The 57671-nt window shown below is 43.8% G+C and carries 57 protein-coding genes and 2 pseudogenes; 12 read left to right on the top strand and 47 right to left on the bottom strand.

Annotation, left to right across the window (positions count from 1 at the left end; all coding sequences use genetic code 11):
- Positions 1-132: 132 nt before the first annotated feature.
- Positions 133-597 (top strand): MarR family winged helix-turn-helix transcriptional regulator, encoded by a 465-nt coding sequence (locus tag FTT75_RS03395; protein WP_074383241.1) that lies wholly within the window; start codon positions 133-135, stop codon positions 595-597.
- Positions 598-673: 76 nt separating this feature from the next.
- On the opposite strand, the gene FTT75_RS03390 is transcribed toward FTT75_RS03395, so the two are convergent.
- The 5 genes from FTT75_RS03390 to FTT75_RS03370 all read right to left on the bottom strand — a co-directional run bounded on the left by FTT75_RS03390 (position 674) and on the right by FTT75_RS03370 (position 7770).
- On the bottom strand, positions 674-1336 hold the full coding sequence (locus FTT75_RS03390; RefSeq protein ID WP_100357939.1) for an SOS response-associated peptidase family protein: 663 nt from the start codon (positions 1334-1336) through the stop codon (positions 674-676).
- 83 nt (positions 1337-1419) lie between these two features.
- Entirely contained in the window at positions 1420-2868 is a 1449-nt protein-coding gene (locus tag FTT75_RS03385) for an aldehyde dehydrogenase family protein (protein WP_180185911.1), read from the bottom strand.
- 127 nt (positions 2869-2995) lie between these two features.
- Positions 2996-5161 (bottom strand): malate synthase G, encoded by a 2166-nt coding sequence (locus FTT75_RS03380; RefSeq protein ID WP_180185910.1) that lies wholly within the window; start codon positions 5159-5161, stop codon positions 2996-2998.
- A 371-nt stretch (positions 5162-5532) separates the two neighbouring features.
- Entirely contained in the window at positions 5533-6678 is a 1146-nt protein-coding gene (gene zapE, locus FTT75_RS03375) for a cell division protein ZapE (protein ID WP_005097301.1), read from the bottom strand.
- Positions 6679-6762: 84 nt separating this feature from the next.
- Complete coding sequence (locus FTT75_RS03370; RefSeq protein ID WP_005097302.1) at positions 6763-7770, bottom strand: AraC family transcriptional regulator; 1008 nt, start codon at positions 7768-7770, stop codon at positions 6763-6765.
- A 141-nt stretch (positions 7771-7911) separates the two neighbouring features.
- Here FTT75_RS03370 and FTT75_RS03365 point away from each other — a divergent pair, with 141 nt between their 5' ends.
- The gene (locus FTT75_RS03365) at positions 7912-9411 is read left to right on the top strand and encodes a flavin-containing monooxygenase (RefSeq protein ID WP_373686573.1); all 1500 of its coding nucleotides are present in this window, start codon (positions 7912-7914) and stop codon (positions 9409-9411) included.
- Between the two features lie 68 nt (positions 9412-9479).
- Positions 9480-10388: a lysine exporter LysO family protein gene (locus tag FTT75_RS03360; RefSeq protein WP_180185908.1), complete on the top strand. Its 909-nt coding sequence runs from the start codon at positions 9480-9482 to the stop codon at positions 10386-10388.
- A 114-nt stretch (positions 10389-10502) separates the two neighbouring features.
- On the opposite strand, the gene FTT75_RS03355 is transcribed toward FTT75_RS03360, so the two are convergent.
- From FTT75_RS03355 to FTT75_RS03215, 29 genes are all read right to left on the bottom strand, one after another.
- Complete coding sequence (locus tag FTT75_RS03355; RefSeq protein ID WP_100329616.1) at positions 10503-10730, bottom strand: hypothetical protein; 228 nt, start codon at positions 10728-10730, stop codon at positions 10503-10505.
- Between the two features lie 113 nt (positions 10731-10843).
- A complete protein-coding gene (gene pyrF / locus FTT75_RS03350; protein WP_005097309.1) occupies positions 10844-11524 on the bottom strand; it encodes an orotidine-5'-phosphate decarboxylase in 681 nt (226 codons plus the stop codon).
- 36 nt (positions 11525-11560) lie between these two features.
- Positions 11561-11920: a lipopolysaccharide assembly protein LapA domain-containing protein gene (locus tag FTT75_RS03345; RefSeq protein ID WP_074383247.1), complete on the bottom strand. Its 360-nt coding sequence runs from the start codon at positions 11918-11920 to the stop codon at positions 11561-11563.
- A 23-nt stretch (positions 11921-11943) separates the two neighbouring features.
- Complete coding sequence (locus tag FTT75_RS03340; RefSeq protein WP_005097312.1) at positions 11944-12249, bottom strand: integration host factor subunit beta; 306 nt, start codon at positions 12247-12249, stop codon at positions 11944-11946.
- A 163-nt stretch (positions 12250-12412) separates the two neighbouring features.
- The gene (gene rpsA, locus FTT75_RS03335) at positions 12413-14092 is read right to left on the bottom strand and encodes a 30S ribosomal protein S1 (RefSeq protein WP_005097313.1); all 1680 of its coding nucleotides are present in this window, start codon (positions 14090-14092) and stop codon (positions 12413-12415) included.
- Between the two features lie 110 nt (positions 14093-14202).
- Entirely contained in the window at positions 14203-14886 is a 684-nt protein-coding gene (gene cmk, locus FTT75_RS03330; protein ID WP_005097314.1) for a (d)CMP kinase, read from the bottom strand.
- A 17-nt stretch (positions 14887-14903) separates the two neighbouring features.
- On the bottom strand, positions 14904-15335 hold the full coding sequence (locus FTT75_RS03325; protein ID WP_180185907.1) for an SRPBCC family protein: 432 nt from the start codon (positions 15333-15335) through the stop codon (positions 14904-14906).
- A gap of 60 nt (positions 15336-15395) precedes the next feature.
- Positions 15396-15911, bottom strand: coding sequence for a tRNA adenosine(34) deaminase TadA (gene tadA / locus FTT75_RS03320; protein WP_180185906.1), 516 nt, complete (start codon positions 15909-15911; stop codon positions 15396-15398).
- A 6-nt stretch (positions 15912-15917) separates the two neighbouring features.
- Positions 15918-17039 carry an enoyl-CoA hydratase/isomerase family protein gene (locus tag FTT75_RS03315; protein ID WP_180185905.1) on the bottom strand — a complete coding sequence of 374 codons (1122 nt, stop codon included), beginning with the start codon at positions 17037-17039 and terminating at the stop codon, positions 15918-15920.
- A complete protein-coding gene (gene ung / locus FTT75_RS03310) occupies positions 17036-17749 on the bottom strand; it encodes a uracil-DNA glycosylase (protein WP_005097319.1) in 714 nt (237 codons plus the stop codon). The genes FTT75_RS03315 and ung overlap by 4 nt, the downstream gene beginning before the upstream one ends.
- A 46-nt stretch (positions 17750-17795) precedes the next feature.
- Positions 17796-18392: a 6-carboxytetrahydropterin synthase gene (locus tag FTT75_RS03305; RefSeq protein ID WP_005097321.1), complete on the bottom strand. Its 597-nt coding sequence runs from the start codon at positions 18390-18392 to the stop codon at positions 17796-17798.
- Between the two features lie 153 nt (positions 18393-18545).
- Positions 18546-19514, bottom strand: a complete 969-nt coding sequence (gene gspK, locus FTT75_RS03300) for a type II secretion system minor pseudopilin GspK (protein ID WP_180185904.1) — start codon at positions 19512-19514, stop codon at positions 18546-18548.
- A 12-nt stretch (positions 19515-19526) separates the two neighbouring features.
- Entirely contained in the window at positions 19527-20162 is a 636-nt protein-coding gene (gene gspJ / locus FTT75_RS03295; RefSeq protein ID WP_159138333.1) for a type II secretion system minor pseudopilin GspJ, read from the bottom strand.
- A complete protein-coding gene (gene gspI, locus FTT75_RS03290) occupies positions 20159-20560 on the bottom strand; it encodes a type II secretion system minor pseudopilin GspI (RefSeq protein WP_370981693.1) in 402 nt (133 codons plus the stop codon). Before gspI ends, gspJ begins: the two co-directional genes overlap by 4 nt.
- Positions 20561-20666: 106 nt before the next feature.
- Positions 20667-21218 (bottom strand): type II secretion system protein, encoded by a 552-nt coding sequence (locus FTT75_RS03285; RefSeq protein ID WP_074383251.1) that lies wholly within the window; start codon positions 21216-21218, stop codon positions 20667-20669.
- 14 nt (positions 21219-21232) lie between these two features.
- Entirely contained in the window at positions 21233-21847 is a 615-nt protein-coding gene (locus FTT75_RS03280; protein WP_004645466.1) for a TetR/AcrR family transcriptional regulator, read from the bottom strand.
- A 40-nt stretch (positions 21848-21887) separates the two neighbouring features.
- Positions 21888-22661, bottom strand: coding sequence for a TatD family hydrolase (locus FTT75_RS03275; RefSeq protein ID WP_100535277.1), 774 nt, complete (start codon positions 22659-22661; stop codon positions 21888-21890).
- Positions 22662-22688: 27 nt separating this feature from the next.
- Complete coding sequence (locus FTT75_RS03270) at positions 22689-23030, bottom strand: PilZ domain-containing protein (protein ID WP_005170399.1); 342 nt, start codon at positions 23028-23030, stop codon at positions 22689-22691.
- Positions 23031-23045: 15 nt separating this feature from the next.
- Positions 23046-24026, bottom strand: coding sequence for a DNA polymerase III subunit delta' C-terminal domain-containing protein (locus tag FTT75_RS03265; protein WP_005170396.1), 981 nt, complete (start codon positions 24024-24026; stop codon positions 23046-23048).
- A gap of 14 nt (positions 24027-24040) precedes the next feature.
- Entirely contained in the window at positions 24041-24802 is a 762-nt protein-coding gene (gene kdsB / locus FTT75_RS03260) for a 3-deoxy-manno-octulosonate cytidylyltransferase (RefSeq protein ID WP_180076189.1), read from the bottom strand.
- Between the two features lie 12 nt (positions 24803-24814).
- Positions 24815-25819 (bottom strand): tetraacyldisaccharide 4'-kinase, encoded by a 1005-nt coding sequence (lpxK, locus tag FTT75_RS03255; protein WP_180185903.1) that lies wholly within the window; start codon positions 25817-25819, stop codon positions 24815-24817.
- Positions 25820-25822: 3 nt separating this feature from the next.
- Complete coding sequence (msbA, locus tag FTT75_RS03250) at positions 25823-27550, bottom strand: lipid A export permease/ATP-binding protein MsbA (protein WP_005097331.1); 1728 nt, start codon at positions 27548-27550, stop codon at positions 25823-25825.
- Entirely contained in the window at positions 27550-27972 is a 423-nt protein-coding gene (locus FTT75_RS03245) for a biopolymer transporter ExbD (protein WP_004278885.1), read from the bottom strand. The genes msbA and FTT75_RS03245 overlap by 1 nt, the downstream gene beginning before the upstream one ends.
- 10 nt (positions 27973-27982) lie before the next feature.
- Positions 27983-28621 carry a MotA/TolQ/ExbB proton channel family protein gene (locus FTT75_RS03240; RefSeq protein WP_100329624.1) on the bottom strand — a complete coding sequence of 213 codons (639 nt, stop codon included), beginning with the start codon at positions 28619-28621 and terminating at the stop codon, positions 27983-27985.
- Positions 28622-28654: 33 nt separating this feature from the next.
- Positions 28655-29542 (bottom strand): ParB/RepB/Spo0J family partition protein, encoded by an 888-nt coding sequence (locus tag FTT75_RS03235; protein WP_005097335.1) that lies wholly within the window; start codon positions 29540-29542, stop codon positions 28655-28657.
- Positions 29539-30321: a ParA family protein gene (locus tag FTT75_RS03230; RefSeq protein WP_159516023.1), complete on the bottom strand. Its 783-nt coding sequence runs from the start codon at positions 30319-30321 to the stop codon at positions 29539-29541. The genes FTT75_RS03235 and FTT75_RS03230 overlap by 4 nt, the downstream gene beginning before the upstream one ends.
- Positions 30322-30346: 25 nt before the next feature.
- A complete protein-coding gene (gene rsmG, locus FTT75_RS03225) occupies positions 30347-30979 on the bottom strand; it encodes a 16S rRNA (guanine(527)-N(7))-methyltransferase RsmG (RefSeq protein WP_005170375.1) in 633 nt (210 codons plus the stop codon).
- Positions 30980-31064: 85 nt separating this feature from the next.
- The gene (murU, locus tag FTT75_RS03220; RefSeq protein WP_159516024.1) at positions 31065-31754 is read right to left on the bottom strand and encodes an N-acetylmuramate alpha-1-phosphate uridylyltransferase MurU; all 690 of its coding nucleotides are present in this window, start codon (positions 31752-31754) and stop codon (positions 31065-31067) included.
- Positions 31755-32768, bottom strand: coding sequence for an aminoglycoside phosphotransferase family protein (locus FTT75_RS03215; protein WP_180185902.1), 1014 nt, complete (start codon positions 32766-32768; stop codon positions 31755-31757).
- Positions 32769-32889: 121 nt separating this feature from the next.
- Between FTT75_RS03215 and FTT75_RS03210 the strand changes: the two genes are divergently transcribed.
- A complete protein-coding gene (locus FTT75_RS03210; protein WP_180185931.1) occupies positions 32890-35343 on the top strand; it encodes an LPS-assembly protein LptD in 2454 nt (817 codons plus the stop codon).
- Complete coding sequence (locus FTT75_RS03205) at positions 35343-36650, top strand: peptidylprolyl isomerase (RefSeq protein ID WP_005170365.1); 1308 nt, start codon at positions 35343-35345, stop codon at positions 36648-36650. Before FTT75_RS03210 ends, FTT75_RS03205 begins: the two co-directional genes overlap by 1 nt.
- Before the next feature lie 119 nt (positions 36651-36769).
- Here FTT75_RS03205 and hfq read toward each other — a convergent pair whose 3' ends face one another.
- From hfq to tsaE, 4 genes are all read right to left on the bottom strand, one after another.
- Positions 36770-37303 (bottom strand): RNA chaperone Hfq, encoded by a 534-nt coding sequence (hfq, locus tag FTT75_RS03200; RefSeq protein WP_180185901.1) that lies wholly within the window; start codon positions 37301-37303, stop codon positions 36770-36772.
- A 94-nt stretch (positions 37304-37397) separates the two neighbouring features.
- Positions 37398-38342: a tRNA (adenosine(37)-N6)-dimethylallyltransferase MiaA gene (miaA, locus tag FTT75_RS03195; protein ID WP_005097348.1), complete on the bottom strand. Its 945-nt coding sequence runs from the start codon at positions 38340-38342 to the stop codon at positions 37398-37400.
- A 6-nt stretch (positions 38343-38348) separates the two neighbouring features.
- Positions 38349-40325 carry a DNA mismatch repair endonuclease MutL gene (gene mutL / locus FTT75_RS03190; protein WP_005170358.1) on the bottom strand — a complete coding sequence of 659 codons (1977 nt, stop codon included), beginning with the start codon at positions 40323-40325 and terminating at the stop codon, positions 38349-38351.
- Positions 40315-40794, bottom strand: a complete 480-nt coding sequence (tsaE, locus tag FTT75_RS03185) for a tRNA (adenosine(37)-N6)-threonylcarbamoyltransferase complex ATPase subunit type 1 TsaE (RefSeq protein WP_005097351.1) — start codon at positions 40792-40794, stop codon at positions 40315-40317. Before tsaE ends, mutL begins: the two co-directional genes overlap by 11 nt.
- 125 nt (positions 40795-40919) lie before the next feature.
- Between tsaE and FTT75_RS03180 the strand changes: the two genes are divergently transcribed.
- The 3 genes from FTT75_RS03180 to FTT75_RS03170 all read left to right on the top strand — a co-directional run bounded on the left by FTT75_RS03180 (position 40920) and on the right by FTT75_RS03170 (position 42831).
- A complete protein-coding gene (locus tag FTT75_RS03180) occupies positions 40920-41828 on the top strand; it encodes a pseudouridine synthase (protein ID WP_005097353.1) in 909 nt (302 codons plus the stop codon).
- 114 nt (positions 41829-41942) lie between these two features.
- Positions 41943-42290 carry a type II toxin-antitoxin system RelB/DinJ family antitoxin gene (locus tag FTT75_RS03175; protein WP_005097354.1) on the top strand — a complete coding sequence of 116 codons (348 nt, stop codon included), beginning with the start codon at positions 41943-41945 and terminating at the stop codon, positions 42288-42290.
- Between the two features lie 97 nt (positions 42291-42387).
- Positions 42388-42831 carry an N-acetyltransferase gene (locus FTT75_RS03170; protein ID WP_005097355.1) on the top strand — a complete coding sequence of 148 codons (444 nt, stop codon included), beginning with the start codon at positions 42388-42390 and terminating at the stop codon, positions 42829-42831.
- A gap of 39 nt (positions 42832-42870) precedes the next feature.
- Here FTT75_RS03170 and FTT75_RS03165 read toward each other — a convergent pair whose 3' ends face one another.
- The gene (locus FTT75_RS03165; protein ID WP_180185900.1) at positions 42871-43581 is read right to left on the bottom strand and encodes a pseudouridine synthase; all 711 of its coding nucleotides are present in this window, start codon (positions 43579-43581) and stop codon (positions 42871-42873) included.
- 139 nt (positions 43582-43720) lie between these two features.
- Between FTT75_RS03165 and FTT75_RS03160 the strand changes: the two genes are divergently transcribed.
- Positions 43721-44173 (top strand): DUF441 domain-containing protein, encoded by a 453-nt coding sequence (locus tag FTT75_RS03160; protein WP_005097358.1) that lies wholly within the window; start codon positions 43721-43723, stop codon positions 44171-44173.
- 272 nt (positions 44174-44445) lie between these two features.
- On the opposite strand, the gene FTT75_RS03155 is transcribed toward FTT75_RS03160, so the two are convergent.
- The 6 genes from FTT75_RS03155 to hrpA all read right to left on the bottom strand — a co-directional run bounded on the left by FTT75_RS03155 (position 44446) and on the right by hrpA (position 54642).
- The gene (locus FTT75_RS03155) at positions 44446-44772 is read right to left on the bottom strand and encodes a gamma-glutamylcyclotransferase family protein (protein ID WP_180040984.1); all 327 of its coding nucleotides are present in this window, start codon (positions 44770-44772) and stop codon (positions 44446-44448) included.
- A 30-nt stretch (positions 44773-44802) separates the two neighbouring features.
- Positions 44803-46518, bottom strand: a complete 1716-nt coding sequence (locus FTT75_RS03150; RefSeq protein ID WP_005097360.1) for an AAA family ATPase — start codon at positions 46516-46518, stop codon at positions 44803-44805.
- Positions 46519-46607: 89 nt separating this feature from the next.
- A complete protein-coding gene (locus FTT75_RS03145) occupies positions 46608-48614 on the bottom strand; it encodes a hypothetical protein (protein WP_180185899.1) in 2007 nt (668 codons plus the stop codon).
- Positions 48615-48775: 161 nt separating this feature from the next.
- The gene (locus FTT75_RS03140) at positions 48776-49552 is read right to left on the bottom strand and encodes a 1-acyl-sn-glycerol-3-phosphate acyltransferase (protein ID WP_100355380.1); all 777 of its coding nucleotides are present in this window, start codon (positions 49550-49552) and stop codon (positions 48776-48778) included.
- 26 nt (positions 49553-49578) lie between these two features.
- Complete coding sequence (locus FTT75_RS03135) at positions 49579-50688, bottom strand: beta-ketoacyl-ACP synthase III (RefSeq protein ID WP_005170328.1); 1110 nt, start codon at positions 50686-50688, stop codon at positions 49579-49581.
- 30 nt (positions 50689-50718) lie between these two features.
- Positions 50719-54642 carry an ATP-dependent RNA helicase HrpA gene (gene hrpA, locus FTT75_RS03130; protein ID WP_167381280.1) on the bottom strand — a complete coding sequence of 1308 codons (3924 nt, stop codon included), beginning with the start codon at positions 54640-54642 and terminating at the stop codon, positions 50719-50721.
- A 489-nt stretch (positions 54643-55131) separates the two neighbouring features.
- Between hrpA and ahpC the strand changes: the two genes are divergently transcribed.
- Both ahpC and FTT75_RS03120 read left to right on the top strand, forming a co-directional pair.
- Positions 55132-55695: an alkyl hydroperoxide reductase subunit C gene (gene ahpC, locus FTT75_RS03125; protein WP_005097370.1), complete on the top strand. Its 564-nt coding sequence runs from the start codon at positions 55132-55134 to the stop codon at positions 55693-55695.
- Positions 55696-56003: 308 nt separating this feature from the next.
- Positions 56004-56210 (top strand): KTSC domain-containing protein, encoded by a 207-nt coding sequence (locus FTT75_RS03120; RefSeq protein WP_005097371.1) that lies wholly within the window; start codon positions 56004-56006, stop codon positions 56208-56210.
- Between the two features lie 2 nt (positions 56211-56212).
- Here FTT75_RS03120 and FTT75_RS03115 read toward each other — a convergent pair.
- Together FTT75_RS03115 and FTT75_RS03110 are read right to left on the bottom strand one after the other, a co-directional pair.
- Positions 56213-56812 (bottom strand): annotated as a pseudogene (locus tag FTT75_RS03115) (O-methyltransferase).
- A gap of 24 nt (positions 56813-56836) precedes the next feature.
- The gene (locus tag FTT75_RS03110; protein WP_005097373.1) at positions 56837-57055 is read right to left on the bottom strand and encodes a DUF1653 domain-containing protein; all 219 of its coding nucleotides are present in this window, start codon (positions 57053-57055) and stop codon (positions 56837-56839) included.
- A gap of 234 nt (positions 57056-57289) precedes the next feature.
- Between FTT75_RS03110 and FTT75_RS03105 the strand changes: the two are divergent.
- Positions 57290-57671: pseudogene (locus FTT75_RS03105) on the top strand (alkyl hydroperoxide reductase subunit F); the annotation flags it as partial.

Below are 57671 nucleotides of genomic sequence, written 5' to 3'. Positions count from 1 at the left end.
TCGACTTCTGGGGCTATTAAGAAAAACTAAAAAGTGCAATCTCTTTAACATTTTTAAAATAAAGGTTGAAACATGCATAAACTTTTTCATAAAATGGACGGGCCCTAGAAAAATAAATACAAGGAACATTTCATGACTAAGAAATATGCAAAATTTTTACCGTGTACGGAAGAATTTAATTTAGAAAACTTTCCCTATTATTGGGTTACTCAGGTTCATGCTCAATATGTACTTAATGTCGATCACGCACTTAAAAAATATGGTGTCGACAATTCGCGCCGCCGTATCCTTCTTGCCTTAAAATCCAAACCGCGTGCGAGTGTATCCGACTTATCAGAGATGGTCGTATCTAAAATGTCGACCACCACTAAAATTGTTTATCGCTTAAAAGATGAAGGTCTGGTTGAGACTTATTCATGTGAAGATGATGCACGAATTACCCGGGTATTTTTGACCGAAAAAGGCATGCAAATGACACATAAGATCAATGATCTGACCAATATAGTACTAGAGCAGTCATTTGAAGGCTTGACGCCTTTGCAAATTGAAAAAACCATGGAAAGTTTACGTCATATTTTTAAAAACCTGGCTCGTTAAAAGTCCTACTTTTTATTTTTAAATAGACGCTGGCGAATTGGCATACTTTCAATAATAAATAATTCACCGGAGCTTTCTAAGAATCAAAAAAGTTCAGTTGTGGGCTGGCTTTTTTGATTTTTTCTTTGGGGACATGTGAACATTCAAACTCTTCTTCCGGAAAGCCGTGTACAAAACTCCGAATATCCGGATGACTCAGTGTCAGCCATTCTTGTAGTCGCTCATGCGGAATTACGATCACCGAACGTTTGATATTTCCAGGCTCATGAAATTCTTTCATCATCGGATGGTCAATGGCATCCATGGTGATCATGCTGGCAGATCGTACAATTTCCCCTTGTACTCGTGTAATCTCATATACTGCCGCAATAAAAGTCGCCTGACCATCTTGACGTCTTATACCCCAACGCTGTGGTTTATTGTCAAAATATTTGGACTCATAAAACTCGGCAACAGGAATGACCCCAAAATGACATTTGGCAGTGGCTTCAGTAAAGGTTGGCTTTTGCAATAAAGTTTCATTTCTGGCGTTATAGGTCTTGGTAGCTATACTTTTATCTTCTGCCCATTTTGGAATCAGGCCAAAATTTACCGACCGCCATTCCAGTCCTTGAGCTGAATGAAATAACAGCGGTGTAGCATAATTGGGATAGACCTCTTCCGGATATTCAAAGGGAATTTCGGGCAACCCCAGATTATGCAATTGTTCTAAGCTTAAAGGTTTAAAGTTGGCACACATGGCGGATTAATGTAAATCATTCGACCACTCGATTATAACCTGATGTCTGAGCCAAACCTGTAATATTGATATAGATTTGAGTATCATGAATTCGGTATGGTCAACCAGTGTGTCCGGGTAAACTCCTCAAAAATCCAGCGACCATTAAAACGTCCGAGTCCTGAGTTTTTCTCGCCGCCAAAGGGTGCATTCGACTGATCTGCAACACTGATCCCGTTAATATGGGTCATGCCAATATCCAGTTGTGCCGCAAAAGTGCTGCCGCGTTCGATATTTGATGTACAGACTGCACTGGACAAACCGAACTCTGTTGCATTGGCCAGATTTAAAGCATGGGCCTCATCACGTGCTTTTAAGATCGGTAAAATCGGACCGAAGCTTTCTTGTTGTGCTAAATCAGAATCGGCTGTGACGTTAATGAAAATATGCGGATAGACCAGATTTCCTTCAATTCCGCCCTCATATACCAGCTGTGCGCCCTGCTCGCTGCCTGTCTGAATGATCTGTTGATGCTTTTTGACCTGACTCCGATTAATGATCGGCCCGATGATGGTATCTTCCAGATTCGGATCGCCCACTGGAATCATTTTGACTCGATCCAGAAGCTTATCCACATAAGCATCATGAATAGATGCATCGATAACGACCCGATTGGTACTCATGCAAATTTGTCCCTGATGCATAAAACGCCCCATCAAGGTCAGTTCAACCGCCAGATCAAGGTCGGCATCATCCAGAATCACCAAGGGTGCATTGCCGCCCAGTTCCAGTGCCAAACGTTTGATTCTGGAACTGGCCAGAGCTTTACTGCCGACACTTTTCCCCACTTCGGTGGAGCCGGTAAATGAAATCATTTTTGGCACTGAATGCTCGACAAAATAATCCCCGATTTCACTGCCAGCACCGGCAACAATATTCAATGCACCTGGAGACAAACCGGCTTCTTCAAATAATTTCCCGATTAATGTACCGCCAGTCACCGGCGTATCACTGGCTGGTTTCAAGACAACCGTATTGCCACAGGCAATCGCTGTCGCCACTGAACGCAAGGACAGATGAAATGGAAAGTTCCATGGACTGATGACTGCAATCACGCCTAAAGGTTTACGCAAGACCAAACTTTTCCGTACTGGATCTTTGCTTTCGAGCTGTTCAGTTTTCAGCTGATCTGGAAATGCCAGACTTTCCTGAATAATCCCCAAGGCAGCATCCATCTCAAGGCCGGCTTTAATGCGCGTACTGCCTGATTCAATAATCAGCCAGTCAATGATTTCTGCACGGCGCTGCTGAATAATATTAATTAAATTTTGCAATACTGTTTTACGGACTTCAATGGAATTCAAAACACCCTGTTGAAAAGCCTGTTCTGCTGCCGTATACGCACTGTCTACATCGACAGAGCTGGCAGCTGCAAGACTCATAATTTCTGTTTGGGTAAAAGGATTGATATTTTTTATGATTTTGGTTGAAGTTCCATGTTGCCACTGACCATGAATAAACTGCTGGTCTAAGTCCTGATATACCGTCATCATTTTATTGTTCCTCGCAAGCTTTGCTCCACTTTAAGAGTTCAGCTGAAAAATTTCTAGTCAGAAAGACAGCCGCTTACCATTAGACAATAAAAAAGCCTCCGAAGAGACTTTTTTAAGTTAGACGGGATTAGTCACCTGTATAACCTTTTAACTTTAAACGTGCTGCATGTAAAAGTGGCTCGGTATAACCTGATGGCTGTTCACCACCTTTAAAGATCAGGTCAGACGCTGCCTGGAATGCAATATTGTTGGCAAAGTCTGCAGACATTGGCGTATACAACGGATCATTGGCATTTTGCTGATCTACAATTTTCGCCATACGCTGCATCACTTCTTCTACTTGCTCACGGCTTACCACACCATGACGCAACCAGTTCGCCACGTGTTGTGAAGAAATACGTAGAGTCGCACGGTCTTCCATTAAACCGACATCGTTGATGTCGAGTACTTTAGAACAACCTACACCTAAGTCTACCCAGCGAACCACATAACCCAAGATCCCCTGACAGTTATTTTCAAGTTCTTTGGTTTTCTCTTCTTCAGACCAGTTGGTGTCTGTTGCTAATGGTGGCGTTAACAAGTCATCTAGTGACAAGGCTTCAGTTGCCAATAACTCTTGCTGACGATCCGCAACATTAATCTGATGATAATGAATCGCGTGAATCACAGCACCTGTTGGTGATGGCACCCATGCACAGCTCGCACCTGCTTCCGGATGTTCAGTTTTGGTTTTATACATATCGAGCAACATGTCTGGTTTTGGCCACATGCCTTTACCGATTTGCGCTTTGCCACGTAAACCTGCTTGCAGACCGATCATCACGTTACGGTTTTCATAAGCCGGGAACCAGATCTGGCCTTTGACTTCGCCTTTACGTACGAATGGGCCTGCTTCCATAAAGGTATGGATTTCGTCACCGGTACGGTCCATGAAGCCTGTATTGATGAAAATAGTACGGTCTTTGGCTTGTGCAATACAGTTCTTCAGGTTTACAGAAGTACGGCGCTCTTCATCCATAATCCCGATTTTTAAAGTTTTTGCAGGCAAACCCAGTACCTGTTCCGCGCGTTCAAACAATTCAACGGCAAATGCCACTTCTTCAGGACCATGCATTTTTGGTTTAACGATATACATTGAACCTTGACGCGAGTTCTTGATGGTATTTTCACCTTTGATGTCGGCAAAAGACAACAATGGTGTAATCAAGGCATCCATGATACCCTCAAAAATCTCTGCACCATCGACTAAAATGGCAGGGTTTGTCATCAAATGACCGACATTACGCAGCAACATCAATGAACGACCATGAACCTTGGTTTCACCACCTTCCACATTTTTGAAAGTACGGTCTGCATTCAGTGTACGGGTAACTGTTTTACCATTCTTCTGAATGGACTCTTCTAAAGTGCCTTTCATCAGACCTAACCAGTTACGGTAGCCTTCCACTTTTTCTTCAGCATCAACCGCTGCAATCGAGTCTTCCAAATCCTGAATGGTGGTAACCGCAGCTTCAAGAACTACGTCTTTTACGCCAGCGGCATCAGTCTGGCCAATCGGGTTCGTTGCATCAATTTGCACAATAACGTGCAGACCGTTATTTTTAAATACGATTTCAGTCGGTGCTGACGCTTCGCCATTGAAGCCAACAAATTTAGCGCTATCCGCAACAGTCGTTGTAGAACCATCTTTTAATGTTACAACCAGTGCGTTGCCATCAACTGCATATTGAGTTGCGTCTGCGTGCGAACCTTGTGCCAATGGGAAAGTTTCGTCAAGGAAGTTTTTCGCAAATGCGACAACTTTCTCACCACGTTTCGGGTTATAGCCTTTACCTTTTTCCGCGCCATCTTCTTCAGAGATCACGTCGAAACCATAAAGTGCATCGTAGAGAGAACCCCAACGTGCGTTGGCTGCGTTGAGGCAGTAACGTGCATTACGTACCGGTACCACCAGCTGTGGGCCGGCCAATACGGCAATTTCTTCGTCTACATTTTCAGTGCTGATTTGAAAATCTTCTACTTCTGGTAACAAGTAGCCAATTTCAGTCAAGAAAGCTTTGTAAGCTTGTAATTCAAATGTGTTATTGCGGTGCCATTCATCGATTTTCGCTTGAATGGCATCACGCTTAGCCAAAAGTGCTTTATTTTTAGGGCTAAGATCAACAACGACTTGTTCAAAGTTTTTCCAGTAAGTTTCACTATCCAAACCAGAACCTGGTAGTGCTTCATTTTCGATAAAATCGTAAAGTTCTTTAGCAATCGCTAACTTGCCTTTTTGAATACGTGCAGTCATTGTCTTTCCTGATATTGCTACTTTTTATACAAGAGATTCTAGTATACCGATTAAAATCTAGCTGAATAGTATTATCAAATTGCTAAATACTGAGCATTTTTCATAATATGAGTACCCTCATAAACATATCAGACGTCGCTCAGCCGCATTGAGATATCATTCTGCTAAATACCCTAATGACAGTGTATAAAGTTTTCGAAATGTAGAAATTAGACTTAAGTTCAGATTTTCGAGTAAAAATTATGCATTCTAGTTATACACGATCATATTTAGATCAAGATTAAGCCATGTTTGGCCCTAGTTGTCGATCAATTACCTGCTTATTTTTATAAAAAAGCGCCAGTCAATGACCAGCGCTTTTATTCTGCTTCCTACTCACTCGAGATAGTTTTCTGAATCTGACGATGTTCAGAATTCAGATATTCATCCGACTGCATTTCCAGTAAACGTGAACGCGTCCGTTCAATTTCAAAGACCAGTTTTTCACCTTGGTAAATATCAATAATATTGTCTTCCGAGGTCAATAACAGTTTGACACCACGGTCATAGAACTCATCGACCAGATAAATAAAACGGCGCGTCCCATCATTGAGGAAATCGGTCAGGTGCGGCACATTACTGACTAAAACCGTATTATAAATATTGGCAATTTCAATAAAGTCAGCCGGGCTACGTGGTTTTAGACACAGCTCAGAAAACTCGCACCACAATACATCTTCGGTATGTGACACAGTTTCCACAATACGGTTATTGATGATAATCGGCTCTTCAGAGCAGGTTTGCGTCTGAGTCAAAGCGCTGAAACGTTGCGCAATCCAGTTTTTATGATCATGGGTTAATGGGAATTTGAATAACTGCGCCTGTTTTAATACGCGTAAACGGTAATCGACGCCGGCATCGACGTTTAACACCACACAGTTTTTCTTGACCAGTTCAATCGTCGGCAGGAAACGGTCACGATGAATCCCGTTTTTATACAAACCATCTGGGGCAATGTTCGAAGTTGCAACCAAAGTAATCCCGCGTTCAAATAGTTTCTGGAACAGATCACTCAGAATCATGGCATCGGTGACATTGGATACAAAGAACTCATCGAAACAGATAATCACCGCGTCTTTATAAATCTGATCCGCGACCAGATCCAGCGGATTACGCTGCCCAGAGAGCTTATTTAATTCACGATGCACATGCTGCATAAAGTGGTGAAAATGCATCCGGGTTTTACGGCGAAATGGAATCGAATCATAAAACTGATCCATTAACCAGGTTTTGCCACGACCCACACCACCCCACATATACACGCCATTGGGAGAAGTCTGACGGCGAAAACGGCGAAAGGCTTTTTTCGAGGCCTTAAAACGCTGAATCAATTCCAGCCAGACACGATTCAGTTCATGTACTGCCATTGCCTGTGCATCATCAGGCATAAACTGTCCCGAAGATATTGCTTGTGCATAACGTTCTGCAGGAGAAATCGGACTAAAGGCGGTGCTGTGCTGTGAATTAAAATCGGACATAGAGTTTCGTACTATTTGGGATCAATTTAATTATAGCGGAGTTTAATCAACACACTATAACACTTTGGCATAAACAGGCTTAGGCTATTTTACATATTGCCGAGGGCTTTGCCCAAACCAGCGTTTAAAGGCATGGTTAAAAGCAGCCGGCTCGGAATAGCCCAACAACTCTGCAATCATTTCAATTGAATACTGTTTATATTCAATCAATCGCAAAGCCTTATCTTTAATAATATCTTCGCGAATCTGTTTATAACTGGTATCACACTGCTGTAACTGATGCCGCAAGGTTCGCTCCGGAATATTTAGCGCCTGCGCAGTTTCGGCCATGCTCGGCATCAAACCACTTTGTATTTCCAGATAATCCTGAACGCGCTGCACCACTGTCGGTGTCTGCTCATCCTGTTGCAAACGTTGCAGTTCAGCAAAACACTTGGCTTCATACAGCGCAAAGGTCACCGTATCCGCAGACGGAATTTTAATATCCAGAACTGCTTCATCAAACCAGAATGCCGCACTTGGTGCATCGAACTGAACCTGTGTCCCATAATAATCATGATAGACCTTTAAGGTATTCGGCTCTTGCGGATGGGCAAATGGTAACTCGATCCGTAAATCAGGTTTGGACAGGCCCATCATTTTGTAAATATCACGGATAAACTTGAAAGTTCCCGAAATCTCCGCCTGTGCCAGCAACACACCCAAACCATCTTCCAGATTTTTCGGTCGATAACACAGCGCGCTATGATGCTCGCTTTGTTGCAAACCCAATTGTCCTGTCAAATGCGTCAACTGTTGAAAGCGGATCACCTGATGCAGCGCATCACGTACCGTCGGACTGGTAACCAGTAACATCAACAACGGACCATAACCTGCCAATGCATAATGCTGGCCAATCAATAATCCCTGCTCAGCTTCGATTTCCTGCCCTACCACCTTAAGTACATCATGTTCCAAACTCGGATGAATAATCGAGCCAGGATCAAAGGCATCGACACGCAGTCCAATGTTTTGCAGCTTCTGATCGACGTCTATGCCCGCCTTTCGCATCCCTTGAATCAAATACATTAGACTGAGAACAGAACGTTTCATAACCATACAAATACAATGTGATAGTCTTAGTTGTACTATAAAAATAAGTGTACTGCTATTGCCGTTTAGATCAATTTTAGGTCTAATCTTTTATCAGTGAATGATGATAATAATCTCTTATTAAAATAAGCAAGGAATGCAATGATGCTGGAAAATACAAGCGCCACCCGCTCGCCACCCTTTACCAAAGTCGCCATTATTGGCGCCGGTTTTGGCGGTATTGCCATGGCAATACGTTTACAGCAGCAAGGCATCCATGATTTTATTCTGCTGGAAAAAGGCAATGAATTTGGTGGAACCTGGCGAGACAACCAGTACCCTGGCGCAGCCTGTGATGTGCAGTCACATTTATATTCCCTATCATTTGCGCCGAAAAGCAACTGGTCAAAACGCTATGCCGAAGCACCCGAGATATTTTCCTATATTCAGGATCTGGTAAACGATTATAAGCTGCGTGCTTTCTGCCGCTTAAATACCGAGGTACTGGCTGCGCATTACCAGGCAGAGCGCTGTCTGTGGCAATTGCAGTTACAAGATCAAAGTATCCTGGAGGCCCAATTTGTCATATTTGCTTCAGGGCCTTTGCACATTCCCCAGATTCCACCTATCCCCGGTATTGAGAAGTTTCAAGGGAAAGTCTTTCATTCTGCACAATGGGATCATACTTATGATTTAAATGGAAAAAATGTCGCATCGATTGGCACAGGTGGCAGCGCCATTCAATATGTTCCGGAAATTGCCCCACAATGCAAACAACTCTATGTCATGCAACGTACTGCAGCCTGGATCATTCCTCGCGATGAACGTGTCTATCACCATCTCGAAAAGACACTATTTGAAAAATATGACTGGTTCCGAAAACTGCACCGTGCCCGCTTATATTGGTCAAATGAATCGCGGGTCATCCCCATCGTTAAACCCGGCATCATGAAATACACCCAGAAACTGGCAGAACTGTTCATCAAATACCAGATTAAAGATCCTGAGTTAGCTCAAAAACTCACTCCGGATTACATCATGGGTTGTAAACGTATTCTGGTTTCCAATAGCTATTTCCCGACTTTTAACCGCAGGAATGTAGAACTGGTGACTGAAAAGATTCAGGAACTCACTGAAAATAGCATCATTACCCAAGATGGTCAGGAGCGGCCAATTGACTGTCTGATTTATGGCACCGGGTTCATTACCGATCCACGCATCTATATGAAGAATTTTCAATGTACTGGGCTGGATAATCTACAGCTCAATGAGGTCTGGAAACAGGGGGCTGAAAGTTATTATGGAATTTGCATGAAAGGTTTCCCAAACCTGTTTCAATTACTGGGCCCAAATACCCTATTGGCACACAACTCTGTGATTTTTATGATTGAGGCACAAGTTGACTATATCTTGCAGCTCATGCAGCGGGTCGATCAATCACATAGCGATGCCATTATGGTCAAAGAGCAGGCGCAAGATACATTTAATCAGCAGGTGCAACATATGTTTGAACAGACCGTATGGCAATCTGGCTGTGTCAGCTGGTATCAGCAGGAAGGTGGCAAGAATTTTGCCCTATGGCCGACTTATACCTGGAAATACTGGCTGAAAACCAAGAAACCCAATACCGCAGATTATCGATTATTCAATAAAGTTAGCTAAAAGCTTTTCACCATCTAGCATCAAGCGATGGCATAATTTAAAGATAATTTTTTCAATCTATTAAACTTATGCAATCGCTTTGGCTCATCTTTCAGCTTCTTCTCTGTTTGGCACTCGGTTTTGCTTTGGCGAAACGGATTCCAGTATCGATGATTAAAATCTGTTTCAAGCTCTTACCTTATTTTAGCTATGTGTTACTGATTGCGATTTCCTTTGAATTCTCACAGCTTGTGGATGAATTACAGCATCCCCTACAGATTCTGAGTACATCCATCAGCATTGCCTTTCTGACATCACTCGGTGCTTTTGCTATTTGCTATTTGCTGTTCAAGTGGGCTGGTTTTCTTCCCAGTTCAGGCAGAGTATCCCTTGATCTGGTAATTAAATCCTTAGTGAATATGAGTTATGCTTTTTTGGCACTCGCAGGCGGATACTTTTTACATGCTGGCTTGAGTCTGTTTGATCTGTCCTTACACATTAGCACCTGGCATTTGTTACTGGTATTTATGTTTTTCATTGGTTTAGATCTGGCTTATTCGCCACTGGATCGTTCTTGGTTAAATATCAAAATTCTTCTGGTTCCGATCGGTTGTATCTTCGGTTCATTATTCGCAGTTATGCTGTATTCATTCTGGAACATACAGATTGGCCTGAAAGATTTGATCATGCTGTCACAAGGCTATGGATTTTACTCAATGTCAGGCGTTGTCGTGACCGAGCTTCGAAATGCAGAACTCGGCAGCATTGCACTAATGAATGACCTGTTTAGAGAAATTTTTGCCATCTTACTGATGTATTGTATGGGCTGGAGATATCCAAGATCGGCCATTTCCGCAGCAGGTGCAACTGCAATGGATGTGACTTTACCGATGGTTAAGCAGGCATGCGGTCACGATTTTATTCCGCATGCTATGGTCAGTGGATTTATTTTGTCACTGTTAGCACCAGTCATGGTGAGTGTACTGGCAGCGATTTAATTGCTTTATTGCTTTCTCAATCTCCCTAAATCTCTCTTTTCTAAAGAGGAACTCTCCTTCCTGACTAAGTTCTAAAGCAGGATTTTAAAACGAAGCACAAGCAAGAAGGGCTGACTAAAAACTTAAATCAATATCACTTAAGGCATCGCCTACTGTTTCAATAACATCCGAAGCAAGGCTGATGGCATCAGATGCCAAACTGACCACATCGATCCCTGCTGTCCAATCTGCTGAGCTTGCCTGCTGTTGTTGCTGTTCTTGTTGCTTAAGCTGTTCCGCCTGTTGAACATTTTGAATCACGTCATTCTGTTCTTTTTCTAATTGTGGTTCAGATGAAGTCATCATTTTTCCTTTTTATTTTATAACCATTTTTTTCAATAGGCGGATTCAAGCGGCAAGTGCAACAGTATAAAAAAAGCCTTTCGACTGAAAGGCTTTTTGTCATTCAAACCATATTAAAGCGTTGCCAAAATATCTTTTAAAGTCTGACGCATATTCTTAGACTGGGTAATAGGACGGCCAATCACCAAATGAGTCGAGCCGTCCAGCATCGCCTGTTTCGGTGTCACAATACGCTTCTGATCATCGGCATTTGAGCCTTCAGGACGAATACCGGGTGTTACCAAAGCAAAGTCTTGGCCTAATGTTTCACGTAACATTTTTGCTTCTTGAGCTGAACACACCACCCCGTCCAGGCCACTGTTTTTGGTCAGTTGAGCCAGACGCTTGACATGCTCATTTGGCTCAATATCCAGACCAATATCTTTGAGGTCTTCACGACCCATTGAAGTCAGCACTGTCACAGCAATGAGTTGAGTTTTATAGTTGCCTGCTTGTAAACGCTCCACACAGGTTTCCATCATTTTTCGGCCACCAGATGCATGTACATTCACCATCCATACACCCAAATCAGCTGCCGCGCAGACTGCCTGTGCAGTCGTATTTGGAATATCATGAAATTTCAGATCCAGAAATACATCAAAACCTTTGTCTTGAAGTGCTCTGACAATGATTGGACCTTCATGGGTAAATAACTCTTTGCCCACTTTTAGTCGACACAAGGCAGGATCTAGCTGTTCTGCAATGGCTAAGGCATCAAATTGGCTTTTGGCATCTAGTGCAACAATGATACTCAAGAGATTATCCCTTCAAATAGGCAAAAAATAAGCCCATTATAATGGGCTTTGATTTTCATTGGTAATATCTAATACAGTTTTTTCATGCCGGGTATGGGCTGCTGCTTCAGCGGCCATTAACTTGGCTGTATTCAACTGTTCCTTACGCAGATGTTCAATGTCTTTACGTAATCGCTTGATTTCCCAATTGGTCTGGAAAACCCGGAAGATTTGAACGCCCAATAACAGGCCTAACACGACGCCTAGAGATAGGGTAAGGAGCAGCAATAATCCTAGACGCATTGCAGGAACTTGAGTAAATAACAAGTCCACGGACAATTCGGTACCATTTTGCAAAACCAAAGCCAATGAATAGCCAAACAGCACCAATAAAAGAACGACCAGAACGTAACGCATGAACACCCCGTAAATATTTACAATTATTTATTTGCAGATTCGTTTACAGCATCCCGAAGGGCCTTACCTGGCTTAAAGTGCGGAACTGCTTTTGCAGCCACTTCTACAGATTTACCAGTTTTAGGGTTACGACCCACGCGTGGCTCACGATGATGCAATGCAAAACTACCAAATCCGCGAATCTCGATACGATTGTCAGATGATAAAGCTTCTATCATTTGATCAATCATAATTTTAACCGCTTCTTCCACTAAAGGCTCGGCCAAATGCGGATTTTTTAATGCAATGCGCTCTATTAAGTCAGACTTATTAAGTGCTTCAGTAGTCATCTGCGACCTCTTTAATTATCAAGCTACTTGGGATCTATTTCCCGATAATAACCTGTTTAAATACAAAACGGTAGCGCAATAATTAAATACTACGCTACCGTTTACAGTATTTGTATAAAAAGTATTAGTTAACTTACATTAACAATACAATTCAAACGTCTACTTAGTTGCCCATTTGAGCTTTGATCAGGTCACCAATCGTCTTAGGACCATTGTCTTGACCAGCAGCTGGCGCTGTTTTCAAGTTAGCAACTGCTTCTTTCTCTTCAGCTTCGTCTTTCGCTTTGATAGACAAGTTGATTGCGCGAGATTTACGATCAACGTTGATGATCTTCGCTTCTACTTCTTGACCAACTTCAAGGAACTTAGTTGCATCTTCAACGCGATCGCGGTTGATTTCAGATGCTTTCAGAGTCGCTTCAACTTCGTCAGCTAACTTAACAGTCGCGCCTTTCGCATCAACTGCAGTTACAGTACCTTTAACCAACGCACCGCGTTCGTTAGCAGCAAGGAAGTCATTGAACGGATCGTTGTTCATTTGCTTGATGCCAAGGCTGATACGGTTGCCTTCAGCGTCTACAGAAAGGATAACCGCTTCAACAGTGTCGCCTTTCTTGTAACGACGAATCGCTTCTTCGCCTTGTTCGTTCCAAGAAATATCAGACAAGTGAACTAGACCGTCGATACCGCCTGGTAAACCGATGAAGATACCAAAGTCAGTGATAGATTTGATCGTACCAGAAACTTTTTCGCCTTTGTCGTGGTCTTTAGCAAACTCTTCCCATGGGTTAGCACGAGTTTGTTTGATACCAAGAGAAATACGACGACGCTCTTCATCAACTTCAAGAACCATAACATCAACTTCATCACCGATCTGAACAACTTTAGATGGGTGGATGTTTTTGTTCGTGTGATCCATTTCTGAAACGTGTACTAAACCTTCAACGCCTTCAGCGATTTCAGCGAAACAACCGTAGTCAGTCAGGTTAGTTACGCGCGCTTTAACGATTGAACCTTTAGGGTAACGGTTCATGATCGCTAACCATGGATCTTCGCCAAGTTGTTTAAGACCTAGAGAAACACGGTTACGCTCGCGGTCGAACTTAAGTACTTTAACAGTAACTTCTTGACCCACTTCAACAACTTCTGAAGGATGCTTGATGCGTTTCCAAGCCATATCAGTGATGTGAAGAAGACCGTCAATACCGCCAAGGTCAACGAATGCGCCGTAGTCAGTAAGGTTTTTGATTGTACCAGTAACAGTTTGACCTTCTTCAAGCTGAGCAAGAAGAGCTTCACGGTCAGCTGAAGATTCAGCTTCCATAACAGCACGACGTGAAACAACAACGTTGTTACGTTTAGCGTCAAGTTTGATTACTTTAAATTCTAACTCTTTGCCTTCTAGGTGAGTCGTATCACGAATAGGACGAGTATCAACTAAAGAACCTGGAAGGAACGCACGTACTGGACCGATGTCAACAGTGAAACCGCCTTTAACTTTACCAGAGATAACACCAGTAACGATTTCGCCGTCTTCAAAGATTTTTTCAAGTTTAGTCCAAGTCTCAGCGCGTTTAGCTTTTTCGCGAGAAAGAACAGTTTGACCCATACCGTTGTCAAGCGCTTCAACAACTACGTCTACAGTGTCGCCAACTTGAACTTCAAGTTCGCGCTGTTCATTTAAGAACTCAGCACGGTCAACAACGCCTTCAGATTTAAGGCCAGTGTCAACAGTTACCCAATCAGAGTCAATGCTTACTACAACGCCCTGGATAACTGCACCCTTTTCAACGTTGAGGTTTAATTCACTTGCTTCAAAGAGGGCTGCAAAAGATTCGGTCATGATATTTCCGATAAAGTCAGCGGTCTTGGATCAGACAAGGCCGGTTTAATTAAGCATCTACATAGTCCATATAAAACTGATCAAGCTATGCGTTTGCTGATAAAATCAGGTTAATTGGCTAACTGCTGGTCCACATAAGTGGTCATCAACTGGAATACCTCATCAATGTTCAAATTTGAACTATCGATAATGTAAGCATCATCGGCAGGCTTGAGTGGAGCGACAGTGCGTTCCATATCTCGTTTATCACGCGCGATGATATTAGCTAAAATATCGTTTATTTTAACATCCAGCCCCATACCCTGCAACTGCTTTACACGTCTTTGCGCGCGCGATTCAGCCGATGCAGTCAAATATATTTTAGCCTGAGCTTGCGGGAAGATACTTGTGGCCATATCGCGGCCATCTGCCACCAGACCAGGTGCCTGTGCAAAAGCATGTTGACGTGAAACCATTGCCATTCTAAGCTCAGGAATTGCAGCAACTTTTGAAGCAAATTCTCCGACGCGTTCAGTTCGAATGGTCTGGGAAACATCTTCGCCATCCAAGTACACCTGCACCCCGGTTTCGCTACTGACAAACTGGATATCCAGATTTGTTGCGATTTGTACGCATTCTGGCAACTTAATGTCCATTGAATCCAGTAAATCATGGTGATGCAATGACAAACCCAAAAGCCGGTAGAGCGCGCCAGAATCCAATAAGTGAAACTGATAATGTGCAGCCAGTTTTGCTGCCAACGTACCTTTGCCAGACCCACTTGGACCATCAATGGTAATAATTTGAACTGTCATTGCTTTCCCGTTGTTGTTTAAACAGATTTTGCGAGTTTCGTCAGGCCTAGTTTAATCGCTGCCTGTAACTGTGCAAGAATTAATTTACTCACAAAAGGCGCACGCGCCTGTAATTCAATCGTATAGGTGACCAGGGTTTTATCATCGGCCAGCGCTTCAAATTCGATAATCCCCAGATGATGCTTGATCAATGGATTTTTAATAATCTGATATTCAATACGAGCATTCGGCTCAAACAATGTAATCTGCTCTTTCAGCGGCTTGAGCGGCCCCACCCCCATAGCACGCACCGAACCTAGTCCATCCGGATGTTCCGCATCTGCAGAATCCTTGATTCGTTCAACCTGCATCGGCGCAAAGGCAATATTATAGGTGGCATGCTTGGACATTAAATCAAAGACATCATCAAGCGCTGCCGGGAATTCTTTTTTTACTTGAATGCTGTTCATTATTGTTCCTGAAGATTGCAGATATTTGAAAGTGAGCAAATTTTAGCGGATAAAGCAGGTTTATTGCTGCGTATTTAATAACTTTTCTTGTAACTTGAATTCACGTTTCTGCTCGCGGCGCAACTTAAAAAATGCACTGAGCTGTTCAGAGCATTGCTGCTGCATGCAGCCTGCCTTGAAAGGAAATACGTGATTATAATAACCGGTTTCAAAAAGTTGACGCGCGCTCACCAGTGAACCCGCTTTCGCCTCAAATGCACCAAATACCACGCGTGAAACCCGCGAATGCACGAGCGCACCGACACACATGGTGCACGGTTCGAGAGTCACATAGAGCACCGCATCATCAGGTAGCCGATAATTTTGAATGTTTTGACAGGCATCACGTAGCGCGACAATTTCAGCATGCGCAGTCGGATCATTCAACGAGATGGGCGCATTAAATCCCCGACCAATGATCTGATTCTGGCTAACGATAATTGCCCCGACAGGGATTTCTCCCTGTGCAGCAGCAAGTGCAGCCTGCTCGTAAGCACGCTGCATCCAGTATTCATCTGTAAATTGTGTTTCAGACATTGAGGCTTAAATCACACCATAATGCTTGAGCAGCTCATTCCAGCTTTCAATACTAGTGACTGGAGGATTTCCGGACAGGATGCCTTTTAAACTCATATCTGCACCCTTTTTCCACTCAGGACTAAGGTCTTTATCGACCAGACGTGCACGCACACCTTCGACAAAATCATGATGACGAATTTTCCAGTCAGAAATTTGAACTTCCAGTTCGAAAACTTCATTCCAGGAATGTACCTGCTTACCCCATTGCCATAATAGCCAGGTCAAGGCTGCGGTGGTGGGTGAACCTTTTTGCAGATTTTCACTGGCTTGACGCAACCAGTCACTGCGCGCATCACTGAGACCGATAATCGATTCATAATCATGCTCGAAGTTGACACCACGACAAACACTATGAATCACATCCAGAGAGTTTTGCAGTGGTCCTGGCCCTACCGGACGATGCATACTATTTAAAGTGTCATCAATGGCACGGAAGTCACCTGCAGGATAATGATCCCAGTCGATATTAATCACTTTATCTAAAACTGAATCACGCTGTGCATCACAAATATGTGTTGCCCAGCCAATCCCATAAGCGCCTGCAGCGGTCATGATTGAACCGGTCAAGCCGGTAAATAAACCAATCGCGCCCCGATCGGCCAGGAAGCGAGTTGCACCCACATCGGGATATAAACCGATATTGATTTCAGGCATCGCCAAACGCGAATACGGCGTCACTAAACGGAAAGGTGCCGCCATAAACAGACCAAGGCCCCCACCCATCACATAACCTTCACCCCAGACCAAAACCGGTTTGGCATAATTATGCAATAACAGATCCAGCGCATATTCCTGTTCAAAAAACTTATTGGCAGCCGCCACTTCATCGTTAATGACCAGTTGACGTAATTTACGCACATCGCCGCCGGCACAGAATGCTTTCGGTGTGGTTGAATCTAACCAGATCGCTTTTACGCTGTCATCCGTATGAAAATCCTGAAATACTTCCAAAAGTGCAGAAGCAATCGATTCATCCAGAGCATGCAAAGACTTTGGACGATTTAAACGAACGATACGCCAGCCATTATGCGCTTCTTCAACGATCAAATCCGGATGATAAGTTTTAGTAAGGGGAGAATATGTCATGCGTCCAGCTGCCAATCTATAGGCTCAATGCCATGTTGTTTGAGATAGTTATTCGATTTTGAAAATACTTTACAACCAAAAAAACCACCACGGTTTGCGGCCAAAGGCGATGGATGTGCGGCCTTTAACACGAGATGCTTGTCCTGATTGATGCGCTGTCCTTTACGCTGTGCGTATGCGCCCCAAAGAATAAAGACAATATGTTCACGCTGCTCATTTAAAACATCAATGACGTGATCGGTGAATTCTTCCCAACCGCGCTTTTGATGCGAAGTCGGCTGACCTGCCTCTACAGTCAGTACTGCATTTAACAGAAGCACACCCTGCTCTGCCCAATGCGTCAAGTCACCATGCTTTGGTCGTTCAACCCCGACATCCGCATGTAACTCGTGGAAAATATTACGCAAAGATGGCGGCAATGCAACCCCTTTTTGCACCGAAAAGCTTAATCCATGCGCCTGATTCGGGCCATGATAAGGATCTTGCCCTAAAATGACCACTTTAACCCGATCGAGCGGCGTGGTATTCAAGGCATTAAAAATCAGATGATTGGGAGGATAAATTGTTTTATCTGCTTTTTTTTCTTCAACCAGAAAAGCTTTTAATTCGTCCATTTTCGGACTGAGTAAAAACTCACTCAATCCATATTTCCAGCTTTCATCCAACTGAACCTTATTCAGTTTGGCCAGTTGCTGTTCATTTAAAGACATTCTTCAATCCTAAATCTATGTCAATGGATTTCAAGTCACGCAGACTTTAAATCTGTACCTGTAAATCTACAGTCGGGTTATGAAATGCTGTGCCCTGTTTCAGCTTGTTCAACATGTCCGGATCGGTCCATTCAGCTTGCACCTGTTCAGAAAACTCAATTTGATCCAGACTCAGAATGCCCATCTGTTCATTTTGAATATCTTCTAAAAAGCTTTGTGCATAACCGGTATCGGTTTCATGCATAATCACAGAATAGACTTCGACATCACCTTCGCCATTTTGAGTCACGGTCGATGCCAGCACTTGTTGCGCCAGAAAGAAAAAGATACGTGAAAACTGCTCTGCCGATGGTGATACCGGTAACGACACCCACCGCGCACTGAAAGTTTTGCAAGCCTGAATATATTCCGGGTCGTCATTTTGCCAGAAACAGATCGCATGATCGAAAGAATCAAAGAAATCCTTAATCACACCTTTAAGCAGACCAAAGTCATAGACCATTTGCCCATGATCTAACTTCGAGGCTTTTAACAGTAGCTCGACTTTATAACTATGGCCATGGATTGAACGCTTACAGCGATCTGACGTGCAGTTACGCACAATATGAGCATTCTCAAACTTAAATAACTTACGAATTAACATATGCCGTAATGTCGTCAAAAAATAGGTGAATTGATTTTGATTATAAAGCAAAACTACAGCTTTGAGGATTAATTTTGCTGTTCAGCCTGATAGGGAAAAGGGATCAAGCTGCTGTTCAGATTTAGACTAACGGTATAACTGAATAAGCCCTGACTAAAAGGGTTCCATACTGCGATAAGCCACATATACCTGTTTGTCCTGACGAACCAGATCACTACTGAACTGGCGCTTGCGTTCACTCAAGACCACTTCGATCTGAGCTTTAAAATAATTGGATTGCACTCCGAGCAGGCTATTAAACAGATTACGCTTGGCAGCATCGACTTGCGCAAACGGTTCGAGTGACCATAACTCAGACACATTAGAAAAGTGTTCCAAATTGGCCTGTCGCTGATCCAGCAATTGCTGTACCGCATTCACATCCAGTTTTTCATCCATACTGGCTAAAAGAAAAGCAGATGCTGTATTAATATTGACCGGACTTTCCTGCATCGGTGCAGCACTCAGATAAGGTGCTATCAGTTTGTACTTATTTTCTTCAAAACCACGTACCAGCTTTAATTCCTCTACGCTATGAAATTTTGCATTCGGTGGTAAAGCGGCATTCGGTAAGCCTTGATAATAATTAGATTCGGCACCCATACCTCCACTCACCAGCTCGTTTTCATCCTGCCAGTCAATTACGGCTTCACTGAGCTGCGCTGGCAAACCTGCACGTTTTAAAATCAGCTCGAACCATGCTTTGGCATTTTCATTGATGCTATCTTCAGCAGTGATCAGGCTATTTAAATTAAACTTGCCCGATTCATCCTGGATGATTCCGGAAACATAGCCGTCATCGACCGGAAAAGCCGGCATCGGCTGCGCCCAGGTTTCCTGTAGATGATCAACCTCTGCGGCATTTTCAGCATCATCTACTAGCAATTCAGAAAAAAAGGCTTCGGCACTTTTGGCATACATCAGCGACTGGTTTTGCCGCATCAGATAGGCGGTACTTTCAGCAGTTGCAGCCTGACGCTGGGCAATCGTGGCTGCCAGAATAGTCGCCAATGCCACCATCACCAGAATGGTAATCAGTGCAATGCCCTGCTGCTGCTTCAACCTCTGTTTATTCATTTTCATTTTTTATGATTCTTAGCCGGGTTGACCTGTATTCTGATTATCAAGCAAAAAGTCCGTATTTAATAAACTAAACAGCCACTCATAGCTGACGCCATTCACGGTTAAATTGATTTTAATACCTTTGGGCAAGCGCTGTTTCTGCTCTCGCTGATTTAAATCCATAAAAGAATCAGGCCACTGTGTGAGTTCATTTGGATTCAGCACCACAACCTGAAATTGCTCAACGTCCGATAATAAAATACTGGATTCAGGCTGATCACGACCGGTCTGATTCAGGTTGCGATATTTCAATCGATACAGTTTTTGTTCATCGGCCCGATACTGATATTCAATGCGTTCATCTGGCGAAATACCCTCCTCCAGAGGATCAGTCACGCCAGTTTTACTAAAATTAAAACGGCCATTTTGCAAAACCAGAGCCGGTTGAATATCACCATTGATATTGGCCGTTAAAGGGATTGCCTGTACCGTATCCCGTAAAATTTGCTGATAGGTTTCCTGTAGCTGACCTAGACGCTGTTCATGTACTGCATTTTGATCTTTGGTTTTGACAATATAATCAAAAACTTTCCAGCCCAAAGCAGACAGCACTGCAAAGATCGCAATCGCAACCAATAATTCGACCAGGGTAAATCCTTTAGGCTTCATGGCGTATTGTTCATGCGATGATTAAAGAACATTAAGCTGCTGATCCCGGATGCACCTTGACCAGTCTCCTGATTGACCAGACTGACCTGTAGTTCAATACGTTGCACATTGGGACTGATGGTCGGTTCACTGCGCTTGTCAATTTGCCAGGTTTCGCCTTGCTGGGTCAGCTGTCTGGAGGCCGTGCCATCCATCCATTGCTGATTGATTTCCATTTGAGCCACTTCATTTAAGGCAACAAACTGTGCTTTGGTGCGCAGAATGGCATTCGAGGTTGACTGGGTATATTGCATCGCGACTTTGGTCAGCGTCATGGCTGCGGTGGCGAAAATTGCCAGTGCAACCATAACTTCCAGCAAGGTAAAGCCTGAGCTGCGATGAGTGAAATGCTGTTTCACCGCTGCGCAAGACCAAGAGCTCTGCTCGAAGTGCCCACAATGCAATCGATCAACACTCGATTTAAATGGTTTGATCAGCCTGGAGCACACACTTTGCTTGAAAGATCTAGATTTCATTGATTTTACCCAGATGATCCACCTCAATCGCAGAGCCGACTTCACGATCTTCTAAAAAGAACTGAATCCGTACCGGCTTGACCTCACCATTCCCCAGCCAGATCAATTGCGGAGAATTCACCTGCGTCAGATCACGATTTTGCGCACGGGCATAACGCTGTTGTTCTAGCCCCTGAATCCGAAAAGACACATGATCCGGCAGCTTACGTAATTTAAATTCTGTATAACTCTGCCATTTTTCATTTTGCAGGTTCTGTTCAGTCTGCGCTGCTGAACGATATTCTACAATCCCATAGCGAAATGGCGAGACATCGGTCGCGGGTTGCAGATCAAGCGCCAGTATTCTGGACTGGTCATTCGCCTCACGCATGACCCGCTGCAAGTCTAATAACAAAATCTCGCGTGCCTGCATGGCCTTACGCTGATCGACACCACTGGTATTCAGCAATACCAGTGAGGCCATGATTCCCATAATCACAATCACCACCATCAATTCGATGAGGGTAAAGCCACGAACTGCGCTGTGAGATGATCTGATCATACTAAGCTCTAACCTTAGGCAAACTGCTCGGCAGAATGCACCTGCTTTGGCAAAGCCAGTGCTTGATCGATATAGGCCACGCGCAAGGTATCGCGTGAACCCAGATAACGCTGATAAAAACTGGAATTGAGAATTGCAGCGGCGCCATGGGTCAGTGACCAGATCGACGCCAGATAGTCACGCACCGACATGCGGCTATGAATTGAAACCAGATAACTTTCTGTCATGCGGATGATCAGGCGTAAACGCTGTTTGCGTACCTGATACAGTTCACTGAATAGATGCTGAATTCCCACGCCAGTCGTCGACAGACGTTCTTCAATCTGATGGAACAGCACCGTACGTTCCGGATGATGTAAATGGTGCAACATAAAGAAGGCCAGATGTTCAGGAAAAGCTTTATCACTATCCTGAATCATTTCCAGCAACATGCGCTCATTACGGATAATCAGCAACATATACAGCTCATCTTTACTCTGAAAATGTTTATAGAGTGTCCCTTTGGCCAGATCAAGTTCAGCAGCAAGCGCATCTAGCGTCATTCCTGCTTCACCATTTTCCAGCAGGAGCTGCTCTGCGACTTGAAAAATCAAGGTTTCTCTTGCTCGAAACTGAGCCTGACGATCCATCTTCACCCTATAAACTCTCTTGTACTTTATATAACTTTATTTACTTTAAATTTAGAAGATTTTCAAAGTTCTGCTTTGTGATAGAAGCCATTTCTTCTAGCGACTTATCATATACATCACAAAGCGCTTTGGCTACATAAGGAACGTATTTAGGTTCGTTAGATTTGCCACGATATGGCATCGGCGCAAGATAAGGACTATCGGTTTCAATCAGTACACGATCCAGCGGAACCTGTTTGGCCACATCACGCAGATCCTGGGCATTTTTAAACGAGATAATCCCGGAAAATGAGACATAATAACCGCAGTCTAAAACCGCTTTGGCAGTTTCCCAATCTTCAGTAAAGCAATGCAAGATGCCATGCGTGGATTTTTCCGCACGGATAATATCCACGGTATCATGCTTGGCAGCACGGGTATGTACCACCACCGGTTTCTTAGTGATTTGCGAAGCATGGATATGACGGGCAAAGCAGGCTTTTTGTTCTTCGACAAAATCTGTACTGTGATAATAATCCAGACCGGTTTCACCGAGTGCCCAGACTTTTTCAGGCTGTGCCAGCTCGACCAGATATTCGGTCGTGGCACGCGCCATGGTCGCAGCATCTTCGCAAGGATGTACCCCAACGGTATAACCGACATCCGGGTGACGCGCGGCAATTTTCGCCAGCGCGATATGATCATCCAGATCGACCGAGATACTCATGAACCTGGATACACCCGCTTCACGGGCCTGTGCGAGTGCCTGATCCAGATCACCGTTATACGGCGTTAAATCCAGCATCGTTAAATGACAATGGGTATCTACAAACACAATGCGTTCCTACCACAGCTAAATGAACTACATAGTGTAACTTTTACGCCCTTCAGATTTAAGACCTGCAACCAGACGATCTGCTTCATTTTTGAAATAAACACCCTTTTCACCGCTTAACTGGATGCCAAAGCCTTGTGGCTTGATGCCATTCTGCTTTTGCGAGACCCAGATCACTTTACCGGTTAAAGGAATTTTCTGGGTCTGTTCAGGCAAAGTGGTCAATACAAAAACTTCTTCACCCAGCTTGACCGGCTGCTTGGACGGAATAAACAGTCCACCACCCCATACATAAGGCATATAGCTGGCAAACAGTGTTTCAATATCAGGAATATTGGCCTGAATAATACCGCCCATACGTGGTTGCATGTGATTTCCCCTTAATTAAAGATTCATCAGCTTGATAAACAGCTCATCGATCACCAGATTGCTTTGAACATTCTGCTCGAGATATTGCTTGGAACGCTGAAAATCTTCATAAATTTTAAAAAGTGCTGCTAATGAATATTGTTCGGCAAGCACATTAAACTCAAGATCAATGTTTTTCACCGTTTGATTGAGCTTGACACAAATTAAATCGGACAACAAGTATTCAAACATGGGAGCAAATTCACCAAAGCTCAGGCTTTTGTTCCATTTGGTCGCAATTGCAAGCGGCATATTTTTTTGCATCACCAGTTTTTGCCAGTCTTGCAGGAATTCCTGACGCAGTGGCAGCCAGGCACTTTGTGCAACCTCGAGTGCTTGTAAGGGCATCTGATTGGACAGGTTCATCAATAACTGTTGCTGGCTAGAACCTGCATCCGGCAACTGTGCCTGAACATAATCACTAAATTGTTCTGCAGAAATCCGGTCTAAGGCAAAATGCTGCAAGCGACTCCGTATCGTTGCAGGCAATTTTAAATAATGATCTGCCAGCAAAATAATGACCGTATTGTCACCGGGTTCTTCTAGCGTTTTCAATAATGCATTGGCAGAGGAGATATTTAAGGCTTCCGCAGGTTCAATTACAATCACTCGCCAGCCATCGACGGTCTGCTGCACAAAAGGCAACAGATCACGAATCTTTTCAATCTTGATTTTGGCATTCTGTTTTTTATTGTCTTCGTCGGTGCTGATATGCACATAATTGGGATGCGTATCAGCCTTGAGCCATTGGCAACTGCCACATTCGCCACATGCACCAGAAGGCTGCCGATTCAGACACAAGACCCAAGCCAGAAACTGCTGGCTAAATGCCTCCTTGCCACAGCCTTTTTTGCCATAAAACAATAAACCATGCCCAAGCTTGGGAAAACGTCCGGTCAGCGTTTCCCAAACCTGTTGCTGCCATGGATAAATCTGTGCATTGACATCAAAAGGCATGTATTCAACTCTTCTTAAGCAAAATGAGAAAGATCCATTTGATTCAATCGATCCAGATCTTCCTGAGTATCCACACCCGGTGGCAAATTGGCTTCAGCCACGGCAATCGCAATACGGTGACCATTTTCCAGTACCCGCAATTGCTCTAGGGATTCCAGTTTTTCCAGAACCCCCATCTCCCAGGTGACATATTCTTGAAGCAGTTTCACCCGGTAAGCATATAAACCTAAATGACGATAGGCCTGATTATGCAGTTTTGCTTCAGCCAGTTTCGCACCATCACGGTCATAAGGAATGGTAGCACGGCTAAAATACAAAGCTTGATTATGTTTGGACATCACCACTTTAACAATGCTGTCACGCTTAAATTCGTCTAGTTGATGAATCGGCTCACATAGCGTCGACATCGAAGAATCCGGTTGATCTTCTAGAAGTTGTGCCACCTGCTTCACCAGTTGTGCCGGCAATAAAGGCTCATCACCCTGCACATTGACAATAATATCGTGACTGTCCCAGCCTTTGATTCGCGCTACTTCACTGAGGCGGTCTGTCCCGGAAGGATGATCCGCCGAAGTCATCACCACATCAACACCTTCGGCACGGCAAACCTCAGCAATACGCTGATCATCGGTCGCCACACACAAATCATCAAAACCTTGTACTTTTTTGGCTTGATCCACCACACGTAAAATCATGGGACGACCATGAATGTCCAGCAAGGGTTTACCCGGCAAACGTGAACTGGCAAAACGTGCAGGAATAACAATGTGTTTCATACTGAATAAGCCTTAAGAAATTTGAATACCGTATTGTTGTAACTGTTGCTGCAAGACCGTATAGCAGACTGGCGATAATACTGCATCGACTGGCACCACCCAGATATCCTGCTTAAAGTCGGGATATTGTTTCAGTAATGCCATAATCTTGACTGCGTCTTTTTCCGTGGTAATGATCGGATTGGCATCATCAAACTGTAGATCTTCAATGTCATAATCATGATGATCGGGAAATTCATGACACTGGAATTGTTCTATGCCCAGATTTTTCAGGGTCTGATAAAAGCGCTGCGGAAAACCGATTCCCACCACGGCATAAAAAGCCGATTGAGGATCGAAGATTTTATTGTTGTCTTGATTGAGTAGATAAGGCTGTGATGCAGCCAGATGCATATATAGCTCAGAACTTGGACTTGCCGAATGCTCAATTACCGTTCCTGTTTCCAAGCGTGTCACCGGTTCACGCAGATAGCCTTCCGGAAGCAGTTTTTGGTTGCCCAGACCGCGATTATTGTCCAGTACAATCCATTCAATCTGACGATTTAAAGCCCAGTGCTGCAAACCATCATCACAAATAATCAGATCCAACTGATGTCTTTGCAGTAACAGTTCAATACTTTTTTGCCGGTTTGGCCCTACGGCCATCGGCACGCCCGTCGCCTGTACAATCAAGGCAGGCTCATCACCGACGACCTCAGGCAAGGTATTAAAATCCACATAAGCCGGAAATGGACCTTTGCCGCCATAACCACGACTAATCACCCCAACTTTTACACCTTGTTGAGTTAAATAATCAACCAGATGAATCAGTAAAGGGGTTTTACCACTACCACCGACAGTGATATTGCCAATCACCATGACCGGAATCGGAGCACTATAGCTTGTCTTAATCCCTTTCTGGTACAGCCAGTGATTGCTGACAAAACCTAAACGATACAAGCATGACAAAGGACGCAGCACCACCAGCCACTTTGCCTGTGTATTCCAAGCATCCTGAATGATTTGCGCCAATGCCATAACTTATTGTTCCTCAAAATTACGTTGATGCAGCTGATAATAAGCCCCATGCAATGCAATCAGTTCTGCATGAGTCCCTTGCTCGACAATACACCCCTGATCCATGACCACAATACGATCCGCATTTTCAATCGTCGATAAACGGTGTGCAATCACAATGGTTGTACGATCTTGCATGGCCTGATCAAAGGCACGCTGAATAAAGTATTCGGATTCATTATCCAGGGCACTGGTTGCTTCATCCAGAATCAGAATAGAGGCATTTTTCAAAATCGCACGTGCAATCGCGATGCGCTGACGCTGACCACCAGACAGATTTAAACCTTGAGCACCTAGCTGGGTATCATAACCTTTTGGCAGAGCCATAATAAAATCATGTGCATAAGCGGCTTTTGCTGCTGCAATAATGTCTTCATCAGTCGCACCTTCGAGCTGACCATAGGCAATATTTTCCCGCACAGTCCGATTAAACAGCACCACTTGCTGATTCACCATCGCAATCTGGGTACGCAAGGCAGTCAGCTCAAAGTCCTCAATCGGTTTCTGATCCAGTAGAAGCTGACCTGACGTTGTATCCTGATAACGTACCAGCAAATTCACCAGTGAGCTTTTACCGGCACCGGAACGCCCAACCAGAGCAACCGTTTCACCAGCTTTTACCTCTAAATTAAAATCACGAATGGCATGATGACCATCATCATAAAACAGATTGACATCTTTAAACTGAATATTACCTTTTAAGCTATCGCTTAAAGTCCCGGTATTTTTTTCTTCGGGCATGTCCAGCAATTCAAATACCGAATGCGCTGCGGCCATACCCCGTTGAATTTTTTCATTGATATCTGTTAAAGCCTTGATTGGTCTTGCCAACATGCCTGCAGCCGTAATATAAGCCACAAATTCACCGGCAGAGGTATCGCCAAGGATCTGTGGACGCAAGGCAATAAACATGACAATACTGAGTGAAATAGACATGATCAGCTGAACCACAGGACTGTTCAACTGCTGCACAGCGACCATTTTCAAGCCACGACGCAAGTTTTCCAGCGAGTTCTGCTTAAAGCGTTCCTGCTCGTAACTTTGGCCACCAAAACCCTTGACGATCAGGTTGGCATTGACCGTTTCCTGAACCACATGGTTAACATCCCCCATGGTGTCTTGCACTTGCTGTGACAGTTTACGCATCCGTCTAGCCGCCTTACTGATCACAAAGCCAATAACGGGTGCAAAAATCAGGATACACATGGTCAGACGCCAGTTGCTATATAGCAGATAGCCTAATAGCGCAATCGTAATCAAACCTTGTTGCAACAGGGTTCTTAACGCTTCTGTTGAGGCAGCGGTCAGCTGTTCCACGTTATACATGATCTTGGCAGTAATATGCCCGCTGGTATTGTCCAGATAATACTGAGACGGTAAACGCAGCAGTTTTGCAAAAACTTCCTGACGGATATTGAACACCAGATTACGGGAAATCACCGCAGTAAAATAACCCCCCATGAATAATCCCAGCCCACGAAAGAACATCAGGACAACCACTAAAAACGGGAAAAGCGAAGTGAAACTCTGGTCTTTGTCTTGAATGGCCTCAATGATATATTCCAGTAATTTAGCCACAGAAACTTCTGTAGCCGCATTAATAGAAAAACCGAGCAGGACAAGCAATCCGATGCCCCAAAAGGGTTTTAAATAACTTAAAAGGCGAAGATAGACCTTAAAATCGTGCTTCACTAATAACCTCGGGTAGGTACTTTGGTACTGATATTAATATTGACAAAGCCGAGCTGCCCGGCCACATCCATAACGCGAATCACGTCCTGATGGCTGGCTTTCGCGTCAGCGGCAATGACGAACATTAAATCACGGCGTTCATTAGAAATCTGTTTAATTGCAGTATTTAAATCTGCGACTTCTTTACTGGCCAAGGATTGACCATTGACTGCATAATGACCATTGGCATCCACAATCACTTCAACTTTCTGATCATAACTTTTAGGCGGAACACCCTGCGCATCTGGTAAGGTCAAGTTCATACGGCTCATTTGGCTAAATGTTGTCGATAACAGTAAAAAGACCAAAATAAACAGCAGACAATCAATCATAGGGGTCAGATTAATATGCACATCTTCAACCTGGTTGCGTTTGAATTTCATCATCCGCCTCCTAGCTGGCTTTTTGCATATCTTGGTCTATATCTGCAATATTGCGATAAAAAAGATCCGCATGAAACAAGGTCGCCTGCTGTTCAAGCTCCGCCACATATTCCTGAACCAGTCGCTGGAAGTAACGATGGGCAAAAAGTGCCGGAATCGCAATCAGCATCCCGGCTGCTGTGGTAATCAAGGCTTTGGAAATACCTGGCATCATCAATACCGGATCACTCCCAGTCCCCACATCGATCATCAGAAAAGATTCGATAATCCCAAGCACAGTCCCCAACAAACCCAGCAATGGCGCCACAGCACTTAAGGTTCCCAGAAAGTTAATATTCTTTTCCAGATAACCAATTTCCTGCGATGCCATCACTTCCATTTGTGCACGGGCATACTGTTCGCCCTGCGGCTTGCTGGCATAGCCTGCTGCAAATACCCGGCCTAAAGTACTGTGCTTCAATTCTGTACTTTGTTGAATTTTTTGCATGACTTGTGATGCATGTTGCACTGGACTCATCAGAAGTGTAGACGGAAGTACCGCTTTCCTCTTCAGGCGAATCAGGCGCTCGATCGAAATCGCCAACATAAAGATAGAACACAAGACCAGTGGCAGCATGAGCCAGCCACCCGCTTTAACCAATTCCCACATCTAATTTATTCCCCAATAAAAAAAATATATAAATTATTCATCTTCTAAAATAGAAAGAATGCCATCCAGCTCTTCTAAAGAATGATAACTAATGACTAATTTTCCTTTACCTTGTTTGTTATAGTCAATTTTCACATCAGCACTGAAACGCTCTGAAAGGCGCTGGGTCAATTGCTGAATATCCGGTGCAAGCGCTTGTTTTACTTTTTCTTGTTTAGGTGCATTAAAATCACGGACTAACTGCTCGGTTTGACGAACAGACAAGCTTTTTTCAATCACGATATCAGCGACTTTGAGCTGGTCTTTTGCCTTCAGCGTTAGAATCGCACGCGCATGCCCCATATCCAGCAGGCCTTGCTGCATAAAGTCTTTCACTTCTTCAGCCAGACTGAGCAGGCGAAGTAAATTACTGACCGTAGTACGTGCCTTGCCGACTGTGTCTGCAATTTCCTGATGGCTTAGACCAAATTCCTCATGGAAACGTTGCAGAGCCATGGCCTGATCAATCGGATTCAGATCCTGACGTTGGATGTTTTCAATCAGAGCCAATGCAATCGCGACCTGATCCTGAAGTTCGCGCACAATCGCAGGAATTTCAGTCAGACCTGCCAACTGCGCTGCACGCCAACGACGTTCACCGGCAATAATTTCATAAGGATAGCGTTCGTCATCGACCGGACGAATCACAATCGGCTGCATAATGCCGTGTTTTTCAATCGATGCCGCCAGCTCTTGCAAGTCTTGCTCGTTGATATAACGGCGCGGCTGGTATTCACCACGCTTGAGCAGGTTCACATCAATCTGTTTGAGCTGACCATGATCAAGACCTTGGGCTTCCATCTGTAATTTTTCTTTTTGAATTGAGCCTAGCAAGGCATCCAAGCCACGACCTTTAGCGAGTCCACGTTTCTTGACGGTCATGCTTTACTTCCTTTTTTCACTTTGCTTTTCTTTAATACTTCAGCTGCCAGATTTAAGTAAGCAACTGCACCCTTTGAGCTTTTTTCAAAATAAATCACCGGCAAACCGTGTGCTGGTGCTTCAGCCAGACGAATATTGCGTGGAATCACGGTGTCATACAGTTTTTTACCGAAATATTGTTCTAATTCTTCAGAGACATCACGGGTCAAGGCATTACGCGCATCATACATGGTACGTAATACACCGACTATTTGCAGGTCTGGATTCAATGCTTGCTGAATCCGATCGATGGTCTGGGTCAAATCAGCCAGACCTTCCAGTGCATAATATTCACACTGCATCGGAATCAGCACACCATCAACCGCTGCCAAAGCATTCACTGTAATCAGGCTCAGACTTGGCGCACAATCAACAATAATATAATCAAATGACTTTTCGACTTCTTGCAATGCATCACGCAAAATGAACTCGCGCCCTTCCTGTTCTGCAATTGCCAGCTCCACCCCAGCCAGATCCCGGTTGGCACCCAGAACCTTATAACCGACTTCTGCCTTGGCGATCGCCGTTTCAATCGGCACTTCACCCAGCAATACATCGGTGACCGAATAGAGCAAGTCATTCTTTTGAATGCCCGACCCCATGGTTGCATTGCCTTGCGAATCCATATCGACCAGCAAAACGCGCTTTTTTAACACAGCTAAAGATGCTGCCAAATTTACTGCGGTTGTGGTTTTACCAACACCACCTTTTTGGTTTGCAATCGCAATAATTTGTGCCATGTTGCCCCCAATCCCTTTAAAATTCTTAAATACGTTTTAATAGCAGTAAATGACGCTGTTCGTCTAAGCGCGGAACTTTAAGTTCAATAATCTCACAACTAAATTCATTTTTTAAAGCAGCGACTTCATCTTCAGGAATTAAGCCTTTCATCGAGGCAATAATGGTCTGTTCATGCATATACGGTTTAGAGGCATCCACAAAGTCAGTCAGAGATGCAAATGCACGACTGGTAATCACATCAAATTGACCCAGCTCGTTAATGCTGTCTTCATTTTCTACACGCGTTTGCACCGCAATGACATTTTTAAGTTTCAGATCGGCAATAAACTGCTTCAGGAAACGAATTTTTTTACCATTTGAATCGAGTAATACACATTCACGCTCAGGCTGACATAAAGCAATGATCATGCCCGGCATACCGCCACCCGTACCGATATCGAGCAGACGACCCGCTGGCAGATCTTTTAGAATGCTGAGACTGTCCAGCAGATGCTTGACCAGCATTTCTTTCGGATCACGGATTGCAGTTAAATTATATGCTTTGTTCCACAGCACCAAAGCGTCCTGATACTTGAGTAATAAATTCAAAGCTTCTTCAGATAGCTCTAAACCCAAAGCTTGGCTACCCTGCTTTAGTTCTTGAAAAAACATGTGCATAAACAATCTACGCTCGAAAAAGTTAGGTGGAAGTATACCGTTTTCTATATCTTGTCATAGTAGGCAGTGCTTAGTGAATATTCACTTAAACAGACTTAGCTTCACGGATTGCCAAATCTAGTGCCGTTAAACGTTCAGGCGTGCCGACATCTACCCAAATACCTGCCAGTTTAGAGGCAACCACTTGATGATTCAGCATCGCTGCCTTCAATAAAGGTGCCAAAGGACGCTTTCCAGCCTCTAAGCCTTCAAATATTTTTGGACTGATGACGGATACACCGCTAAAAGTCAGGTTTTCACCCTCGACCTGCTGATCAAAGGTATAAGCCTTCCCTTCTGCAAGGGTGAAATCACCCTCTGGATGTTGCTGCGGATTTTCGACCAAGACCAGATGTGCCAAATTATCGTTCAGATCAACATCTAATAAAGGTGCAAAATCCATTGTGGTCCAGACATCACCATTTAATAGGATAAAAGGCTGATTACCCAAAAGCGGCAAGGCATGAATGATCCCGCCTGCCGTTTCCAGACCTTCACCTTCATGTGACCACAGAATCTTGACACCAAACTGTGAGCCATCACCCAGGGCTTGTGCCAGTTTTTCACCGAGCCATGCAGTATTGATCACGATTTCAGTGACGCCAATCGCAGCCAGTTTCTCGATATGCCAGACAATCAGCGGCTTGCCACCGACTTCAAGCAAAGGCTTTGGGGTATGCAGCGTTAAAGGCCGCATACGATTACCGAGGCCTGCGGCTAAAATCATCGCTTTCATTTAGGCAGCCACCTCATATGAACCATATTTTGCTTCAAAAGCCGGCATCACTTTTTCATGCATAAACTGCATAAAAGGCTGCAATTCTGGATAAGGTTTAGATTCTTCTAATAAATACCACATCACCCGTGGTAAATCTTTTAAATAACCGGACTTACCATCACGTTCAAACAGACGCACAAAAATACCCAGAATCTTGATATGGCGTTGAATCGCCATCATGTCGGCATCTTTTTTAAACTGGGCAAAATCACGATCTTGTTTCGCCGATGCCGGCAGTAAATCGTAAAAAGCCTTGAACCAGCGATACACACGATCTGCATTCCACTGTACATAAGCATCACGGGTAATCGAGATCAGATCGTAGGTATCCGCACCAATCACCGCATCCTGAAAATCAATCACACCGAGTTCGGTTTCATTGTCAATTTTCATCAGATTACGGCTATGAAAATCACGATGCACAATCACTTGTGGCTGCGCCAGCGCTGCATTGGCCAGAATCGCAAAGCTACGTTTGATCAAGGCACTTTCTGATTCAGTCGGCTGGATCTTTAAGGCTGGCAACATCCAGTCAGTCAGCAGCTGCATTTCCGAGATCAGTTTTTCATAAGAGTATTCCGGAAAATGTCCTTCTCCAGCAATTGATTGCAGTTGAATCAGCTGCTTAAAGCTTTGCTCATAATAAGCATCCACCGTCTCTTCATTCAGCAGATTGGAAAGCAGGACATCGCCAAAATCTTCGAGCAGCAAAAAACCATTTTCCAGATCTTTGGCGACAATATGCGGAACACGCACGCCATGCGCATCAAAAAATTCATCAATCGTCACAAAAGGCACACAATCTTCTTTTTCTGGTGGTGCATCCATCAGCATAAATGTTTTATTATTCAGTTTGATTCGTGCATAACGACGGAAGCTGGCATCACCTGCTAAAAAATGAGTTTCAAATTGATCTGAACCGAGTACAGAGGCAATCCAAGATTGTATCAATTGTTCGCGTTGTGTATTCATTTGCAATTAATTCTAATACAGGCTGAGTTTTTAAAGTGCTAAGTGTAGCTACTTATCAACTTTTTCTCTATGATGCGACAATAATTAATTGCGATAAAAGCATGATTGGTTAATGAGACAAATGAAGCATCACTTTAAAATCAACCCTCTAGCGACTGCGATCTTAACCCTTTTATGTGGCAGCTCAGCCTCAAGCTATGCTGCATCAACTGTCTCATCCGATGTAAATGCAGAACAACTCAAACAGCGCATTAATGAGACCTATCCAGGTGAAGCCTTCTTTTCACAATACTATGTCGATAAATCCTCGGCTGAAGCGCAGCAACGTCAGGGACAGTATTTAAGTTCGGCTTATTGTGAAGGTGCCTGGGTCACCCCGATCGCTCCAGATGCAGCGACTATTGCGCCAGACCAAGCCACCTCGACCATTACCGCCGATTATGGACATTACAATCCGGCAGGCGACTCCTATCTGGAAGGCAATGTGGTTATTGATCAGCAAGGTCGTCAAATCCGTGCCGAACGAGTGACCATTGATCAGACCCAGACCTATGCCAAAGCAGCAGGTCAGGTACAGTTAGCACAAGGCGGTCTGATCTCACAAAGTGATGATATTAATTATAATTTAAAAACCCAACAGGGCGATTTAAACAACAGTTTCTATATTGCAGAGCAGCAACATGCCCACGGTCGTGCAGAAAAGATTGCCAAAACATCGACTGATACGATAGAACTGGAAAATGCCACTTACTCTACCTGCCCGCCTGAGCAAAAGCCGACCTGGAAAATACAGGCAGAAAAGATCAAGCTGAATCAGGAAACCGGACGTGGTGAAACCCGCAATACCAAACTGTATGTCAAAGACGTTCCGGTATTGGCAATCCCTTATTTCAACTTCCCGATTGATGACCGCCGTACTACCGGCATTCTAACGCCAACTTTTGGTTTTACCAATGATGGCGGACTTGAACTCGGTGTTCCTGTTTATCTGAATTTGGCCCCACAGTATGATGCTACCCTCACGCCGCGCTATATTGGTGATCGTGGTGCCATGCTAGATGGCGAGTTCCGTTATCTGACAGAAAATTATGGTGAAGGTCGCATCTGGGGTGGCTATCTACCTTCGGATGAAAGTTATGATAATGAGGATCGTAAAAGCTTACATTACTTGCATAATTGGCAAATCAACGATCAGTTCTCGACCAATCTGGAATATAATTACGCCTCAGACAAAGATTACTTTGCCGACTTGGACAATAACCCGAACTCAAAAACTGACTTAAACCTGCGCCGCGCCTGGGAAGTCAATTATAAAAATGGTATTCCCGGCTTAAAGGCACAATTCAAAGTCGAAGATTTCCAGACACTCGATCCCACTGTACTGGATGAAGATCGTCCTTATGCACGTTTGCCACAGCTTTTAGTCAATTATAAAACTGGCAATCCACTCGGATTACAGCTTGAGTTTAATAACGATACTGCTTATTTCCAGAAAGACCTGAGAAATTTTGCTGATATCCCTCAAAATGATAACAAGATTTATCAACCAAGTGGCACCCGCATCTATAACGACTTTTCGGTGCGTTATAATCACTATAACCCGTGGTCGTTTTTCATTCCGGAAGCATCTGTACGCAACATCAATACCTTCTATGATGAGAAAACCCGAGACCGTGGTGGTTCTAGTGAAAGCCAGTCCATTGTGGTGCCACAATTCACGCTGGACACCGGCTTAATTTTCGAAAAAGAAGGCACCTATTTACAGACCTTAACGCCTCGTCTGTTCTATGCCTATTCACCTTATGAAAACCAGCAGAATCAACCTAACTTTGATTCAGTCGTTGCTTCGATTAATTATGATCAGCTTTTCAGTGCGCGTCGCTTCTATGGTAACGACCGCTTGGAAGACAATAACTTTGCCTCTTTAGGCCTGAGTTATAGCCTGTTTAATGAAGAAGGTCTGGAACGCCTACGCGCGAGTGTCGGTCAAAGTTTCTTCTTTGAAGATCGCCGTGTCACACTGGAACAGGATGCAGACAAATTTGACCGTGAAAGCCATACAGGGCCTGTCATTCAGCTCACCAGCCAGCTATCGAATAATGTCCATGTCAATTTAAACTCCAGCTGGATGTCGAATGGTCAGAATGCGCAGCGTGATGTGCAGGTTTATTATACTGGCGATCAGGGAAATCTATACAACGTCGGCTATTTCTATCGTAAAGACATTCCGAACCGTCAAGACCGTTATGATCATATCGTCGGCTCCTTTATTCAGCCGCTTGCCAACAACTGGCGTCTGGTAGGACATGCGCAGTTTGACCTCGACAATAGTGTCGCACGAGAATATTTACTTGGGGTCAACTATGAGTCATGCTGTTGGGGAGTTTCTGTATATGGTCGTTCATATTACAATGACTTAGACGACGTTAATGATTCAAACGTCAAAGCCAAACGCGCAATTATGGCCGAGGTCAGCCTGAAAGGCTTAGGTGGGTTAAGCAGCAAACTCACCTCATTACTAGAAAATCGCATTCTAGGTTTTAACAATATCAATCAAACTTGGACAGAACGTTAATGAAGACAAAACAGTTAAAACAAATTTTTAAAGCGACTGCACTTGCGCTATGCCTTTCTTCAGCGATGACGACGTTTGCTGTTGCCCAACCTAAAGATGAAGTTGTAGCTGTGGTCGACAATAGTATCATTCTGCGTAGTGATCTGGCTCAAGGTGTGGCCGAGATTTCTCATCAGCTGCAAAAGCAAAATCAGACAGTTCCACCCCAACAATTTCTTGAGCAACAAGCCTTAGAGCAGCTCATTATTCGTCAGGCACAACTTGAACAAGTTAAACGCTACAATATTCGTCCCGATGAAAAATCCCTGAATGACGCAGTACTGAAAGTTGCACGCGATTCGGGCTCAACCAGTCTGGAAGCTTTTCAGCAAAAACTGGATGCCATGGCGCCCAATACCTATGCTTCTTTACGCAACCGTATTGCGGAAGATTTAGCGCTGAATCGTTTACGTCAACAAGTCGTGACTTCACGGATTCAAATCACAGACCAGGATGTTAAAAACTTCCTAAATACCCCGCAAGGTCAGGCTTTACTCGGCAGTCAGGTACATGTGCTGCATTTACGTGTAAGCGGCGAAAATGCTGAACAGATTGCTACACAGGTAAAGCAAGAGCTGAATAACAGCAATGATATTCAGGCGATCAGCAAAAAATACAGCACTAGCGGCATTAAAGTCGAAGCTGCTGACATGGGCGTGAGAAGCCTGTCAGAAATTCCGGCAGAACTGGCTGCACGTGTCACGACCCTACAGCCAGGTCAAACCTCTGAACTCATTCCGGTTGCTGATGGGGTACATGTACTCAAGCTACTAGAACGTAAAGGTGGCGAACAAAAAGCCCTGGTTCCTCAATACTTGACCCGTCACATCCTGATTCAACCCTCTGAAGTAGTCAGTCCGGAAAATGCCAAACAGATGATTGACAGTTTATATAGCCGCCTGCAACAAGGCGAAGATTTTACTGTTTTAGCTTCAACTTTCTCCAATGATACCGGTTCAGCACGTGATGGTGGCAGTCTTGGCTGGGTAAGCCCTGGGGTAATGGTGCCTGAATTTGAACAACAGATGAAAAGCACCCCAGTGGGTCAGTTCAGTAAACCGTTTCAATCCCAGTTTGGCTGGCATATCCTGCAAGTCAGCGAAACACGTCAACAGGATATGACAGAGGAATATCAAGAACGTATGGCCCGTCAATTACTTGGTGAACGACAGTTTGATGCCGAGCTGGACAGCTGGTTACGTGAAACACGTAGCAATGCCTATGTAGAAATCAAAGATCCACAACTGGATCCTAAACGTAATCGTTAAGCCCAGATCCATTTTAAAAAGCCAGCGCTAGATTGCTGGCTTTTTAATTTTTATCCATGCAAAACTTACAGGCATAAAAAAACCTCTCGATGAGAGGTTTTTTTAATTTTCAGACTCGATTAACGATTATTTTCGTCGTCTTGAGTATCTTCAAATTTAGTATCGTTGTCAAAGCCAGCGCCTTGACCACCAAAGCCACCTTGACCACCGAAGCCAGCACCTTGACCGCCACCGAAGCCGCCTTGACCACCAAAGCCAGCACCTTGACCGCCACCGAAGCCGCCTTGACCACCAAAGCCACCACCTTGACCACCAAAGCCAGCGCCTTGACCGCCACCGAAGCCACCTTGACCACCAAAACCAGCACCTTGACCGCCACCGAAACCACCAGTAGCACCTTGACCGCCAAAGCCAGCACCTTGTGGACCAGCAGGCGCACCAGCAGGACGAGGATTACGTGCAGGCACTACAGTTGAAATTGCATGCTTATAAACCATTTGGCTTACTGTATTTTTTAATAAAACCACGTATTGGTCGAAAGACTCGATATGACCTTGTAATTTAATACCGTTTACCAGGAAGATAGATACTGGGATACGTTCCTTACGGAGAGAATTCAAGAATGGATCTTGTAAAGTTTGACCTTTAGACATGTTATAACTCCAAAAAAAAAATTAAAAATCAGCGCAAAAACTATCTCTATTTTTCAATTAAAAATTATAAAAAAGATAGTCCCTAAATTTTGCTTTATCCGTGACAGTTTCGCAAGTCTTGTTGAGCCTGCTGTAGCGTAAAATATGTTGTAAATTTATGCTTTTCTTGCAAAGACCTCAGCCACGTATATTGACGTTTTGCAAGTTGTCGTGTCGCAAATAAAGCTTTATCCTCCATTTCCTGTTGCTTTTCCTTGGTTTTGTCAGCATTTTTTAAGAATTCTATAGCTTGACGGTAACCTACCGAACGCATAGAAGGTAGATTTTCATTAAAATCGTATTTTTCAATTAAACTAACAACTTCATTTAAAAAACCGTTTTTCCACATCATTTGCAGACGTTGTTCAATACGCCCGTGTAATTCTAACCGATCTGGCATAAGTGCATAGTTATAAAAACTGTAACGATATGGTAAATTTTTAGGTTGCTCTGCCTGTAGTTTTGTAATCGGCTCACCGGTCAGTTTAAACACTTCTAAGGCACGAATAATACGCTGCTTGTCACTAACCTTGAATTTCTCCGCAGCAACGGGATCTACGGCACTTAATTCTGCATAAACAGTCTCCCAACCTTCTCGCTCGCCTTTGGCTTCAATTTCAGCACGAATCGTATAGTCGGCACTGGGCAGATTATCTGACAACCCCTCAAGTAAGGCTTTAAAATACAGCATGGTTCCGCCCACCAATATCGGTGTTTTACCACGTGCATGAATATCATCAATTAACCGGCAAGCATCTTCAACAAAGTTTGCCGCAGAATAGACTTCAAGCGGACTGATAATATCGATCAGATGGTGCGGATAGCGCGCCAGTTCCTCTTTAGAAGGCTTGGCTGTTCCAATATCCATTTCCCGATAAACCAGCGCAGAATCGACTGAAATCAGCTCGAATTTTCCCTGCTCATACAGTTCACATGCCAAAGCGGTTTTGCCACTTGCAGTTGGCCCCATTAAATTGATGACCGGCAATTGATTGGACATGTAAAACTACTCTCCTCGAGCAAAAAGTTTGTCTAGTTTATTCAATGGAAAAGCGCGCCAAGTCGGACGGCCATGATTACATTGACTGGCAAATTCAGTGTGTTCCATCTGACGCAGTAAAGCATTCATTTCAGACAGGCTTAAAATGCGATGCGCACGTACTGCACCATGACAGGCCATACCTGCCAGAATCTGGTCACGTTTCTGCAATAGACCCTGTACCTGATCATTCGGATCCAGATCATTTAACAGCTCGGGAATCAGTGCATCAAAATCTGCTTTGTGCAAAATGGCAGGTACGCCACGCACAATCACCTGTTCATCACCATACTGGTCAATTTCAAGCCCCAAACGCATTAACTGCTCTTTGAGTTCTTCGACCCGCATCGCCTGCATTCGAGTGATGTTGACCACTTTGGGAATCAGCAATTGCTGTGATGTCCAGAATTCAGGTTTATCCCAAGCCGATTTCATTTGCTGCAAGACAATCCGCTCATGTGCTGCATGCATATCCACAATGATCAGCCCTTCGGTATTTTGTGCCAGAATATAAATCCCATGTAACTGGGCAATCGCAATCCCGAGTGGATGTTCATCGACTTTGGCCTGTATATGACTTTGCAAGGCTTGCTCTGCAACTTGTGGCTCATAGGCAGACGCTTGATCACGCAGCGGTGCCAGATAGCTTTGCAGGGCATTATTCAGCTGCTGCGAGCCTGCATAAGACGCATTATAGTCTCGCGCATAATGTACCGTTTGCGGCCGCGAAGATTCAAAGTCGGTCAGGACATCCGATGCCTCATTTTCATCTTTAGCAGCTACAGGTAGGTTAGAGGATAATTGCTGCTGCGCATGCGCAGTCTGGTGCAGGCTAAACTGTTCCTGATAACGCGGTTGCGGTACAAGTGCAACAGGTTCATCATCAACTTTCATCGCAGTTGCTAAATCAGCAGTTGCCGTCTGGAATTGTGCCAGAGTTTCTTTGGCATAATGCCGTACAAACTCATGTACTTCACGCTGATTCAGAAAGCGAATTTCATGCTTAGTGGGATGGACATTGACATCAACATTTTCAGGATCAACTTCTAAAAACAGCAAATAAGCCGCATGTTGATGGCCATGCAAAATGCCATCATAAGCCATCCGCAAGGCATGAGAAATGGTTTTGTCTTTGACAATCCGGCCATTGACATAGACATATTGCAAGTCGGCCTGTGCACGCGCATCTGAGGGATGACCAAGCCAGCCTGATAAACGCATGTTTATACTGTCAGCATCGATCCAATAAGCATTTTCAGTGAACTGACGACCCAATAACTGCTGTACCCGCTGGAAACGTAAAGCACCGCTGTCCGCCACGGGTAAATTCAGCTTGATGCTTTCATTATGTTCCAGCACAAACCGGATATCAAAATGCGTCAGTGCCATACGGCGTACAATTTCTTCAATGTGGCCAAATTCAGTGCCCGGTTTCTTTAAGAATTTACGCCGCGCAGGCACATTAAAAAATAAATCCTGAACCCGGATATGCGTCCCTTTCGAAGCCGCGACCGCTTGAATCTGCTGATGATCAAAAGCCGTACCGTTTACTTCTACCTGATAACCAATGCCATCCTCATTTTGACTGCTGATCATGGTCAGGCGTGAGACTGCTGCAATCGATGCCAGCGCTTCTCCACGAAAGCCTAAACTGCTGATCGCATACAGCTCATCGGCACTCTGGATTTTGCTGGTGGCATGACGCATGACGGCCAATGCCAGATCTTCAGCATGAATACCACGGCCGTTATCCATAATTTCAATTAAGGTACTGCCACCCTGTTCCACCCGGATGATCAGCTCGGTCGCACCCGCATCAATCGAGTTTTCCAGTAATTCCTTGACCACGGATGCCGGACGTTCAATCACCTCACCTGCAGCAATCTGGTTGGCCAGCGCAGGATCAAGGGCACGGATACGGCGTAGGCTTAAATCATTCGACATGTGAAAATTGACGCTCCAAAGCCTCTCGCAAAGCAAGATTAGAGGAAATCAGGCTTGCAGTACGGGTCAGTTCATCTTCAGATTTTAAAATTTCAATAATCAGGTCAGCTTGCGGAATTTCATCGCCACCTTTGGAGGGCCATTCAAATAAAAATAGCGCATTCGGAGTTTCCAGATAATCCCGGATTCCCATCAATTCGAGTTCATAGGGGTCATTCAGACGGTACAGGTCAAAGTGAAAAATATCCTGCCCATTGATCTGATACGGTTCGACCAGCGTATAAGTCGGACTTTTCACCGAACCTTGATGACCCAGCTGTTGCAAATAATAGCGCGTTAAGGTCGTTTTTCCTGCCCCCAAATCACCGATCAGATATACGACTCCCGCAGGGAAATTTTCGGCCAGAACCTTGGCCAGTTTCTGGGTATCGTCTTCATGATTTAAAGTGACATTAAATGAATAAGGCATATTACTCACGACATGATGCAAAAGAATAAATATGATAGCATCGCCACGCTTTAAAAGCCTATTCACCTGTGTGAGAAACTGTATTTTTTCACCATTTCTGTTTCTGAGAGGTTGATCTGCCTGCCATGCATCCGACTGTTGAGTTTAATCCGCCCATGTTAAATGGGGTCAGTGCCAGTAAAGTGTTCTTGCAGGATAGTCTAGATGCACCCCCGACAGTTTTTGCTTATTTATGCACGCAATTTGCGCATATCGCAGCAGATGAATGGCAAGCCCGTTTCGCCAAAGGTCTGGTCTATGATGCGCAGGGCCATCAATTAAGCACAGAAAGTCCATTTCAGGCCAATAGTCATTGTTTTTATTATCGATTTTTGGCACATGAAGTGCATGTTCCTTTTCAACATCAGATTTTATTTGAAAATGAGCATTTCATGGTGATCGATAAACCGCACTTTTTGACCATGAGTCCGACCGGTCAGTATGTACAGGAAACCTTGCTGGTTCGTCTCAAAAAACAAACAGGCAATGAACATTTAACACCGATTCACCGGCTAGACCGTGAAACGGCCGGCGTGGTTCTCATTTCAAAATATGTAGAATCTCGTGGCCTGTATCAACAGATGTTTGCCACACGGCAAGTGCAGAAGACCTACCATGCGATTGCAGCATACAAGGCTGATTTAGAATTTCCATTGATCACACGATTAAGAATGGAAAAAGGTCAGCCCTTCTATACCATGCAGGTGGTCAACGGCGAAGCCAATAGCGAAACGGCAATCCAGCTGTTAGAACATAATAAAGAATGGGCCAAATATGAACTGAAACCACACACTGGCAAACAGCACCAATTACGCGTGCACTTGAATCATCTCGGTATTCCAATTCAGAATGATCCGTTTTATCCACGGATAGCGCACAAAGCCGAAGATGATTTTTCTGCCCCTTTAAGCTTATTGGCCCAACATATTCAATTCATTGATCCGATCACGCAGAAAAGCATGAATTTCAGCTCCAGACTTGAATTGACACTGTAAATCGCTTGTCATTACAGATTATTTTCTAAAATCGGTCGCTTTAAGATTGAATTTCAAACGTAATTGATTAGAATAAAGGCGAAAAGTTAAGTAATTTAAAGCTTTAAAAATATTATGAGAAAAACTGAAGTTTATCAAATTCGCTTGGACTCGCAAGAGAAGAAACAAGCCTTTGCGGTATTTAAGCAATTGGGGATTACGCCAGCTCAGGCCGTGCGTCTTTTTTTCAAACAGGTGGTGATTACCAAATCGATCCCCTTCTCGATTGAAAACCAGAATATTAATCTGGAACAACTGATCCGACTGCGCAAACTGAAGCAAAATGAGATCCAGAATGGGCAAAGCAGCTTGCCAAATTCAACACTCAATTCTCTGGATGATCAGGAAATCCAGCTCGATGATGATCATCTGGATTTATTTGAAGAACTGAATGCCATTTTAGGTGAAAGCGACAAAATTTAACATTGTTGCATTTCCGAACAATTTCTAAAGCCGGCCACTGACAAACTTCGCTATGCTTGATGCTGATAATGAATAAAAAATTAGCATGGAGGATGCAATGCTCGTACGACGCGCTCAATCAGCAGACCTGAATCAGCTTGCGATATTATTCGATGAATATCGACAATTTTATGGCACCTCCTCTAACCCCGAACTCTCCTACCAATTTTTAAAACAACGTTTTGAAGATGGACAGACCGTCATTTTCATTAATACCAAAGATGATACTTTTACCGGCTTTATTATCCTGTATCTGGGTTTTTCTTCGGTGGCCTGCTCGACCTATTATATTCTGGATGATGTCTATATCACCCCGATATTTCGGCGTCAGGGTGCAGCCAGACAACTGATTGATACCGCAATTTTATTTGCCAAACATGAACAGGCCTTAAGAATTACCCTGGAAACCCAAAAGAACAATTACCAATCGCATGAATTGTATGAATCTATGGGATTTATTAAGGATAATGAGTTTCAGACCTATCATTGTTTCCTGAGATAAAATCTGATCGTTCAAATAAACTTGAGAAGAATAACTCAATTATTCTTCTGAACGGAATTTTGCCAAAGCCACCTGTTCTGCATTTAAATAGATCCATTCTCCTTCAGCCAGCTCAGGCAGAGCCAAAGCACCAATTTGAGCACGATGCAATTGCTCGACTTTATTTCCGACGGCTGCCAGCATGCGTTTCACCTGATGATATACCCCTTGATGAATGCTCATTTGCAGACGGCTTTCAGACAGACGTATCACTTCAGTGGCTGCAAAAATACCTTTTTCATTGCGTAGCTCAATGCCTTGTTCCAGTTGCTGTAGCTGAGCATCAGTGACTGGATCTGCCGTTTGCATTTGATAAACTTTGGCCACATGTTTTTTCGGATGTGTTAACGCTTGCAGAAACTGGCCATCATCAGTCAACAATAACAGTCCGGTGGTGTCCTGATCCAGACGACCCACGCATTGAATGCCACGATTCAGCAGCATCTCATCAAACAGATCAAACACACTAAAATGATGCGTGGCCTGATGCGAACACTCATAGTCCTGCGGTTTGTTTAAAGCGATATAGACTTTCTCTCGATAGCGATGGGCCTTGCCATAGACCTCGAAGTCTAAATCATTCAAATCCAGTTTATGTTTAGGATGATCAATCACTTCATTCTGGATAGAAACAGCACCATTTTTAATCAATTGCTGACAATGCTTGCGGGAACCGAAACCTTGTGACTGCAACATTTTTTCCAATAGCATCTGCTTAAACCTGTATCGCGTGAAGAGTTGTGCATTCTATCCTGAAACACACCTAAATTGATTGCTTCGCTTATTTTCTTCGTATCACCAGCTGAAACGCTCTACAATGGTGGCATTTTCCATGTTTCCTCTCCCGCCCATGTCACAACTCGATTTAAATTTGATGGTTCTTTTGGTATTACTGGCCTGTGGGATATTCAGTCACAATAGTGCTGTCACCATCGCTGCAGCGGTACTGATTGTTCTTAAAATTACCCCGCTACACGACCTGTTGCCTTATGTACAACAACATGGTTTGAATATTGGCATTATTATTCTGACCATCGGGGTATTGGCACCGATTGCGAGTGGCAAAATTGCCGGAGAAAGTATTCTCAAGTCATTTCTCAGCTGGAAATCTTTACTGGCCATTGCCATTGGTGTTTTTGTGGCTTGGCTCGGTGGCCGCGGTGTGAAACTGATGTCGAATCAACCGGATATTGTCGCGGGCTTATTGATTGGTACTGTAGCAGGTGTGGCGGTGTTACGCGGCGTACCTGTTGGGCCGCTGATTGCAGCCGGGATTTTATCTTTATTGATTGGTACACAATAGATTCAAATCATCAGCACGCATCACCCGTATGCAAAGATTTCTCAAAAATACATCACATGACCTATAATATGCAGGTCATCTATTGATTCCCTTGCACCAAGCTTTAAAGCAGTGTTTCAAGCTTGCTCAGGATATATCATCAGATCAACAGAAGATTCATCTTGGTTGTAAGCTTTCCAAGCTAAAATAAAAGCGATACAAAAAAATAGAATGATCTTTAACAAGCTGTGACCTGATAAAAATTTGAAATTTACTGCATGACAAATCCGAGCCTAATCTTTTAAGGCATAAACCAAACTTTCTATCATCTCGCCGTTTTCCAAATATACTTTAACCGGAATCCGTTGATATTCATCACCTTCAAACGCATCCAGCTCTTCCCAATATTGGGGAAGATGCTCAGATATAAATACATAACCCTGAACAGTCTCGCCCGAATCACTGAGCTGAATGCCCGGGCTACCCAGTTCAGCCCCCCAGCCACGCTGTTGCAAATGCCCACGGATATAAGCGGCTTTCCAGCTTCCCCCAATCCGCTCCATGACATGGGCATTGGGTTGCTGCGGACGAAGCGTGCCGTATACGAATAAACTATGCATCTTAAAAGTTCTGTAGGATCATTTCGGGGATTACTCTACAAATAACAGTGCCAGACGGACTTGGTCATAGGCCATTTTAGGCGTGGTGAGTTCTACAATCGGGCGCAACTTAATCGAGCCATCATCATTAAAATGCTCAGCACTTTGACGTTTGGTTAAGCGTTTATAAATTTTACGCACCTGCTCCACCACTTCCTCACCCGGATGAGCCACCGAAATATCCAGTCCCTGCTCTTTGTGTAAACGGCCTAGATGATTAATGATTGTCGCTGGCGTCAGACCACGTTCAGTCGCGATATCCGCAACTTCATAGCCTTCTTCAAACAGTGCTCGGGTTTCATCCAGTGTGGCAGTGGCATAACTCTGCTTCGTGCCACTCTTGGAAATTTTCTTTTCATTGCGCTGGATTTCTGCTTCATTCAATGTGCCACCGCAGTGACGAATAAAGGCTTTATGCTGCGCAGTCAAATCGACATTTTCAAAATTCGCTTCGGCTTCATCAGAAAGTTCCTGAAAACGACGATCAGCTTTAATCGCTAAACTGTCAAGTTCCAAAGCCTGCTCATTAAAGCCTTTTAAACGTAAGCCATTTAAGCTTTTCAACCGTGACAGCGCCACATAACCTTGACCTTTCTCGAAAGTATGACTCAGATCAATTTCTGCTGCTTCCAAGGTCATCCCTTGAGATTTATGAATGGTAATCGCCCAGGCCAAGCGTAAAGGAATTTGCTGGAAACTGGCAATAGTCTTACCAGCTTCATTGTCTACCGACCAGGTTTCCGGCTCCACCACCAAGGTCGTGCCATCGGTCAGTTTTACTTTGGGCAGCACACCATATTCATCGTCTTCTTCAAAACTGATCACTTCACCCAGACTGCCGTTGATATAGCCCATATCAAAGTTATTTTTTACAAACATGACTTTGGCATGCTTTTTCAAGGTTAAGGCTTCTGGTGCACGTACTGAAGATTTTAAAGTTTCAATCAGCTTTTCATTGCCATCACACTGGGCATCAAACTGGCGCGGATCATTGTCAATTTCATTCAGATGTTTAAAGTTAAGACTATCCACATCCATATTATGGGTATACAGACGCGTATAGGTATCGCCGATTTCTTGATGTCGGGTTGCCTGTAAAGCCGTGCGATGTTCATGGCTAATCGCCTGCGCACGGATCGCATTCAGGATGTCATTCAGATAATCATTGCCCTGACGATGCTGCTCGGTCAGATAACACACTCGAAACTTGGCTTCTACCCAGGCTTCCGACATAAAGCAGAATTTATCGCGATTACGCTCGTCATTCTTACCGACTGGCGGCAACTGGAAAAAATCCCCGGCCACAATTACCTGAATACCGCCAAAGGCTTCATCACTGTCCTTAAAATATTTCAGCACCTGATTGACCAGATTCAGCTGCTTGGCATGCAGCATGGAAATTTCATCAATAATCAGAACTTGGGCATTTTCCAGATGTTCTTTTAAGTATTTACGCTCTTTCATGCGCTTTAAGTCATCTTCGGACAAAAAGTCTTTAATCCCAATGCCGGCCCAGGTGTGAATGGTCATACCATTCATATGCGTGGCTGCAATACCGGTCGATGCCGTAATCGCGACGGCGACTTTACGCGCTTTTAAATAATTAATATATTGATTCAGCGTATAGGTTTTTCCTGCACCCGCAGAACCGGTTAAAAAGACATTTTCTCCTGCTTTGAGTAACTTAAGGGCAGTTTCCTGTTTCATAAGAGCAATACCGTGAAAGAACGGCTATAGCCTAACGATTTTTGGCAGAAAAGTTAAGCGTCATGGCGGAAAACCACTTAATCTTGCACTTAAGCCTGCAAGTTGAGCCAGTTGATAAAATGCATCGCGATATTGCTATATTCAGCTTCTGCCTTTTGATTGTTCGGATATTCCAGCTGATCGAAGATCACTTGCCCATTGACGATTCGACAGCCCAGAATTAAAGGTAAACGCACATCCGGATGCGACATGCGAAAGGCCACATATTGCCCTTCAATAATCTGCTGGGCATAACTGGCAGCCAGACAGTTCCTGAAAACCTTGGATTCTTCCAGAATACGATCCAGATTTTTAAGCTCCTCAAAACGCCAGTTGAAATATAATAAAAATGAGGCCTGCGTCAAAGGTGACCAAGTTACGAGCGCAAACTCTTTTTTCAGCTTGGCCATCATTTCCTGCTTCTGAATCTGATCATGCCAGATCACGGCCTGAGCGAATAATCCACTCCAGCTGAGGTTTTTCGGAATCTCGTTATGACTGGAAAAATATTCCACCAGATAGTCACGCACATAACTGTCAAATACAGACTCACGCACATGTCCACTGTGTAAATAAAACAGCTGTCTAAATTCGACAAAAGGAATCCGATAGCGCTGCAACACATGATAGAAATCCCGATTCTGCTGGCTTTGAGGCTGAATATAGGTCAAGACTTCTTCTGGAAGATGTGTGGTAATTTTATATAGATGCTGCATATATGCCTGCATCACCCGGCTCAGTTGCAAATAGACTTTCTTGGTGATCTGATCATCCATTTTGACCACGTTACGCAGCAGTTCTATCCATTCGTCCAGATACAGAATCGAGGGAGTGATGGCAATCCGCTGATCATCCATCGATTGGCGTGTGCCTTTTAAGACCACCGCCTGATTATGCTGATGTTGAAACCAGTCATGCTGGATTGCATATTCATGCATGCTATGAATAAACAGTCGCGCTGAGACATATTGAAAATATTGTAAGGTCGCCAGAATAATCTGCGGATGAATATGATGGCTGTCTACAAAACTTAAGGCCGTCACTGCCACCCGCACGCTGCTGTGCTGAATATTGCTACTGATCCAGTCCAGTACTTCGGCTGGTTGCCTGAAAATCCAGTTCACTGCACGATGACAGTCAAATAGTGGTAATCGGGCCACCTTTTTTTGCCATAAATAGGGATGATTTTCCAGAAAATTTCGTTTGGCTAATAAGTCATCGCGATGCCAGACCTCACGATTCATCAAACGGACAAAACCGAGCAGGTGGCTTTGCTCCTCGGCATGTCGATACAACAGCCGAATATCATCGCTGTGATCATTCAGTTCATGTAAATTAAAACGCTCTTCAAAAGACAAGGACATAATCCGAAACGTCGCCGGATGCAAAAGCTGTGCGGCACTAAAACAGAATTCATCCAGAGTGTCCATTAAGGACTGGATGGACAGGAACTCATCCTGCTGTAGAAATGCCAAAGAAAAAGCCTGTTGCAAGCTTTCAAGAATTTGCGGTGGAATATCCTGTTCGTCCAGAACAACGTTTTGCATGACTGGTGTTGTATACCACCCGGCCTCTATTAAATGATGATCAATAATCTCAGCCTGAACCACCGACATCTGTTGCAGGAATGCCAATACCCGTGCTGGGCCATTTACCGCCTCATAGACCTGGTTCAGAATCAGTTTGCGTAATTGCTTGGCTTTGTCACGTAAATACAGCGAATGCTGCGGTTTCAAGTCCCCAGTCAGGAAATAGATATCCTGTAAAAAAAATTCTTCTAGCGCTTCTGCTTTGTATTGCTGAAAATAAAAATGACTCTCGACCAAAACGGGTGCAGTTCCGGAGTCCAGTGCATATGCAGTATAAAACTGGATATAGAACAACCCATCCAGCAATTCAATCCGGTATTGACCCTGCTGAATTTTTAATAGATTTTGTGCAGTCAGATGACCAATCATCGCCATCTGATCCAGATAAAGCTGGTTCAACTCCGGAGAAATCCGCAAACATTGTTGTGCCAGCAATTTTAACGGCGCTACCCAACCACCCTGTTCCATATACGCACCTATATTATTTTATTTTTATATTGAATCATGTTGAGCCCTCGATCATCGATCAGTGACTATTTGACCATACATTATGGCAGTACTCGCACAATAAAACAGCACTGCAGGATGACTTCTAAATATAGCGCATCTCAATATGTCACAACTTGGATTTACAACGAGGATTCGGTTGCCTGCTGGTCTTGCTGACGCTGCACAGTGAGCGCTGCCAAACCCGTATAAATATGCTGTTGCAAGCTATGCCGAAACTCAACCAGCTCCTCTTGCGTCTGCACCTGAGCAATCGATAGTCGCGGCATAAACTGAAAATAAAAGGGCAAGCGTTTTGGCAACAGGTGTTTGGGCAGAGAAGGAATCACATCGCCCTGACGTAGTAATTTATTGAGTTGTGGTATTTTAAGTAGTGTTTGAAAATACTTATGCTGGATAATCTTATTGGCATTAAAGCCAATCTCATAGACCTCATCCGCACCGAGAGCGGCAAAAGGGACAAGATCATAGTTGAATTCTTGCGCCAGCTTTAAAAAGCCGTAACGCTGCTTCCAGATCAGCTGATACTGCTCACCCTGACGTTTGAGCACTTCACGACCGCCACCCGGAAAGACCAGAATGGAATAGCCTTGCTGCATTGCAGCACGCACATAGGCTTGTGTTCCATCAATGGCACCAAACTTTTTCACGGCTTCACGCCACAGCGGCACATAAAAATGGCTATGATCTGCAATACTGACCACAGCCACCTTATGTTCGTTGTAGAGGTAATCAATAAGCATCGGCGCATCAAAGATGCCATACATGGAATGATTACCGACATACATTGCAGGTCGACTGGCATCCATATACTCAGCCCCTAAAAATGTCGGGGTAAAATATAACTTGGAGAAGGCACTTAAACGCCTGATCCACTGCCCGTCATGCTTGGCCTGCAATCTGTCTACTCTCTATTTATTGCGGATCATGCCACACGTTTTTGAACCAGAATCGAACCCACTGAATAACCAGCACCGAATGAACAAAGTACGCCGTATTCACCATCTTCCACTTCATGGGCAGTGCGGTGTAATGCAATGATCACGCCTGCAGAAGAAGTATTGGCAAACTCGTTCAGAATCATCGGCACCAGACCAGGTTTGGCATTTTCTTTGCCAACCACCAGTTTCAGGATCAGTTCATTCATACTGGCATTGGCTTGATGGAGCCAGAAGCGTTTCACGCCAGTCGGTGCAATCTGATTCTTCTCCAGTTGCGCTGTAATCATTTTCGCAACCAGTGGGCAGACTTCTTTAAAGACCTTACGGCCATCCTGACGGAAACGCTTGTCATCAATGTCGGCATTTTCAGAGGTATTCAAGAAACCAAAGTTATTGCGGATGTTATTCGAGAACTGGGTGAACAACTCGGAATCCAGAATTTCAAAACCGGTTTTGCTTTCAGTGTTTTCAATAATTGAAGCGGTTGCCACATCACCAAAAATAAAGTGACAGTCACGTGAACGAAAATCGGTATGTGCAGAGGTAATTTCCACATTAACCAATAACACACGACGCGCACCAGCCTTAATCGCATCATAGGCCTGTTTCAGACCAAATGTTGCTGCCGAGCAGGCCACATTCATGTCATAGGCATAGCCTTTAATTCCTAAAGCGGTTTGAATCTCGATGGCAACGGCAGGATAAGCACGTTGCAAATTCGAGCATGACAAAATCACGATATCAATATCTTCAGCAGTTACGCCTGCATTTTCCATCGCCTGCTTGGCTGCGATTACACCCCATTCTGCTTGCAGTGAAATTTCATCATCTGCACGTTCAGGTAAATTCGGACGTAAACGTTTCGGATCTAGAATACCGCTTTTTTCCGCAACATAACGGCGTTGGACACCAGATGCCTTTTCAATAAATTCTGCACTAGAACCACGACGCGCTTCAATTTCGCCTGCAGCGATTTTGTCCGCATTTTCGTGATTAAACAGTTCCACATAAGCATTTAAACTTTCAACTAATTCTTCATTGGTGATGACATTTTCCGGATGGAACAAGCCAGTACCCGTAATGCGGATGCCCATGTAAAACTCCTTCTCTGAATTACCTATATCTTAACTGATTCCAAGACGATCCCATACTTTTTGCAAGCGAGTTGGAGACACGGGTGCTTTTGTTTTCATCGGTTGTGAAAACAATGAGATTCTTAACTCCTCGACCATGAAGTACAATTCTTTCAGACGAGGGTCATCTTTAAACTTGAACAATTTTTCCATCCATTGATCAATTTGGTCAATGGCGGAATTGTCCCTTTGTAGATTATTGGGCAAGCGGTCTAAACGCAAGATCAAGGCTTTCAAATAACGTGGAAATTCGATCCATACATCGGATGGTTTACGATATACAAAGTCAGAAAGACTCATTAAATCAAGTTGATCTTCAATATCATTGATATTTTTCTCAAACACAGAATGGTCTAAAACCAATAATTTCCGGCGGATTTCCTGCCACTGGATATAAATATCTGTAATCTCTTTCAGGGTAACTTGCCCATGACTTAAGAAAGATTTTTTTACATCTTCAACCAGTTTTTGGAACTCTTGCGCATTGACAGGTAGCTCATTCATGGACACTTGCAGTGTGGCATAAACTAACATTTGTTCTAGTTGGGCCTTGTCACCGAGTGGCGAATAAGCCAGTGCCAAAGGTTTGGAGATCTGTTTTTTTAACTGGCGAATCAGGTCTCCCAGTTGCATATGCACCAGTCGGATCACCCCTTCACGATGTTTTTTGATCGCTTCCGCCTGATCGTTAAAGGTCTGAATCACCACGCCCGACTCATCTTTTTGCTCCAGTGCAGCAAAGGCTTTGGTCGGCACCAGCGCCTGATACTGCTTGACCACGACACCCGTGACTTTTTGTGAGGCTTCAAACACAAAACTTTCCGGGAAGGTTTTAAATTCACCTTTCAGCTGCTTGACCGGACTATGGGTTTCAGCCCGGCAACGTGCTTTCAGCTCTGACAAATCACGACCCTGTTCAATGACACGACCTTTTTCATCAGTGACTTTAATAAACGGCAACAGATACTGTTCGACCCGGTCAAAGCTGAAATCTTTCTCAGTGATTTGATCGCCACGTAACTGGAACGCCAGGAAACCAAAGATATGTTTCTGCAGATCCTGTACATCGACTTTTGCCATGAGTTTTCGTGCAGTATCTGGAATTGGCACCAGATTACGGCGCTTGTCCTTCGGCAAGCCTTTTAGCAATGCTTCAATCAGGTCCAGACGCCAGCCTGGAATTCCCCAGGACCAGATTGATTCATCTACCTGAGCCAAGGCTTGCAGTGGAATTTTAACTGTCGCGCCATCTTCATCATGACTCGGGTCAAAGCGATAGGTCGCTGCCAGACGAAGTTCACCATTACGTAAATAGTCAGGAAATTGCTGTGTGGTTGGACGGTCATTCAGCCATAATGCATCATCATCAACAAATAAATAACGTGGCTGCTGAGGCTCAACCGTAGCCCGCCAATCTTCAAAAGTACGGCGGCTGGCCACTTCAGCTGGCACTTTAGATGCATAGAACTGGTAAATGGTTTCTTCGTCTACCACCAGATCACGACGACGCAATTTATCCTCAACCCGTTCGACTTCTTCCAGTTTAAGCAAGTTATGCTTTAAAAATGGCGGACTAATACCGAGATGACCCGTAGTTAAAGCATCGCGTAAGAAAATTTCATGCGCCGCAGCCTGATCGACTTTTTCATAATTGATTGCTCGTTTTGGCTCAATGATCAGACCAAATAATGAAATCTGGTCATAAGCGTTCACCACACCGGCTTTTTTCGACCAGTGCGGTTCAAAATAATGATGCTTGAGCAGATCGCGGGCGGCTAGCAGTATCCATTCCGGTTCAATCTTGGCCAGAGTGCGTAAATACACTTGCGAGGTTTCCACCATCTCAAAAGCCATGACCCACGGCGTATTGCTCTTATGCAAAGTCGATGCCGGGAAAATCCGGGCTTTCTGCTGACGTACCGCCATAAACACATTACGTTCATCGGTCTTGTTGGCAATAAACGACAATAAGCCGGTGAGTAATGCACGATGCAGATTTTCATAACTGGCAGCTTTGTCATTAAATGACAGTTTTAGACCTTGAGCCAAGTCCACCAGTTGTTCATGGGTTTTTTTCCATTCACGTAAACGCAGCCAGCTCAAGAAATGATTCCGCGCAAATGTACGGCGTTTATTCTCACTCATACTTTCGCGATTGCCGTGCAATGTTTCCCAGAGTTTTATATAGAACAAAAAGTCAGAATCAGCTTCACGGAACAAGGCATGTTTCTGGTCGGCCTGCATTTGTTTGTCTGCAGGACGTTCACGCGGATCTTGCACCGCGAGCGCCGCAACAATAATCAAGACTTCGTTTAAAACACCAAAATGTGCGCCACCCAAAATCATACGGGCCAGACGTGGGTCAATCGGCATTTTTGCCATTTGCTGACCGATTTTGGTTAATCCACTGCTTTGAAGTCTCCCTTTCTCAAAGGGAGATTTAGAGGGATTTGCTTGATCATCTTCAGTTTTAGGAGAATTTTTCTCGGCCATTGCCCCCAACTCAATCAGCAACTTACGGCCATCATTCACCAGACGGTGATCCGGTGGTTCGATAAAATCAAAGTCCTCCAGCGAGCCTAAACCCAGACTCTGCATCTGCAAAATCACCGATGCCAGATTGGTACGCTTGATTTCAGGTTCAGTAAATTCCGGACGGCTCAGAAAGTCGTCTTCTGAATACAGGCGGATACAAACACCGGGCGCAATACGACCACAACGACCTTTACGCTGATTGGCTGCAGCCTGAGAAACGGCTTCAATCGGCAGGCGCTGCACCCGTGAACGATAGTTATAACGTGAAATACGCGCAAAACCACTATCAATTACATAACGAATATTCGGTACAGTCAACGCTGTTTCCGCGACGTTGGTGGCAATAATAATACGTCGCCCACCACCGGAAGGATTAAAGATTTTTTGCTGCTCTGCCAAGGCTAAACGGGCAAATAAGGTTAAGACTTCAGTATGCCGTGGCCCGTGTTTAATCAGGGTTTCCTGTAGCTCGCGAATTTCCTGTTCTGTACTGGCAAAAATCAGGATATCGGCATGTTCGGGATGGCCTTTTTCCTGGGCATCCTGGAAGCATTCTTCAACTGCTTTAACCACTGCACGTGGCAAGTTTTCTTCGAAGTCATCAAATTCATCATCATCGCTGCCGCCAATGCTCATTTCCGAGATCGGGCGATAACGCAGTTCAACCGGGAAACTACGGCCTTCTACTTCAAAAATGGGTGCACCATTAAAGTAATTACTAAAACGGTTTACATCCAGTGTGGCAGACGTAATGATGACTTTCAGGTCTGGACGACGCGGCAGTAACTGCTTCAGATAGCCCATAATGAAGTCGATATTCAGCGAACGTTCATGTGCTTCATCAATAATAATGGTGTCATATTTGCTTAGGTAGCGGTCATGCGTCAGTTCGGCAAGCAGAATACCGTCAGTCATCAAGCGTACAATTGAATCTTGGGAACCCTGTTCAGTAAAACGCACTTTAAAGGAAATTGATTCCCCGAGTTTTTCGCCAACTTCTTCAGCAATACGCTGTGATACGCTTCGAGCCGCCAGTCGGCGTGGCTGGGTATGTCCAATCAGACCAGTCAGGCCGCGTCCAGCCAGCATGGCAATTTGCGGTAATTGTGTGGTTTTACCAGAACCGGTTTCGCCAGCCACAATAATGACCTGATGCTTTTGAATCGCGGCTATCAGCTTGTCAGCGTATTGGGTAACGGGCAAATCTTGATTCAGCTTGATGTCTGGAAGACGTTCCAGCCGCTGCCGCACTTTCAGATTGGATTTTTCAAATAGTTCCTGATACTGCTTGGCATTGGCATCTTTCCCCTTCTTCAGTCGATTTAAACGGTGACGGTCACGCGCCATTATCCATTGATCTACATTTAAATGACTCTGCACAGAGAAAACACCCACATCAAAAAACCGGAAAAGTTTATTTTACTTGGTTCATTAGCTTTCAGATAGTCGTAGTTCTGTTAAGTGCCGGACAAATTGGCTTTACTCGTCTCATTTCCCTTAATTCGGCGTAGTAAATCGAGCAAATTACCCCGCTACTCTCACCTGTCCACATGATTAAGTTTAAGCATAAACCTAATTTTTAAATTGATATCGAGAGTATTTTGAGGAAAACAGGATTTTTTTCCTGATTTGCCCTTGAATTTTTCAGTTTCAGCATCATGTTTGTTAGCACGAGGAAAAAGAGATAATTTTGTCATGAAGCCATCATCTTGATGCTGCTCAATGAACAAAGCTATTTTGTGAAAATGGAGAATTTTTACATGATTCGGTTTTTCCGATTTTTGTAATGTAAAAATACCATTTCACCAATAAAGTAAATTTCTATAAGCTAATTGAAATTCAAAACAAACCTCAATCATGGAGACAATGATGAGCTTAATTAATACTGAAGTTAAACCATTTAAAGCAACTGCATTCCAAAATGGCCAATTTATTGAAGTAACTGAAGCTGACCTTAAAGGCAAATGGTCTGTAGTATTCTTCTACCCAGCTGACTTCACTTTCGTTTGCCCAACTGAACTGGGTGACCTTGCTGACAACTACGCTGAATTCCAAAAATTAGGCGTTGAAATCTACTCAGTTTCTACTGACACACATTTCACACACAAAGCTTGGCACGATTCTTCAGAAGAAATCAAAAAAATCCAGTATGTAATGGTTGGTGATGCAAACTGGACGCTTGCTAAAAACTTTGACGTATTAATCGAAGCTGACGGCCTTGCTGATCGTGGTACTTTCGTCATCGATCCAGAAGGTAAAATCCAAATCGTTGAAATCAACGCCGGTGGTATCGGTCGTGATGCTCAAGAACTTCTTCGTAAAGTTAAAGCAGCTCAGTATGTACATGCTCACCCAGGCGAAGTTTGCCCAGCTAAATGGAAAGAAGGCGATGCAACTCTTGCTCCTTCAATCGACCTAGTGGGTAAAATCTAATTTTAATTAGATTAAACTGACTCAAAAAAACCACGCTCTTTAGCGTGGTTTTTTATAACTTTTGATTTGATTTATTTATTTTAGAAGTAATGTTTACACGCAGATTGAGTGTGTGTATTTATCCCGAAATTGCTTGAATCGTCTATTTCTTTGCGATCTATCAAACTGCGCTGAATAAGTTTTAATTTCTCGCTGCAGCTATTTTCTTACAATCCTCTGCCCATTCTTACAATATAGCTATACATCTACAGCACGGCATGGCATAAGTTCAAATAATAAGAAAATAAATATTCAGTGGAGGAACGCATATGCAAAAACTGCTTACAGTGATTTCATGGAAATATAATCCCTCAAGCCGCCACCTGAAAATCGTTTATAGTAATGGCCATACGGAACTCTATCATCCTGTACCCGAATTTATTTATGACAACCTGCTCAGACGTGAAGATAAAGCTGCTTTCGTACATAAATATTTTGAATATAATTTACATTTCAATAAAGTCTGTATGGATTAAAACTAATGCGATTCACGATATCCGACCATCAGCAGACCCGCACCGATCGGTACAGTGCTGATGATAAAACACTGATCTTGCTGAATCAGATGAATAAACTCTTCCACTTCTGCTGCATGTGAAATGACATTATCCACCACAAGCATCCCACATTTTGGCTTGAGTAATCGAGCCAAATGCTTCCAATAGCCTAGATAGGCATCGCGCTCTGCATCCAGTAAAATAAAATCAAACTGTTGCTGTGAAGCTTCTAGATATTGCTGCGCATCCATCACTTTAAAATCAATAAGATGCTCAAAACCCAATGTATTTGCATAGTGTTTCGCTTGAGTGACACGTGCTTTATCTATTTCCAGTGTGGTTATCACTGCTTGGGTATGCTGAGCAGCTTCAGCTAGCCATAAAGTCGAATAGCCTGTGGATGTACCAATTTCCAAAATATCTTTGGCTTACTGGGCACAAATCAACATGGATAAAAATCGACCTGATTCTGGTTCTATATTGCGATATCGTTGCAGTCGATCTGTCTGCTTGAGATCATGCATATGAAATTTTTCATATAATTCATGCATGAATTTTTCAAATTCATCTGGATTTAGCATAGCCCCTCCCTGAGCTTTTTTAGCTTAAAGCGCCTGAATTAATTTAAAGCGTTCCACTTCACGATCATCGTTGGTGGTAATGGTTTCAGTGAACATTGTTAAAGGGCGCACCCAAATCGAATAATCCCCATAGAGACATTGATAAACCACCAGCTTTTCTTCAGTTTCACTGTGCGTGGCGACATGCAACACCTGATAAAGCTGCCCTTTATAATGCTGATAAATTCCGCGCTGTAATTCCATGATTCAGCCCTCCTGTTATAGATGCCTAATACTAACTGAATTAAGCAAATATCAAGTTAAATTACTTGAAAATTCTTATTCTAACGCCATATAAAAATCTGAAATTAATGATGCATTTTTCAATAAATCAGTAATTCCGATCGATATTATAAAAACAAACTGTTTTACCTATTTTGATTTATGCACTAATATCGCTTTATCAAATAAATATTTATTCCTTTGGAGACGTTAGCCATGTTAGACCAAAATACTTCAGCCCAATTAAAAACACTACTCGAACGTCTGGAAAGCCCGATTGAACTGGTTGCGACTTTAAATGATTCCGACAAATCTGCAAAAATCAAAGAACTGGTTGAGGAAATCGCTGCATTATCTGATTTAGTGACTGCACGTTTTGATGGCCAGAACCAACGTGCACCAAGCTTTGGTATCGCCAAAGCAGGTGAAGAACCACGGGTCTACTTCGCAGGTCTGCCAATGGGGCATGAATTCACCTCACTGATTCTGGCTTTACTACAAAGCTCTGGTTATGCACCGAAAGTATCTGCTGAAGTTTTAGAGTCGATTAAAGGCTTAGGAATCAAATCTGATTTTGATGTATTTGTATCACTCAGCT

This window comes from Acinetobacter sp. YH01008 (assembly GCF_013420435.1).
GTDB classification, from domain to species: Bacteria; Pseudomonadota; Gammaproteobacteria; order Pseudomonadales; family Moraxellaceae; genus Acinetobacter; species Acinetobacter pseudolwoffii.
The sequence above is the reverse complement of the archived record's forward strand: the minus strand, read 5'-3'. Positions and strand labels throughout refer to the sequence as shown.

What these genes read in the sequence shown, in the direction of transcription:
- FTT75_RS03355 (WP_100329616.1), bottom strand. Translation starts at nt 10,730, where the DNA reads ATGACTTCATCTGAACCACAATTAGAAAAAGAACAGAATGACGTGATT.
- FTT75_RS03120 (WP_005097371.1), top strand. Translation starts at nt 56,004, where the DNA reads ATGCAAAAACTGCTTACAGTGATTTCATGGAAATATAATCCCTCAAGC.
- miaA (WP_005097348.1), bottom strand. Translation starts at nt 38,342, where the DNA reads ATGTCCAATCAATTGCCGGTCATCAATTTAATGGGGCCAACTGCAAGT.
- FTT75_RS03165 (WP_180185900.1), bottom strand. Translation starts at nt 43,581, where the DNA reads ATGCTATTGGAAAAAATGTTGCAGTCACAAGGTTTCGGTTCCCGCAAG.
- rpsA (WP_005097313.1), bottom strand. Translation starts at nt 14,092, where the DNA reads ATGACCGAATCTTTTGCAGCCCTCTTTGAAGCAAGTGAATTAAACCTC.
- FTT75_RS03325 (WP_180185907.1), bottom strand. Translation starts at nt 15,335, where the DNA reads ATGAACAGCATTCAAGTAAAAAAAGAATTCCCGGCAGCGCTTGATGAT.
- FTT75_RS03235 (WP_005097335.1), bottom strand. Translation starts at nt 29,542, where the DNA reads ATGACCGTCAAGAAACGTGGACTCGCTAAAGGTCGTGGCTTGGATGCC.
- FTT75_RS03240 (WP_100329624.1), bottom strand. Translation starts at nt 28,621, where the DNA reads ATGTGGGAATTGGTTAAAGCGGGTGGCTGGCTCATGCTGCCACTGGTC.
- FTT75_RS03135 (WP_005170328.1), bottom strand. Translation starts at nt 50,688, where the DNA reads ATGGGCATCCGCATTACGGGTACTGGCTTGTTCCATCCGGAAAATGTC.
- FTT75_RS03180 (WP_005097353.1), top strand. Translation starts at nt 40,920, where the DNA reads ATGCATCCGACTGTTGAGTTTAATCCGCCCATGTTAAATGGGGTCAGT.
- rsmG (WP_005170375.1), bottom strand. Translation starts at nt 30,979, where the DNA reads ATGCACATGTTTTTTCAAGAACTAAAGCAGGGTAGCCAAGCTTTGGGT.
- FTT75_RS03395 (WP_074383241.1), top strand. Translation starts at nt 133, where the DNA reads ATGACTAAGAAATATGCAAAATTTTTACCGTGTACGGAAGAATTTAAT.
- FTT75_RS03155 (WP_180040984.1), bottom strand. Translation starts at nt 44,772, where the DNA reads ATGCATAGTTTATTCGTATACGGCACGCTTCGTCCGCAGCAACCCAAT.
- gspJ (WP_159138333.1), bottom strand. Translation starts at nt 20,162, where the DNA reads ATGAAGCCTAAAGGATTTACCCTGGTCGAATTATTGGTTGCGATTGCG.
- gspK (WP_180185904.1), bottom strand. Translation starts at nt 19,514, where the DNA reads ATGAAAATGAATAAACAGAGGTTGAAGCAGCAGCAGGGCATTGCACTG.
- tsaE (WP_005097351.1), bottom strand. Translation starts at nt 40,794, where the DNA reads ATGCCTTATTCATTTAATGTCACTTTAAATCATGAAGACGATACCCAG.
- FTT75_RS03360 (WP_180185908.1), top strand. Translation starts at nt 9,480, where the DNA reads ATGCAATCGCTTTGGCTCATCTTTCAGCTTCTTCTCTGTTTGGCACTC.
- FTT75_RS03230 (WP_159516023.1), bottom strand. Translation starts at nt 30,321, where the DNA reads ATGGCACAAATTATTGCGATTGCAAACCAAAAAGGTGGTGTTGGTAAA.
- FTT75_RS03270 (WP_005170399.1), bottom strand. Translation starts at nt 23,030, where the DNA reads ATGCAACCACGTATGGGCGGTATTATTCAGGCCAATATTCCTGATATT.
- FTT75_RS03280 (WP_004645466.1), bottom strand. Translation starts at nt 21,847, where the DNA reads ATGGATCGTCAGGCTCAGTTTCGAGCAAGAGAAACCTTGATTTTTCAA.
- tadA (WP_180185906.1), bottom strand. Translation starts at nt 15,911, where the DNA reads ATGTCTGAAACACAATTTACAGATGAATACTGGATGCAGCGTGCTTAC.
- FTT75_RS03160 (WP_005097358.1), top strand. Translation starts at nt 43,721, where the DNA reads ATGTCACAACTCGATTTAAATTTGATGGTTCTTTTGGTATTACTGGCC.
- FTT75_RS03265 (WP_005170396.1), bottom strand. Translation starts at nt 24,026, where the DNA reads ATGCCTTTTGATGTCAATGCACAGATTTATCCATGGCAGCAACAGGTT.
- cmk (WP_005097314.1), bottom strand. Translation starts at nt 14,886, where the DNA reads ATGACAGTTCAAATTATTACCATTGATGGTCCAAGTGGGTCTGGCAAA.
- FTT75_RS03285 (WP_074383251.1), bottom strand. Translation starts at nt 21,218, where the DNA reads ATGATCAGATCATCTCACAGCGCAGTTCGTGGCTTTACCCTCATCGAA.
- murU (WP_159516024.1), bottom strand. Translation starts at nt 31,754, where the DNA reads ATGAAAGCGATGATTTTAGCCGCAGGCCTCGGTAATCGTATGCGGCCT.
- FTT75_RS03385 (WP_180185911.1), bottom strand. Translation starts at nt 2,868, where the DNA reads ATGATGACGGTATATCAGGACTTAGACCAGCAGTTTATTCATGGTCAG.
- mutL (WP_005170358.1), bottom strand. Translation starts at nt 40,325, where the DNA reads ATGTCGAATGATTTAAGCCTACGCCGTATCCGTGCCCTTGATCCTGCG.
- FTT75_RS03215 (WP_180185902.1), bottom strand. Translation starts at nt 32,768, where the DNA reads ATGAATACACAACGCGAACAATTGATACAATCTTGGATTGCCTCTGTA.
- FTT75_RS03380 (WP_180185910.1), bottom strand. Translation starts at nt 5,161, where the DNA reads ATGACTGCACGTATTCAAAAAGGCAAGTTAGCGATTGCTAAAGAACTT.
- FTT75_RS03345 (WP_074383247.1), bottom strand. Translation starts at nt 11,920, where the DNA reads ATGCGTTACGTTCTGGTCGTTCTTTTATTGGTGCTGTTTGGCTATTCA.
- kdsB (WP_180076189.1), bottom strand. Translation starts at nt 24,802, where the DNA reads ATGAAACACATTGTTATTCCTGCACGTTTTGCCAGTTCACGTTTGCCG.
- FTT75_RS03305 (WP_005097321.1), bottom strand. Translation starts at nt 18,392, where the DNA reads ATGTTAATTCGTAAGTTATTTAAGTTTGAGAATGCTCATATTGTGCGT.
- FTT75_RS03365 (WP_373686573.1), top strand. Translation starts at nt 7,912, where the DNA reads ATGATGCTGGAAAATACAAGCGCCACCCGCTCGCCACCCTTTACCAAA.
- FTT75_RS03245 (WP_004278885.1), bottom strand. Translation starts at nt 27,972, where the DNA reads ATGAAATTCAAACGCAACCAGGTTGAAGATGTGCATATTAATCTGACC.
- FTT75_RS03205 (WP_005170365.1), top strand. Translation starts at nt 35,343, where the DNA reads ATGAAGACAAAACAGTTAAAACAAATTTTTAAAGCGACTGCACTTGCG.
- zapE (WP_005097301.1), bottom strand. Translation starts at nt 6,678, where the DNA reads ATGTCCGATTTTAATTCACAGCACAGCACCGCCTTTAGTCCGATTTCT.
- lpxK (WP_180185903.1), bottom strand. Translation starts at nt 25,819, where the DNA reads ATGGCATTGGCGCAAATCATTCAGGATGCTTGGAATACACAGGCAAAG.
- FTT75_RS03175 (WP_005097354.1), top strand. Translation starts at nt 41,943, where the DNA reads ATGAGAAAAACTGAAGTTTATCAAATTCGCTTGGACTCGCAAGAGAAG.
- ahpC (WP_005097370.1), top strand. Translation starts at nt 55,132, where the DNA reads ATGAGCTTAATTAATACTGAAGTTAAACCATTTAAAGCAACTGCATTC.
- FTT75_RS03210 (WP_180185931.1), top strand. Translation starts at nt 32,890, where the DNA reads ATGAAGCATCACTTTAAAATCAACCCTCTAGCGACTGCGATCTTAACC.
- FTT75_RS03110 (WP_005097373.1), bottom strand. Translation starts at nt 57,055, where the DNA reads ATGGAATTACAGCGCGGAATTTATCAGCATTATAAAGGGCAGCTTTAT.
- FTT75_RS03340 (WP_005097312.1), bottom strand. Translation starts at nt 12,249, where the DNA reads ATGACTACTGAAGCACTTAATAAGTCTGACTTAATAGAGCGCATTGCA.
- FTT75_RS03145 (WP_180185899.1), bottom strand. Translation starts at nt 48,614, where the DNA reads ATGGAACAGGGTGGTTGGGTAGCGCCGTTAAAATTGCTGGCACAACAA.
- hfq (WP_180185901.1), bottom strand. Translation starts at nt 37,303, where the DNA reads ATGTCTAAAGGTCAAACTTTACAAGATCCATTCTTGAATTCTCTCCGT.
- FTT75_RS03150 (WP_005097360.1), bottom strand. Translation starts at nt 46,518, where the DNA reads ATGAAACAGGAAACTGCCCTTAAGTTACTCAAAGCAGGAGAAAATGTC.
- ung (WP_005097319.1), bottom strand. Translation starts at nt 17,749, where the DNA reads ATGTCTTTAAATGAACAGCAACTGGCCAAACTGAATAAGGTTCAGTTG.
- FTT75_RS03370 (WP_005097302.1), bottom strand. Translation starts at nt 7,770, where the DNA reads ATGAAACGTTCTGTTCTCAGTCTAATGTATTTGATTCAAGGGATGCGA.
- FTT75_RS03315 (WP_180185905.1), bottom strand. Translation starts at nt 17,039, where the DNA reads ATGACATATTCTCCCCTTACTAAAACTTATCATCCGGATTTGATCGTT.
- FTT75_RS03170 (WP_005097355.1), top strand. Translation starts at nt 42,388, where the DNA reads ATGCTCGTACGACGCGCTCAATCAGCAGACCTGAATCAGCTTGCGATA.
- FTT75_RS03390 (WP_100357939.1), bottom strand. Translation starts at nt 1,336, where the DNA reads ATGTGTGCCAACTTTAAACCTTTAAGCTTAGAACAATTGCATAATCTG.